Origin of the sequence: Antarcticirhabdus aurantiaca (assembly GCF_009765365.1) — a bacterium.
GTDB lineage: Bacteria > Pseudomonadota > Alphaproteobacteria > Rhizobiales > Rhizobiaceae > Antarcticirhabdus > Antarcticirhabdus aurantiaca.
In genome coordinates this window covers 112567-169440 of the sequence record NZ_VTOM01000006.1, presented here as the reverse complement: position 1 = coordinate 169440, position 56874 = coordinate 112567, and the positions used below count along the sequence as shown (strand labels likewise).

The 56874-nt window shown below is 70.3% G+C and carries 50 protein-coding genes and 1 pseudogene (2 of these 51 cut by a window edge); 13 read left to right on the top strand and 38 right to left on the bottom strand.

The window, feature by feature from the left end; genetic code table 11:
• The 5 genes from FZN60_RS09215 to olsB form a co-directional block, all read left to right on the top strand.
• Positions 1-296, top strand: the 3' portion of a protein-coding gene (locus FZN60_RS09215; protein WP_422570128.1) for an RsmD family RNA methyltransferase. Its footprint begins 742 nt before the window's first position; 296 of the gene's 1038 nt are visible here — the last part of the coding sequence; its start codon lies off the left edge, out of view; its stop codon occupies positions 294-296.
• A complete protein-coding gene (locus FZN60_RS09210; protein ID WP_158873182.1) occupies positions 289-1143 on the top strand; it encodes a TrmH family RNA methyltransferase in 855 nt (284 codons plus the stop codon). Before FZN60_RS09215 ends, FZN60_RS09210 begins: the two co-directional genes overlap by 8 nt.
• Entirely contained in the window at positions 1140-1661 is a 522-nt protein-coding gene (lspA, locus tag FZN60_RS09205; protein WP_158873181.1) for a signal peptidase II, read from the top strand. Before FZN60_RS09210 ends, lspA begins: the two co-directional genes overlap by 4 nt.
• A gap of 56 nt (positions 1662-1717) precedes the next feature.
• A complete protein-coding gene (gene acuI, locus FZN60_RS09200) occupies positions 1718-2719 on the top strand; it encodes an acrylyl-CoA reductase (NADPH) (RefSeq protein ID WP_158873180.1) in 1002 nt (333 codons plus the stop codon).
• Positions 2720-2855: 136 nt separating this feature from the next.
• Complete coding sequence (olsB, locus tag FZN60_RS09195) at positions 2856-3806, top strand: l-ornithine N(alpha)-acyltransferase (protein ID WP_158873179.1); 951 nt, start codon at positions 2856-2858, stop codon at positions 3804-3806.
• Positions 3807-4109: 303 nt separating this feature from the next.
• Here olsB and pnp read toward each other — a convergent pair whose 3' ends face one another.
• The 24 genes and pseudogenes from pnp to trpS all read right to left on the bottom strand — a co-directional run bounded on the left by pnp (position 4110) and on the right by trpS (position 31871).
• The gene (gene pnp, locus FZN60_RS09190; RefSeq protein ID WP_158873295.1) at positions 4110-6248 is read right to left on the bottom strand and encodes a polyribonucleotide nucleotidyltransferase; all 2139 of its coding nucleotides are present in this window, start codon (positions 6246-6248) and stop codon (positions 4110-4112) included.
• Positions 6249-6576: 328 nt separating this feature from the next.
• The gene (gene rpsO, locus FZN60_RS09185; RefSeq protein WP_158873178.1) at positions 6577-6846 is read right to left on the bottom strand and encodes a 30S ribosomal protein S15; all 270 of its coding nucleotides are present in this window, start codon (positions 6844-6846) and stop codon (positions 6577-6579) included.
• Positions 6847-7003: 157 nt separating this feature from the next.
• A complete protein-coding gene (locus tag FZN60_RS09180; protein WP_158873177.1) occupies positions 7004-7963 on the bottom strand; it encodes an alpha/beta hydrolase in 960 nt (319 codons plus the stop codon).
• A gap of 225 nt (positions 7964-8188) precedes the next feature.
• On the bottom strand, positions 8189-9175 hold the full coding sequence (gene truB / locus FZN60_RS09175) for a tRNA pseudouridine(55) synthase TruB (protein ID WP_158873176.1): 987 nt from the start codon (positions 9173-9175) through the stop codon (positions 8189-8191).
• Positions 9175-9609 (bottom strand): 30S ribosome-binding factor RbfA, encoded by a 435-nt coding sequence (gene rbfA / locus FZN60_RS09170; RefSeq protein WP_158873175.1) that lies wholly within the window; start codon positions 9607-9609, stop codon positions 9175-9177. Before rbfA ends, truB begins: the two co-directional genes overlap by 1 nt.
• Before the next feature lie 138 nt (positions 9610-9747).
• Positions 9748-13095: a translation initiation factor IF-2 gene (infB, locus tag FZN60_RS09165; RefSeq protein ID WP_158873174.1), complete on the bottom strand. Its 3348-nt coding sequence runs from the start codon at positions 13093-13095 to the stop codon at positions 9748-9750.
• Positions 13096-13788, bottom strand: a complete 693-nt coding sequence (locus tag FZN60_RS09160) for an RNA-binding protein (RefSeq protein ID WP_158873173.1) — start codon at positions 13786-13788, stop codon at positions 13096-13098.
• Positions 13789-13829: 41 nt separating this feature from the next.
• Positions 13830-15425, bottom strand: coding sequence for a transcription termination factor NusA (gene nusA, locus FZN60_RS09155; protein WP_158873172.1), 1596 nt, complete (start codon positions 15423-15425; stop codon positions 13830-13832).
• 74 nt (positions 15426-15499) lie between these two features.
• Positions 15500-16144, bottom strand: coding sequence for a ribosome maturation factor RimP (gene rimP, locus FZN60_RS09150; protein WP_158873171.1), 645 nt, complete (start codon positions 16142-16144; stop codon positions 15500-15502).
• Between the two features lie 171 nt (positions 16145-16315).
• Positions 16316-18274, bottom strand: a complete 1959-nt coding sequence (locus FZN60_RS09145) for an autotransporter domain-containing protein (protein ID WP_199266524.1) — start codon at positions 18272-18274, stop codon at positions 16316-16318.
• Between the two features lie 224 nt (positions 18275-18498).
• On the bottom strand, positions 18499-19221 hold the full coding sequence (gene trmB / locus FZN60_RS09140) for a tRNA (guanine(46)-N(7))-methyltransferase TrmB (protein ID WP_158873169.1): 723 nt from the start codon (positions 19219-19221) through the stop codon (positions 18499-18501).
• A 13-nt stretch (positions 19222-19234) separates the two neighbouring features.
• On the bottom strand, positions 19235-20479 hold the full coding sequence (gene metK, locus FZN60_RS09135) for a methionine adenosyltransferase (protein WP_158873168.1): 1245 nt from the start codon (positions 20477-20479) through the stop codon (positions 19235-19237).
• Between the two features lie 258 nt (positions 20480-20737).
• Positions 20738-21166, bottom strand: a complete 429-nt coding sequence (locus tag FZN60_RS09130) for a helix-turn-helix domain-containing protein (RefSeq protein ID WP_158873167.1) — start codon at positions 21164-21166, stop codon at positions 20738-20740.
• A gap of 156 nt (positions 21167-21322) precedes the next feature.
• Positions 21323-22957: an apolipoprotein N-acyltransferase gene (lnt, locus tag FZN60_RS09125; protein WP_422570129.1), complete on the bottom strand. Its 1635-nt coding sequence runs from the start codon at positions 22955-22957 to the stop codon at positions 21323-21325.
• 73 nt (positions 22958-23030) lie between these two features.
• On the bottom strand, positions 23031-24098 hold the full coding sequence (locus FZN60_RS09120) for a hemolysin family protein (protein ID WP_158873166.1): 1068 nt from the start codon (positions 24096-24098) through the stop codon (positions 23031-23033).
• Positions 24095-24679: an rRNA maturation RNase YbeY gene (gene ybeY / locus FZN60_RS09115; RefSeq protein ID WP_246726672.1), complete on the bottom strand. Its 585-nt coding sequence runs from the start codon at positions 24677-24679 to the stop codon at positions 24095-24097. Before ybeY ends, FZN60_RS09120 begins: the two co-directional genes overlap by 4 nt.
• Positions 24676-25737, bottom strand: a complete 1062-nt coding sequence (locus FZN60_RS09110; protein WP_158873165.1) for a PhoH family protein — start codon at positions 25735-25737, stop codon at positions 24676-24678. Before FZN60_RS09110 ends, ybeY begins: the two co-directional genes overlap by 4 nt.
• Positions 25734-27161: a tRNA (N6-isopentenyl adenosine(37)-C2)-methylthiotransferase MiaB gene (gene miaB / locus FZN60_RS09105; RefSeq protein ID WP_158873164.1), complete on the bottom strand. Its 1428-nt coding sequence runs from the start codon at positions 27159-27161 to the stop codon at positions 25734-25736. The genes FZN60_RS09110 and miaB overlap by 4 nt, the downstream gene beginning before the upstream one ends.
• 134 nt (positions 27162-27295) lie before the next feature.
• A pseudogene (olsA, locus tag FZN60_RS09100) lies at positions 27296-28108 on the bottom strand (lyso-ornithine lipid O-acyltransferase); the annotation flags it as partial.
• A gap of 34 nt (positions 28109-28142) precedes the next feature.
• A complete protein-coding gene (rimI, locus tag FZN60_RS09095; RefSeq protein WP_199266523.1) occupies positions 28143-28694 on the bottom strand; it encodes a ribosomal protein S18-alanine N-acetyltransferase in 552 nt (183 codons plus the stop codon).
• A gap of 133 nt (positions 28695-28827) precedes the next feature.
• Positions 28828-29532: a tRNA (adenosine(37)-N6)-threonylcarbamoyltransferase complex dimerization subunit type 1 TsaB gene (gene tsaB / locus FZN60_RS09090; RefSeq protein WP_158873162.1), complete on the bottom strand. Its 705-nt coding sequence runs from the start codon at positions 29530-29532 to the stop codon at positions 28828-28830.
• Positions 29533-29542: 10 nt separating this feature from the next.
• Positions 29543-30127: a NifU family protein gene (locus FZN60_RS09085; protein ID WP_158873161.1), complete on the bottom strand. Its 585-nt coding sequence runs from the start codon at positions 30125-30127 to the stop codon at positions 29543-29545.
• Positions 30128-30227: 100 nt separating this feature from the next.
• Positions 30228-30719, bottom strand: coding sequence for a universal stress protein (locus FZN60_RS09080; protein WP_158873291.1), 492 nt, complete (start codon positions 30717-30719; stop codon positions 30228-30230).
• Positions 30720-30803: 84 nt separating this feature from the next.
• Positions 30804-31871, bottom strand: coding sequence for a tryptophan--tRNA ligase (gene trpS / locus FZN60_RS09075; protein WP_158873160.1), 1068 nt, complete (start codon positions 31869-31871; stop codon positions 30804-30806).
• Positions 31872-32038: 167 nt separating this feature from the next.
• On the opposite strand from trpS, the gene FZN60_RS09070 reads away from it, so the two are divergent.
• A complete protein-coding gene (locus FZN60_RS09070) occupies positions 32039-32917 on the top strand; it encodes an alpha/beta fold hydrolase (protein ID WP_158873159.1) in 879 nt (292 codons plus the stop codon).
• 241 nt (positions 32918-33158) lie between these two features.
• Here the strand turns inward: FZN60_RS09070 and murJ are convergent, their stop codons facing one another.
• The 5 genes from murJ to mutS form a co-directional block, all read right to left on the bottom strand.
• Positions 33159-34781 (bottom strand): murein biosynthesis integral membrane protein MurJ, encoded by a 1623-nt coding sequence (gene murJ, locus FZN60_RS09065; protein WP_158873158.1) that lies wholly within the window; start codon positions 34779-34781, stop codon positions 33159-33161.
• A gap of 6 nt (positions 34782-34787) precedes the next feature.
• Positions 34788-37655 (bottom strand): [protein-PII] uridylyltransferase, encoded by a 2868-nt coding sequence (locus FZN60_RS09060; RefSeq protein ID WP_158873157.1) that lies wholly within the window; start codon positions 37653-37655, stop codon positions 34788-34790.
• A 249-nt stretch (positions 37656-37904) separates the two neighbouring features.
• Positions 37905-38303 carry a hypothetical protein gene (locus tag FZN60_RS09055; protein WP_158873156.1) on the bottom strand — a complete coding sequence of 133 codons (399 nt, stop codon included), beginning with the start codon at positions 38301-38303 and terminating at the stop codon, positions 37905-37907.
• Between the two features lie 326 nt (positions 38304-38629).
• Positions 38630-39088 (bottom strand): hypothetical protein, encoded by a 459-nt coding sequence (locus FZN60_RS09050; RefSeq protein WP_158873155.1) that lies wholly within the window; start codon positions 39086-39088, stop codon positions 38630-38632.
• Positions 39089-39185: 97 nt separating this feature from the next.
• Positions 39186-41969, bottom strand: a complete 2784-nt coding sequence (gene mutS, locus FZN60_RS09045) for a DNA mismatch repair protein MutS (RefSeq protein ID WP_199266522.1) — start codon at positions 41967-41969, stop codon at positions 39186-39188.
• 253 nt (positions 41970-42222) lie between these two features.
• Between mutS and FZN60_RS09040 the strand changes: the two genes are divergently transcribed.
• Complete coding sequence (locus FZN60_RS09040) at positions 42223-42501, top strand: hypothetical protein (protein WP_158873153.1); 279 nt, start codon at positions 42223-42225, stop codon at positions 42499-42501.
• 56 nt (positions 42502-42557) lie between these two features.
• On the opposite strand, the gene cysK is transcribed toward FZN60_RS09040, so the two are convergent.
• Positions 42558-43586, bottom strand: a complete 1029-nt coding sequence (cysK, locus tag FZN60_RS09035; protein ID WP_158873152.1) for a cysteine synthase A — start codon at positions 43584-43586, stop codon at positions 42558-42560.
• A gap of 286 nt (positions 43587-43872) precedes the next feature.
• Here cysK and FZN60_RS09030 point away from each other — a divergent pair, with 286 nt between their 5' ends.
• Complete coding sequence (locus FZN60_RS09030) at positions 43873-44679, top strand: GGDEF domain-containing protein (RefSeq protein ID WP_158873151.1); 807 nt, start codon at positions 43873-43875, stop codon at positions 44677-44679.
• Positions 44680-44692: 13 nt separating this feature from the next.
• Here FZN60_RS09030 and FZN60_RS09025 read toward each other — a convergent pair whose 3' ends face one another.
• Genes FZN60_RS09025 through rlmN form a run of 3 tightly spaced genes read right to left on the bottom strand, consistent with a single transcriptional unit; the run spans position 44693 to position 46886 of the window.
• Positions 44693-45166: a hypothetical protein gene (locus tag FZN60_RS09025; protein WP_158873150.1), complete on the bottom strand. Its 474-nt coding sequence runs from the start codon at positions 45164-45166 to the stop codon at positions 44693-44695.
• Between the two features lie 4 nt (positions 45167-45170).
• On the bottom strand, positions 45171-45632 hold the full coding sequence (locus FZN60_RS09020) for a hypothetical protein (protein WP_158873149.1): 462 nt from the start codon (positions 45630-45632) through the stop codon (positions 45171-45173).
• 15 nt (positions 45633-45647) lie between these two features.
• Positions 45648-46886 carry a dual-specificity RNA methyltransferase RlmN gene (gene rlmN / locus FZN60_RS09015; RefSeq protein WP_158873148.1) on the bottom strand — a complete coding sequence of 413 codons (1239 nt, stop codon included), beginning with the start codon at positions 46884-46886 and terminating at the stop codon, positions 45648-45650.
• Between the two features lie 246 nt (positions 46887-47132).
• Between rlmN and FZN60_RS09010 the strand changes: the two genes are divergently transcribed.
• A complete protein-coding gene (locus tag FZN60_RS09010; protein WP_158873147.1) occupies positions 47133-47666 on the top strand; it encodes a hypothetical protein in 534 nt (177 codons plus the stop codon).
• Between the two features lie 67 nt (positions 47667-47733).
• On the opposite strand, the gene FZN60_RS09005 is transcribed toward FZN60_RS09010, so the two are convergent.
• The 4 genes from FZN60_RS09005 to FZN60_RS08990 form a co-directional block, all read right to left on the bottom strand.
• Positions 47734-48237, bottom strand: a complete 504-nt coding sequence (locus FZN60_RS09005; protein ID WP_158873146.1) for an invasion associated locus B family protein — start codon at positions 48235-48237, stop codon at positions 47734-47736.
• A gap of 290 nt (positions 48238-48527) precedes the next feature.
• Positions 48528-48905 (bottom strand): YkvA family protein, encoded by a 378-nt coding sequence (locus tag FZN60_RS09000; RefSeq protein ID WP_422570276.1) that lies wholly within the window; start codon positions 48903-48905, stop codon positions 48528-48530.
• Positions 48906-49061: 156 nt separating this feature from the next.
• Complete coding sequence (gene thpR / locus FZN60_RS08995) at positions 49062-49655, bottom strand: RNA 2',3'-cyclic phosphodiesterase (protein WP_158873144.1); 594 nt, start codon at positions 49653-49655, stop codon at positions 49062-49064.
• A 173-nt stretch (positions 49656-49828) separates the two neighbouring features.
• Positions 49829-50500, bottom strand: coding sequence for an arylesterase (locus tag FZN60_RS08990; RefSeq protein ID WP_158873143.1), 672 nt, complete (start codon positions 50498-50500; stop codon positions 49829-49831).
• A gap of 73 nt (positions 50501-50573) precedes the next feature.
• Here FZN60_RS08990 and FZN60_RS08985 point away from each other — a divergent pair, with 73 nt between their 5' ends.
• The 4 genes from FZN60_RS08985 (at position 50574) to FZN60_RS08970 (ending at position 55639) form a co-directional block, all read left to right on the top strand.
• Positions 50574-51320, top strand: a complete 747-nt coding sequence (locus tag FZN60_RS08985; protein WP_158873142.1) for an ABC transporter ATP-binding protein — start codon at positions 50574-50576, stop codon at positions 51318-51320.
• Complete coding sequence (locus tag FZN60_RS08980; RefSeq protein WP_158873141.1) at positions 51317-53947, top strand: ABC transporter permease; 2631 nt, start codon at positions 51317-51319, stop codon at positions 53945-53947. The genes FZN60_RS08985 and FZN60_RS08980 overlap by 4 nt, the downstream gene beginning before the upstream one ends.
• 207 nt (positions 53948-54154) lie before the next feature.
• Complete coding sequence (locus tag FZN60_RS08975; RefSeq protein WP_158873140.1) at positions 54155-54934, top strand: Bax inhibitor-1/YccA family protein; 780 nt, start codon at positions 54155-54157, stop codon at positions 54932-54934.
• Between the two features lie 147 nt (positions 54935-55081).
• Positions 55082-55639: a GNAT family N-acetyltransferase gene (locus tag FZN60_RS08970; RefSeq protein ID WP_158873139.1), complete on the top strand. Its 558-nt coding sequence runs from the start codon at positions 55082-55084 to the stop codon at positions 55637-55639.
• 94 nt (positions 55640-55733) lie between these two features.
• Here the strand turns inward: FZN60_RS08970 and FZN60_RS08965 are convergent, their stop codons facing one another.
• On the bottom strand, positions 55734-56874 hold the 3' portion of the coding sequence (locus FZN60_RS08965) for a YihY/virulence factor BrkB family protein (protein WP_158873138.1). The gene runs 8 nt beyond the window's last position; only the last 1141 of its 1149 coding nucleotides appear in the window; its start codon lies beyond the right edge, outside the window; the stop codon is at positions 55734-55736.

The window sequence follows — 56874 nt, the reverse complement described above, 5'->3', positions numbered from 1 at the left end:
TCGACCCGCCGAAGTTCGGCCGCGGCCCCAAGGGCGAGACATGGCAGCTCTTCGAGGACCTGCCCTATCTCCTCTCGCTCGTGCGCGCGCTCCTGTCGGACAAGCCGCTCTTCGTGATCCTCACCGCCTATTCGATCCGCGCCTCCTTCTTCTCGCTCTCGGCCCTGATGGGCGAGGCGATGCGCGGGCGGGGCGGCCAACTCCAATCGGGCGAGCTCGTCATCCGCGAGGCGGGCGCCGAGCCCCGGCTCCTCTCCACATCCCTCTTCTCGCGCTGGACCCCCACACATGGCTGACCGCCCCGAACGACACGACAGGGGCACCGTCGCGCCCGGCCGGGTGAAGGAGGTCACCAGCGTCTCCAACCCGATTGTCAAGGACATCCGCGGACTCGCGCTGAAGAAGAACCGCGACGAGACCGGGCTCTTCCTCGCCGAGGGGCTGAAGCTCGTCCTCGACGCGCTCGACGCGGGCTGGCGCATCCGCACCCTGGTGATCTCCAAGGCGGCCGATACCGACGGCCTCGTCGGGCGGGTCGCCGCGCGCACCGTCGCGGCCGGCGCCGACGTGTTGGAAGCCAACAACAAGGTGCTGGAGGCGATCACCCGGCGCGACAATCCCCAGAACGTCGTCGGCGTCTTCGAGAAGCGCTTCGCGAGCCTTGGCCGCCTCGACTTCGGCGCCGACGGCGTGGTGGTCGCGCTCGACCGGGTGCGCGATCCCGGCAATCTCGGCACGATCCTCAGGACCGCCGACGCCGTCGGCGCCAAGGGCGTCGTGCTCGTCGGCGAGACCGTCGATCCGTTCTCCATGGAAACGGTGCGCGCCACCATGGGCTCGATCTTCTCCGTACCCGTCGCCAAGGTGTCCGAGGACGCCTTTCTCGACTGGCGGAAGGGCTTCAAGGGTCTCGTCGCCGGCACCCACATGAAGGCGAGCGAGGACTACCGGGCGCCGGCCTATGCCGGCCGCCCCGTCTGCCTCCTCATGGGCAACGAGCAGGCGGGCCTGACGGACCGGCTCGCGGATAGCTGCGACACGCTCCTGCGCATCCCGCAGGCGGGCCGCGCCGACAGCCTCAACCTCGCGGTCGCGACCGCCCTCATGCTCTTCGAAGCGCGTCGAAAGGCGCTGACCCTGTGACCGCCGCGTCGTCCGTCCGCCATCCCTTCGGCTTTTCCGCCGCCGTCATCCTCGTCACCGTCGTCCTCGACCAGGCGGTGAAGGCGCTCGTCGTGGCGAAGATGGAGCTCGGCTCGGCGATCGAGCTCCTGCCGTTCTTCGCGCTCCTTCACGCCCGCAACGAGGGCATCGCCTTCTCGATGTTTTCGGGTCTGGAGGACTGGGGCCTCGCGCTCCTCGCGCTCGCCGTCCTTTGCTTCGTCGGCTGGCTCTGGTGGAAGACGCCGGCCGAGCGGAAATGGTCGCATCTCGCCTTCGCGCTCATCGTCGGCGGCGCCATCGGCAACCTCATCGACCGCGTCCGGCTCGGCTACGTCGTCGACTACTTCTTCTTCCACACGCCGGTGTTCACCTTCGCGGTCTTCAACCTCGCCGACACCTTCATCACGGTCGGCGCCGGCCTCCTGATCCTCGACGAGTTCGTCGTCGCGCAGCGGGAGAAGAAGGCCGCCGCCGGGGAAAAGCGCGCCGCCGATTGACTTCGGGAGAGCGGCGCCCTCCCTTGGAAGCCGAACGAACGGGGAGGGGAGGACCCATGGCCGACGCGTTTCGCGCGATTCTGATCTCGCGGGGAGAGGACAAGAGCCAGCGCGTCGAGCGCGTGACGCTCAGTGCCGAGGACCTCATGGACGGGGACGTCGACGTCGCCGTCGAGGCGTCGACGGTCAATTACAAGGACGGCCTCGCCATCACCGGCAAGGCGCCGGTGGTGCGGCGCTGGCCGATGATCCCCGGCGTCGACTTCGCCGGCACGGTGATCGCCTCGCGCAATTCCAAATGGCGCGAGGGCGACAAGGTCATCCTCAACGGCTGGGGCACCGGCGAGACGCATCTCGGCGCCTATGCGACCCGCGCCCGCGTCAAGGGCGAGTGGCTGGTGCGCCTGCCGGACGCCTTCACGCCGCACGAGGCCATGGCGATCGGCACGGCCGGCTACACCGCGATGATGGCGGTGATCGCGCTGGAGCGCCACGGCCTGACGCCGGCCGACGGCCCGGCCCTGGTGACGGGCGCGGCGGGCGGCGTCGGCTCGGTCGCCGTCGCGCTCCTCGCCCGGCTCGGCTGGCACGTCGTCGCCTCGACGGGGCGCGCGTCGGAGGAAGGCGACTACCTTCGCGGTCTCGGCGCGGCCGAGATCATCGAGCGCTCGGAACTTGGCGGTGAGGGCAAGCCCTTGATGAAGGAGCGCTGGGCGGCCGGCATCGACGCCGTCGGCGGCCGGACCCTCGCCAACGCCCTGGCCTCCACGCGCTATCACGGGGCGATCGCCGCCTGCGGCCTCGCCCAGAGCATGGACCTGCCCGCCACGGTCGCGCCCTTCATCCTGCGCGGCGTCTCGCTTCTCGGCATCGATTCGGTCATGGCCCCGCTCGCGCGCCGCGAGGAAGCCTGGACGCGTCTCGCCGCCGACCTCGATCGCGACACGCTCGCCGCGATGACGCGCACGATCGGCTTCTCGCAGGTCGAGGAGGTCGCCCGCGCCATCGTCGAGGGCCAAGTGCGCGGCCGCGTCGTGGTCGATATGGCGCGGGACTGACGGGGGCCCGGTCAGCCGCGCCGCCACCGCTATCGCCACCGCTGCCGGGTCACAAAAGTTTCGCTCCGCGCCGCTAGGAGGGGCGCGCGCGGCGAGACCGCCGCTGAACGCCGCGATGCTGGGAGCTGAGCCACCGATGAGCACCGTTTCGGCCGACACGATCGATCATCCGCCCGCGGGAGCCGGCGCGCCGTTCCAGAAGGGCCAGACCCTTCTGCGCCGCGCGCTGGTTCCGCTGATGGGCGGGCTCGCGACCGCGGGGCCGCGCAACCGGCGCTTCGATCCGGACGCGCGGCTCCTCGGCCGCATCGGGCCGCTGGTCGTGCGCCTCGCCCGCTCGGCCGCCGAGCTGCGGGCGGCGCAGGCGCTGCGCTACGCCGTGTTCTTCGAGGAGATGAGCGCGCGGCCCTCGCCGATCCAGCGCCTGACCAAGCGGGATTCCGATCCTTTCGACCGCTTCTGCGACCACCTGCTCGTGATCGACGAGACGCTGCCCGGTCCGGACGCCGAGCGCATCGTCGGCACCTATCGCCTGCACGGCCCCGAGGCCGCGGCCAAGGCGCGCCGCTATTACTCGGAGGACGAGTTCGACCTCGCCCCCATGCTGCGCCGCCACGCCGATCGCCGCTTCCTGGAACTCGGCCGCTCCTGCGTCCTCAAGCCCTATCGCAGCAAGCGGACGGTGGAACTGCTCTGGCAGGGCATCTGGGCCTATGTCGTGGCGAATCGCATCGACGCCATGTTCGGCTGCGCTTCGCTTGAGGGCGTCGACCCGGCCGCGCTTGCCGAGCCGCTCGCCTTCCTGCGCGAGCACGCGCCCCCGCCCGCGGAGTGGCAGGTATCGGCCCGGTCCGGCCGGGCCGTCCGCCTGCCGCCGAACGCGGCCTGCTCCGATCCCCGCCGGGCGATGACGACGCTGCCGCCGCTCCTCAAGGGGTATCTGCGCCTCGGCGGCTTCATCTCCCCCGAGCCCGTGATCGACGCTCGCTTCGGTACGACCGACGTCCTCGTCGTGCTCCTGCGCGAGCGCATCAACCCCCGTTATGTCGGCCACTACGGCGAGAGCGCCGACCGCTTCGCGGCCTAACCGCCACGTCAACGCCGCTCCCTTCCCGCCGCTGGCGGGAGAAGGTGCCGGCAGCGGGGTGAGGGTGCGAATGACGGGCGAGACCCGTGGCTCGCCCTGGGGCGGCGAAGCCGCAATGGCGCTGGGTCGAAGGGTCTCGGCTTGGCCGCTTTGCGGCCGACACCCTCACCCGCCGAGCTCACGCTCGGCACCCTCTCCCGCAAGCGGGCGAGGGGAGTGCCTCCTTCGGGACAGGCCCGCTTGACGAAAAAAGGGGCGGCGCCTCGCGGCACCGCCCCTTTTCTTGTTCCGATCGAGGCAGCCTCAGGCGGCCGCGTCGTCGTTGCCGGACTTCTTGATCTCCTCGCCGGTCGCCTGATCGACGACCTTCATGGAGAGGCGGACCTTGCCGCGCTCGTCGAAGCCCATGAGCTTGACCCAGACCTTCTGGCCTTCCTTGACGACGTCCTGCGTCTTCTGGACCCGGTCGGCGGCGAGCTGCGAGATGTGGACGAGGCCGTCGCGCGAACCGAAGAAGTTCACGAAGGCGCCGAACTCGACGCACTTCACGACGGTGCCCTCGTAGACCGCGCCGATCTCGGGCTCGGCCACGATCGAGTGGATCCACTTGCGGGCCGCCTCGATCTCCTTGCCGGAGGCGGAAGCGATCTTCACCGTGCCGTCGTCCTCGATGTTGATCTTGGCGCCGGTCTTCTCGACGATCTCGCGGATCACCTTGCCGCCCGAGCCGATCACGTCGCGGATCTTGTCGGTCGGGATCTGCATGACCTCGATGCGGGGCGCGAACTCGCCGAGCTCGGCGCGCGCCTCGCCCAGGGCCTTCGACATCTCGTCGAGGATGTGCAGGCGACCGCCTTCGGCCTGCTCGAGGGCGATCTTCATGATCTCCTCGGTGATGCCCTGGATCTTGATGTCCATCTGCAGCGAGGTGATGCCGTTGGCGGTGCCGGCCACCTTGAAGTCCATGTCGCCGAGGTGGTCCTCGTCGCCCAGGATGTCGGAAAGCACCGCGAAGCGCTCACCCTCGAGGATGAGGCCCATGGCGATGCCCGCCACGGGGCGCTGCAGCGGAACGCCGGCGTCCATGAGGGCCAGCGAGGTGCCGCAGACGGTGGCCATGGAGGACGAGCCGTTCGACTCGGTGATCTCCGAGACCGCGCGGATCGTGTAGGGGAACTGCTCGGGGGCCGGCAGCATCGGGCGGATGGCGCGCCAGGCGAGCTTGCCGTGGCCGATCTCGCGACGGCCGGGCGAGCCCATGCGGCCCGTCTCGCCGACGGAGAAGGGCGGGAAGTTGTAGTGGAGGAGGAAGCGCTCCTTGTAGGTGCCGGTCAGGGCATCCACGAACTGCTCGTCCTCGCCGGTGCCCAAGGTGGCGACGACCAGCGCCTGCGTCTCGCCGCGGGTGAAGAGGGCCGAGCCGTGGGTGCGCGGCAGGATGCCGGCCTCGGCGACGATCTGGCGGACCGTCTTGAGGTCGCGGCCGTCGATGCGGTGTCCCGTGTCGAGGATGTTCCAGCGGACGATCTTCGCCTGGAGCTCCTTGAACACCGAGCCGACCTGCTCCTTGGTGTAGGCCGGAGCCTCGGCACCCTCGGGCAGGAAGTGCGACGTCACCTTCTTCTTGGCGGCGTCGACGGCGGCGTAGCGCGCCTGCTTGTCGGTGATCTTGTAGGCTTCGCGCAGGTCGCCCTCGACGACGCCGAGCATCTCGGTCTCGAGCGCCGAATAGTCCGGCGCCTTGTGCTCGCGCGGCTCCTTGGCGGCGTGCTCGGCCAGCTTGATGATCGCGTCGATCACCGGCTGGAAGCCCTTGTGGCCGAAGGTCACGGCGCCGAGCATGATCTCCTCGGAGAGCTCCTGCGCCTCCGACTCGACCATGAGCACGGCCTCGTCGGTGCCGGCGACGACGAGGTCGAGCTTCGACTCGCTCATCTCGTCGACGTGCGGGTTCAGCTTGTACTCGCCGCCGATGTAGCCGACGCGCGCCGCGCCGATCGGGCCCATGAAGGGCACGCCCGAGAGCGTGAGGGCGGCCGAGGCCGCGACCATGGCGAGGACGTCGGGATCGTTCTCCAGGTCATGCTGGAGGACGGTGACGACGACCTGGGTGTCGTTCTTGTAGCCGGCCGCGAAGAGCGGGCGGATCGGGCGGTCGATGAGGCGGGAGACCAGCGTCTCCTTCTCGCTCGGACGGCCTTCGCGCTTGAAGAAGCCGCCGGGGATCTTGCCCGCGGCGTAGGTCTTCTCCTGGTAGTTCACCGTCAGCGGGAAGAAGTCGAAGCCGGCTTTCGGCTGCTTCTCGGACACGACGGTGGCGAGAACGACAGTCTCGCCGTAGCTGGCGAGAACGGCGCCGTCGGCCTGGCGGGCGACCTTGCCGGTCTCGAGGGTGAGCGGGCGGCCGGCCCAGTCGACTTCGACCTTGTGCGTCTTGAACATGGACATGTCTTGCCTTTGCTTGGCGCCGGATCGGTTCTCGAAACCGAAAAAGCGGCGGAAACCGCCCGCCGGCGCAGGATCTCGTTGAACGGGCCACGGGCAAGACGACAGGACGCTCGAAAACGAAGGGAAGCGAGCGTCCGGCAATCCTGCCCCATGACCGTCGGTTGATGCGGTCTCGCCCGGCGTCCCGCGTCACGTCGCGGATCTGTGCGGGGCGGGGCATTGGCTGAGGTGGCCCGCGGCGGGGGAGCGCTTCGCTCCCGGCGCCGGAGGCCGGATCGTGCCGCGCCCGTTTCTCGGCGAGCGGCGCGGGAGGCGTGCGGCCTTAGCGGCGCAGGCCGAGGCGGCCGATGAGCGCCTGGTAGCGATCTTCCTCGCGCGACTTCAGGTAGTCGAGGAGGCGACGGCGCTGCGAGACCATCTTCAGGAGACCACGACGGGAGTGGTTGTCCTTCTTGTGGTCCTTGAAGTGCTCGGTGAGGTTGGAGATGCGCTCGGAGAGCAGCGCCACCTGGACTTCCGGCGAACCGGTATCGCCTTCCTTGGTGGCATATTCCTTGAGCAGCTCGGCCTTGCGCTCGGGCGTGATCGACATCGTGTTCCCCTTTCTTCGGTGGTGAGGGTTCGGGTTCGCCCGGCGCCGGGATGTCGTCCAGCGCGGGTCGCGAAAACGGGCAAAGGGCCGCGTTCCCCTGAGGGAGCGGCCCCGGACAAGTGCCCGCCGCCGATATAAGCGATCGGCCCGACGAATGCTAGGCCGGGCGAACGGCCCCGACCCGGGAGAGGAATTCGGCGATCTCGCCCTGCAGCCGGTTCGTGTCGGCGATCCAGCCGCCCATCTGGAGAAAGGCGTGGATCATGCGCGGATGGTGCCGGTGCTCGACGCCGACGCCCGTCGCCGCCAGCTTGTCGCCATAGGCGATGCCCTCGTCGCGCAGGGGATCGAGACCGCAGGTGACGAGAAGCGCCGGCGGCAGGCCGGCGAGATCGTCGCAAAGGAGCGGCGAGGCGAGGGGGCTCGCGCGGGTCGCCGCGTCCGGAACGGTGGAGGAGATCTCGAAGGCGAGCGAATCGCGCGTCATGACGTTGCCCTCGTTCTCGGCGAGCGAGGGCCAGTCGCGGTCGAGCCGCAGGTCGGTGTTGGGATACAGGATGACCTGACCGAGAAGCGCGGGGCCGCCGGCGTCGCGGGCGAAGCGCGCGAGCACCGTCGCGTAGAGCCCGCCGACCGAATCGCCGCCGACAACGAGGCGCGCGGCGTCGAGGCCGAGCCGCTCGCCGTTCTGCGCGACGAAGCGCAGCGCCGCCCAGCCGTCCTCGTGCTGCGCCGGGAAGGGGTGCTCGGGTGCGAGACGATAGCCGACCGAGGCGATCGCCCAGTTCGTGCGGTTGGCGAGCGCGCGAAGGGCGGAATCGTGCGTCTCGATCGAGCCGGCGATCGCGCCGCCGCCGTGCATCCAGAGGAGCACGGGCGAGGCGCTGCCCGTCGCGGGACGGTAGAGGCGGATCGGGAGCACGGCCCCGTCCGGCCCCTTGGCCTCCACGTCGGTGACGGAGGCGATCGAGGAGGGCTCGCCGGAAAAGCGCGCGAGACCGACGACGTCGCGACGCGCCTTGGCGAGCCGCTCGGCGTCGGTCTTGGGCTCGGGCTCGTCGCGGCTGGCCTGCGCCATAGCGTCGAGAACGGCCTGGGCTTGCGGGTCGATGGTCACGAAGCGCGTCTCCTGGCAACGGGCATGCCCGCCCGCAATGCGCGGCGCATCGTTCGGTTGCCGCGCTGAACGCCGCGTCGCGGCCTCAGCGCAGGGGAAAGACGTAGAGGTCGATGCCCCTGTCCGCACTGGCCACGCAGCCGCTGCGCTGAAGCGGGCTGCCCAGCCATCCGCAGGTGTTGAGGGCTTGGGCGGCGGCCGCAACGCGGCGCCGCCCGCGGGACGTCATCCCTTGCCGCCGAAGACGCGCTTAGGCTTGAAGGCGCCTTCCTCGACGCTGCCGAGCGCGACGAGGCGGCCGTGCCCGACGGCATAGGCATCGTCCATGAAGGCGGGCGCGTCGCGCCCGCGCAGGAGCACCGGATTGCCGGCGAGGACCCGCGAGGCCTGGTCGGGCGTCAGCTGCACCTCGTAAAGGTCGGACAGCGCCGTCTCGACCGGCAGCATGAGCGAATCCAGCGGCCGGAAGTCGGTGACGCGCGCCTTGGCGCCCGCCTCCACCGCTTCGGCGTCGAGCGCTTCAAGGCCGGCATCGGCCGCCGCGTCGATCTCGGCGACGGTGACGAGGTCGTCCTCGTCGAAGGCGCCGACGGCCGTGCGGCGCAGGTCGACGATGTGGCCGAAGCAGCCGAGGTCGCGGCCCATGTCGCGGGCGATGGCGCGCACATAGGTGCCCTTGCCGCACTCGGCCTCGAAGACCGTGGTGGCATCATCCGGCATGTCGACGACGACGAGGCTGTGGACGGTGACGGTGCGCGCGGGGATCTCCACCGGCTCGCCGTCGCGGGCGAGGTCGTAGGCGCGGTTGCCCTCGATCTTGATCGCCGAGAAGGTCGGGGGCACCTGGGAAATCTCCCCGACGTAGCGCGGGATCAGCGCTTCGATCTCGGCGCGGCTCGGGCGCGCCTCGGAGGTGCGGACCTGCGGCCCTTCGAGGTCGTCGGTGGTGGTTTCCGCGCCCCAGCGGACGGTGAAGCGATAGGTCTTCTCGCCGTCCATGACGAAGGGCACGGTCTTCGTGGCGTCGCCGAGCGCGATCGGCAGCATGCCGGAGGCCAGGGGGTCGAGCGTGCCGGCGTGCCCCGCCTTCTGGGCGAAGAACAGCCACTTGATGCGCGACACCGCCTCGGTCGAGCCCATGCCGCGCGGCTTGTCGAAGATCACCCAGCCGTTGACCGGCCGGCCCTTGGGCTTGCGTCCCTGGCGCGCCATCAGCGGGTCTCCTCGCCGCCGGCCGCCTCGTCGGAGGCGTCGGCCCCGAGGTCGCGGGCGACCTCGGGCGAGCGCAGGAGCGCGTCGATGCGGGCGAAGTTGTCGAAGGAGGTGTCGGGTCGGAATCGCACTTCGGGCATGTACTTCATTTGCCGCAGGGCCGGGGAAAGTCGGCCGCGGATGAAACGGGCGTTGCGGTTGAGGGCCTCGATCTCGCGGCTCGTATCGGTCCGGCCGAGAACGGTGACGTAGGCGGTGGCGAGCTTCAGGTCCGGCGACATGCGGACCTCGGAGACGGAAACCAGCGCGTTCTCTAGCTCGGGATCGCGCATCTCGCCGCGACCGAGAACCTCGGTGAGGGCGTGGCGGACCTTCTCGCCGACGGAGAGCTGGCGCTGGGAGGGCCCTTTCGGGGTTTGATGATGCTTGGCCATGATTCTTCTTCCTGCCGGAGCGGGAGGCGGATCGGACGCCTTCGCCGTTCGGGGACAAACGCATGCAAGAAGCCCGGCGTTTCCACCGGGCTTTCGCGAAAGGATGCTGGGGCGCGACGGTTCGCGCCCCGTGGTGGATCAGAGCGTGCGGGCGACGTGCTCCACGCGGAAGCACTCGATGACGTCGCCTTGGCGGATGTCCTCGTAGTTCTGGAAGGCCATGCCGCACTCCTGGCCGCCGGGAACCTCGGCGACTTCGTCCTTGAAGCGCTTGAGGGTCTTGAGCGTGCCTTCGTGGATGACGACGCCGTCGCGGATGAGGCGCACGCCCGCACCGCGCTCGACCTTGCCTTCGGTGACGCGGCAACCCGCGACCTTGCCGATCTTGGTGATCTGGAAGACCTCCAGGATCTCGGCATTGCCGAGGAAGGTTTCGCGGCGCTCCGGCGACAGGAGGCCCGACATCGCCTGCTTCACGTCATCCACGAGGTCGTAGATGATGTTGTAGTAGCGAAGCTCGATGCCTTCGCGCTCGGCGGCCTGACGCGCCTGCGCGTTGGCGCGGACGTTGAAGCCGATGATCGCGGCGTTGGAGGCCGCGGCGAGCGACACGTCCGACTCGGTGATCGCGCCGGCGCCGGAATGAACGATCCGGGCCTGCACCTCGTCCGTGCCGAGCTTCTCGAGCGCCGTCGCGATGGCCTCGACCGAACCCTGCACGTCGCCCTTGATCACGAGCGGGAAGGTCTTGAGACCCGCGTCGGTGAGCTGACTCATCATCTGCTCGAGCGAGCCGCGCTGGCCGGCGGACTTGGCCACCGCCTTCTCGCGGGCGAGCCGCTGGCGGTACTCGGCGATCTCGCGCGCCTTGGCCTCGTTCTCGACCACCGCGAAGCGGTCGCCGGCCTGCGGCGTGCCCTGCATGCCGAGCACCTCGACGGGCATCGAGGGCGGGGCGGCCTTGAGCTGCTTGCCCTTGTCGTCGACGAGGGCGCGCACGCGGCCCCACTGGTCGCCGGCGACGATGATGTCGCCGGTCTTCAGCGTGCCGGCCTGGACGAGCACGGTCGCGACCGCGCCGCGGCCCTTGTCGAGCTGCGCCTCGATGACGACGCCCTCGGCGGTGCGGGCCGGATCGGCGCGCAGGTCCATCAGCTCGGCCTGGAGGATGATCGCCTCCAGGAGCTTGTCGAGGCCGGCGCCGGTCTTGGCGGACACCTCGACGTCGAGCACCTCGCCGCCCATGGACTCCACGAACACCTCGTGCTGGAGGAGCTGCGTGCGGACCCGCTGGGGATCGGCGGCCGGCTTGTCGACCTTGTTGATCGCCACGATGATCGGGACGCCCGCCGCCTTGGCATGGCTGATCGACTCGATCGTCTGCGGCATGACGGAATCGTCCGCCGCCACCACCAGGATGGCGATGTCGGTCGCCTGGGCGCCGCGGGCGCGCATCGCCGTGAAGGCGGCGTGGCCGGGCGTGTCGATGAACGAGATCTTCTGACCGTCGTGGTCGACCTGGTAGGCACCGATGTGCTGCGTGATGCCGCCGGCTTCGCCCGACACGACGCTGGTCTTGCGGATCGCGTCGAGGAGCGAGGTCTTGCCGTGGTCGACGTGGCCCATGATGGTGACGACCGGCGGACGCGCCTGCAGGAGCTCCGGATTGTCGGCGACGTTGAAGATGCCTTCTTCGACGTCCGACTCAGCCACGCGGCGGACCGTGTGGCCGAACTCGGCCGCGATGAGTTCCGCGAGGTCGGCGTCGATGATGTCGCCGGGCTTCAACATCTGCCCCTGCGCCATCAGGAACTTGATGACGTCCACGGCCCGCTCCGACATGCGGTTGGCGAGTTCCTGGATGCTGATGGTCTCTGGAATGATCACTTCGCGCGCAATCTTCTCGCGTGTCTGGTTCTGCTGCGAGCGCTTGAACTTCTCCTGCCGGCGCCGGATCGAGGAGAGCGAGCGTCCGCGCGCGCCGTCGTCGCCGACGAGGGCGCGGTCGAGCGTCAGCTTGCCGGACCGGCGGCCCGCATCCTCGCGGCCGGGGCGCGCGGGCTTGGCGGGATCGCTGCCGGGAGCCTTGGCCGCGACGCCGCGGCGAGCGCCGGCGGGACCGCGCGCGGCCCCGCGATCATCCTCGTCGGCCGTGCGACGGCGCGCGTCGGCGCGCACGGTGCGAGCGGCCGCGGCCTCGGCGTCGGCCGGATTGACGACGACGGGCGTGGCTTTCGAGCCGGCCGTGGTCGGCTTGGCGGCAGCTCTGCGCGCCGCATCGGCCTCGGCCTTCTTCTTGGCGGCGGCTTCGGCTTCCAGGCGCGCGGCCTCCTCGGCCTGACGGCGCTCGGATTCCTCGCGCTCGGCGCGGCGGCGCTCGTCCTCGGCGATGCGGCGGGCTTCCGCCTCGAGGAACAGGCGACGGTCCTCGACCTCGCGCTGGCGCGCCAGTTCGAGGGCGCGACGACGCGCGTCCATCTCCTTCGAGGACAGATCGGACAGCACCGCGCCGCGCGGCTGGCGGGCGCCGGGCGCCCCGCTCTGCGGGCGACGGTCGTCACGGCCGCCGGGGCGGTTGTTGCTGGGCTGCCCCGGGCGCTGGCCGCCGGGACCGGCATTGCGGTTCGGGCCGCCGGGCTGGCCCGGACGGTTGTTGGAAGAGGGCTGGCCCGGACGCTGGCCGTAGCCCGACGGAGCGCCCTGGCCGGGGCGCGCGGGCGCACTGCCGGTGGGACGGGCGGGCGCGCCGGTGGGCGCCGAAGCGGCGGGACGCGCCGGAGCCGAAGGCGCTGCCGGGCGCTGCGTCGCAGCGGGAGCGGCAGACGTCGCCGATGCCTGCGCGGCGGCGGGCGCCGTCGCGGCAGGCGCGCTCGACTCGGCAGCGGTGGGCGCCGAAGCGGTGTCCGGTGCGGCAGTCGCAGCCGGGCTCGACGGAGCGGCGGCAACGGGCGCCGCCGGAGCCTCGGGAGCCGGCGCGGTCGCGGCCGGTGCAGCGGGGGCAGCCGGAGCCGGAGTCTCGACCGCCGGGGCGGCAGCGACGGGCGCCTGAGCGGCGCTCTCGGCCGCGGGCGCCTCGACCGGCGTCGGCGCGGGAGCCGGTGCCTGCGCGGCTGGCGCGGCAGCGGTCGCCGTCGGCGCCTCCGGGGCCACCGCGGCGGGTGCCGGGGCCGGGCTCGACGGGGCAGCCGGAGCCGCGACCGGCGCCTCGGGGGCAGCCGTCACCGGGGCCGCCACCGCGGCAGCCTCCGGCGTCGCGCCGGGCGCGCGCGGCTTGAGACCGGCCGCGACAGCGGGCGCAGCCGCGACGGGCGCCGCGGGCTTGGCCGGCAGGCGGCTCTTCTTGGTCTCGACCACGACGTTCTTCGTCCGACCGTGGCTGAAGTTCTGCCGGACAGTCGACTGCTGGACGCCACCCGGCTTCAAGGACAGGGGCTTCTTCGTATTCACGCTCAGCGTCTTGTCGTCGCCGGACTTGGTATCGCTCATTTACGCTTCCGTTTCCTGCGCGGGGGTCGGCCCACGCCCATCATCCACATCGTCCGGGCTGTCGCCCCGGTAAATCGCGAGCGCTTCCAAGCGCTTCAAGCAAGCCAAGCCCGCGCTTCCGGCAAGGATGGCCGCATGTATCACATTCACCCCGCCGATGGCCAAACTCATTTCGGCCGACTCGAACAAACGAAACCGGGGAATTGCCGCATCGGCATCCCCGTTCGCGGCGGCGCGGCGGGCGCCGTCCATCTTGCGCAGGCCGTCCGGGGCGCCGTCCGACGCCTGGACGAGAACGAGCGCCTTGCCCGAGCGCACGGCCGCCTCGACCTTGGCCGCGCCCGACACGACCTGTCCCGCCTTGCGGGCGAGACCCATGCTTCCCAGCGCGCTCTGGGCGAGCAGCCGGTCGACCTCGTCGGCCAGCGTCTCGTCGGCGCGCACCTCGGCCTTCAGGGCCCGGCCGAAGAGCCGGCGCTTGACCGCCGTCTCGACGGCGGCGCGGCGGTTCTCGACGTTGGCGCCGCGTCCCGGCAGGCGCCGCCGCAGGTCCGGCACGACGCGTCCGTCGGGCGCGCGCACGAAGCGGATCATCGCCTCGGGGGCGAGGCGGGCGCGCGAGACGATGCACTGACGCTCGTTCACGATCCCGTCAGCCTCCTCGTCCCGCTCGATATCCACCGCCTCGGCCATGCGTCTCCGTCCTTAAAGGCTCTTCCCGCCTCGGTCGTTCCTCAGGCGGTTTCCGCCTCGTCCTCGATCTCGTCCTCGGCGGGCTCGGCCTCGGCCTCGATCCAGCCGGCCTTGAGGCGCGCCTGCATGATCATGGCTTCCGCATCCTGGCGGCTGACCTCGAAGGCGGCGAGCGCGCCGGGGAAGCGCTTGACCTCGCCGTCCTTGCGCTCGGTCCAGCCGACGAGGTCGTCGGCGGCGCAGCCCGCGAAGTCCTCGAGCGTCTTGATGCCCTCTTCGCCGAGCGCGACGAGCATCGGCGTCGTCAGCCCGTCGATCTCCTTCAGCGTGTCCTCGACGCCGAGCTCCTTGCGCTTGGCGTCGAACTCGGCCTCGCGGGCCTCGAGATGCTCGCGGGCGCGCGCCTGGATCTCGGCGGCGGTGTCCTCGTCGAAGCCCTCGATCGAGGCGACCTCGTCGGCGTCGACGTAGGCGACTTCCTCGACCGTGCGGAAGCCTTCCGAGGCGAGAAGCTGGCCGACCATCTCGTCGACGTTGAGCGCGTCCATGAACAGGGCGGAGCGCTCGTTGAATTCCTTCTGGCGGCGCTCGGACTCCTCCTGCTCGGTGAGGATGTCGATGTCCCAGCCCGTCAGCTGCGAGGCGAGGCGTACGTTCTGTCCGCGGCGGCCGATCGCAAGGGATAGTTGGTCATCGGGGACCACGACTTCAATGCGCTCGGCGTCCTCGTCGAGCACGACCTTGGCGACTTCCGCCGGCTGCAGGGCGTTGACGAGGAACGAGGCGGCGTCCGGCGACCAGGGAATGATGTCGATCTTCTCGCCCTGGAGCTCGGCGACGACCGCCTGGACGCGGCTCCCGCGCATGCCGACGCAGGCGCCGACCGGATCCACGGAGGAGTCGTTGGAGACAACGGCGATCTTGGCGCGCGAGCCCGGATCACGGGCCACCGCCTTCACGGTGATGATGCCGTCGTAGATTTCCGGCACTTCCATGGTGAAGAGCTTCGCCATGAACTGCGGATGGGTGCGCGACAGGAAGATCTGCGGTCCGCGCTGCTCGCGGCGCACGTCGTAGATATAGGCGCGCACCCGATCGCCGTAGCGGAACAGCTCGCGCGGGATCTGCTCGTCGCGGCGGATGATGCCTTCGCCCTTGCCGAGGTCGACGATGACGTTGCCGTACTCGACCCGCTTCACCGTGCCGTTGACGATCTCGCCGACGCGGTCCTTGAACTCGTCGTACTGCTTGTCGCGCTCGGCCTCGCGCACCTTCTGGACGATGACCTGCTTGGCCGACTGGGCGGCGATGCGGCCGAAGTCCATCGGCGGCAGCTGCTCGGCGATGAAGTCGCCGGGCTCGGCGTCCGGGTTCTTGTCGCGGGCTAGATCCAGGTAGATCTGGGTGTTGGGGTCCTCGACCTGCTCGACGACCTCCAGCAGGCGCTGGAGCTTCATCTCGCCGGTGCGCGTGTTGATGTCGACGCGGATGTTGGTTTCCTGGCCGTAGCGCGAACGGGCCGCCTTCTGGATGGCGTCGGCCATCGCCTCGATCACGATCTCGCGGTCGATCGACTTTTCGCGCGCGACCGCGTCCGCGATCTGCAGAAGCTCGAGCCTGTTCGCACTGACTGCCATCGGATGGTCTCCTGAGGTCCCGGCCGGCGCCGCTTCGTTCGTGTGTCGGGCCGGGCCGCGATGAATTCCGTTATTCAGTTGCGCGCGCTGGGCGCGTCGTCCGCGTCGCCCGGCTCGCTCTCGCTCTCGCCCTCGCCGCGCGCCTTGCGCGCCGCCTTGTCGGCCTTGAGCGAGGCGTCGATGAGGTCGTCGGTCAGAACGAGGCGCGCCTCGCCGACGGCGTCGAAGGGAATGCGTACGCTGCGCTCCTCGCCGTAGGCGACCTGGTCGCGGTCGAGCACGAATTCGGTGTCCGTCACCTCGACCACCTTGCCGCGGAAGCGCTTGCGCTCGTTGAGCAGCCGGTTGGTCTCGAGCTTCATCAGGTGTCCGGCCCAGAGGCGGAAGTCCCCGATCCGCACCAGCGGCCGGTCGATGCCCGGCGAGGAGACCTCGAGATGATACGCCCGATCGATCGGATCATCCATATCCAGAATGGGAGAGATCGCCCGCGAGACGGCCTCGCAATCCTCGACGGTCATGGTCCCGTCCGGCCGCTCGGCCATGATCTGCAGCGTCGCGCCGTTCATGTTGGACAGCCGCACCCGGACGAGGCGGTAGCCCACCTGCTCGATCGCGGGCTCCACGATCGCGGCGACCTTGGCCTCCAGTCCCTGTTCCTTGACGATGCGTGCTTCGCTCAAACCGGCTTTCCAGTCCCAGGCGCCGCGGGGGCGCATTTCCTTTCGCCTGCGAAACGCGCCAGGGGGATTCGGACCCGCGCCGGCAATAAAAAAGAGCGGGACCGGTGGGACCCACTCTCGCTTCATCGCAGAGAATTTGAAGCCGATATACAGAAGAAGCCCGGCCGGATCAACCCGCTTTCGCGCGGACCGGCCGGGCGGCCACGGTCAGAACGTCACGCCGAGGCCGAAGGAGAGCGACGTCGCCTCGCCGTCGTCGTGGGCGAAGCGCGTGCCGATCTCGACGAAGGTCGAGGCGGCCTCGTCGAAAGCGAGTTCCGCGCCGAAGCTCGCGCGCCCGAAAGACCGATCCGGCGCGGCGAAGCTCACGGTGCGAGCCGAGCCGTCTGCGAGCGCCACGAAGCCCGCGCTTCCCGGCCGCCCGTCGGCGAAGTCGCGCACGAAGCCGATCCGCCCGTAGGGCGACAGCACGATCGTATCGGAGAGGGCGTAGTGCCCGCGCACGCGCCAGCCGAGTTCGCCTTCCAGCGAATCGAAGCTCTGCGCGTCGTAGTCTAGCGCGGTCCGCCGCCCGCCGCCCTCGCGGAACTCGTCGATGCGGTAATGGACGTAGGACAGGCCCGCGACGGGGCCCGTGGCGATCCCGGCGACCGAGAAATCGTAACCGCCCTCGACGCGCGCGCCGAGCGTCGTCGCATCGGTGTCGAAGTCGAAGCTCTCGTCGACGAGCGTCGCGCCGAGACCGGAGCGCAGCAGGAAGTCGCGCGTTCCGTCGAAGCGGGTGTAGGCGCCCGACAGGGAGGCGGCGAGCCAGGGCGGCGTGCCGTCGCTGAGGAGAAGGTCGAGGCCGAGCGCGACCGTGGTCGCGTCGAGATCGGAGCCCTCGGCGAGATCGTCGCGGCTGCGCGACACGTGAAGATCGGCCCCGAGACCGAGAAGGGCGGAATACTGGTAATCGCCGCGCAGCGCGATGCGGCCGCCGAGCTCCTCCTCGCCCGGCACCGCATCCGCGTCGAACGCGCCCTTGGGCCGCCACAGCCCCTCCACGAAGGCGCTGCCGCCCACCTCGCCCACCGCCGGCCGCACCGCCAGGAGGCGCAGCGCCGCGCGGTCGACCGCCGCCTGGAAGGCCTCGTTCTGCCGCATGAGCTGGTCCGCCATGCCCAGCGAGATCGTGGCGCCCGAGCGGGCGGAAGCCGCGAGATCGGCACCGCTCAGCCGCACGAGCAGATAGGTCAGGAGCCGCGAATAGGCCTCCAGCCGGTCCGGAATACGCTCGTTGCCGAACGCGGCTTCCAGGAAGGCCCAGTTGTCCTCCACCGGGTCGTGCCAAGTCGCGCCGCCGGGAATCAGAGGATTGGTGGTCTGCGTGTAGCCGTCGAGGTCGCCGATGTCCCAGTTGGTGGATTCCAGCCACAGGACCGGAATGTCGAGGCTCTCGAAGGAGGCGCCGTCGCTGCAGCAGCCGGTGTCGATCGGATAGTCCGGGTTGAGGCCGGGATTGCTGCGCAGGTCGATGCCGAGCTCGTTCGCAATCGCATGGACCCGCGTCCAGTAGGACTTCAGCGCGGGGTCGGCGAGATAGTTGGTGCCGGCATGGGCATACATGAAGTCGCCGGTGACCAGGCTGTCGATGTTGATCATGCCCTTGAGATTGGCGATCTCCCCGCTCGCCTGCAGCTGCCGACGGTAGAAGTTCGACCCTTCGAGCCCGGTCTCCTCGGCGCCGAAGGCGTTGAAGACGAGGCCGGTCTCCAGGTCCAGCCCCGAGAGATGCGCCGCCAGCTCGGTGAGAACCGCAGCGCCCGACCCGTTGTCGTCGACCCCCTGGAGCCGCGCCGTCGCCGCGTCGAAATGGGCGCCGACGAGGATGAGATCCTGCGAGGCGCCCGCGATCGTGCCGATGACGTTCTGCGAAGGCCGGTTGGCGCGCGTCGTGAAGTCCTCTCGCGTGACGGCGAGGCCCCCGAGCGTGAAGCGCTGCTCCATCAGGTCGGACGCGCCCGCGAAGGCCGCCGACCCGCTCGTGCGCCCCGGGAAGTCGATGGTGAGGGGACGCAGCGTTTCCATCGCGAAGTCGCCGAACCCGGTGTCCTGTCCCCAGGTGGGACCGCAGACCGAACATGCCAGCGCGGCGAGCGCCGCGCGCATCCTGAAATTCATCATCGTCCCCTCACGCCCCGACGCCATGCCCCGACCGATCTCCACGGCGCCGCCGCTCTTTTGAGCAGATTCTATGGCCGCCTAAGGAACGCGCATTATAGCCGGTCAAATGTTGGCTGCAACCCGAGGGTGAGCGGGCGGATGTCATCGACCCGGCCGGGCGGAAGGGGGGCGCCGACGCATGGCATCGGGCCGCGGCCGCAGGGCGACGGCTCGGGGAAGGGTCGTCAGAGCCGCCGGAAGGCGAGATAGGCCGGGCGCCGGCCCTCGCGGATCGCCTTCTCCTCGTAGCGCGTGCCCGGCCAGCCCTCGTAGGGGGTGTGCCAGTCGCTCGCGCGCCGCGCGGTCCATTCGAAGGCGGGGTGCGCCGCGCAGTGGCGCAATGTCCAGTTGACGTAGGTGTCGATGTCGGACGCGAAGCGGAACAGCGCCCCCGGCCGAAGCGCGCGCGCGATCCGGTCGAGATTGGCCGGGGACACGAAGCGGCGCTTCCAATGGCGCTTCTTGCGCCAGGGATCGGGGTAGAGGAGGTCGAGCCCGGCGATCGATCCCTCCGGCAGCCAGTCGAGGACGACGAGGGCGTCCTCTTCCGAGAGCCGCACGTTCGGACGCGGCTCTTCCTCCAGCGCGACGAGCATCTTCGCCATGCCGTTACGGAAGGGCTCGATGCCGATGAAGCCGGTGCCGGGGAAGCGGTCGGCCATGGAGCGCAGGTGCTCGCCGCCGCCAAAGCCGATCTCGACGCGCACGCCCGAAACGGGCGCGTCGAAGAGCGCGGCGAGGTCAGGGGGCGCGGGCCGCGATACGTCGACGGCCAGGCGCGGCAGGAGCTCGTCCACCAGCCGGGCCTGCCGCTCGGTCAGCGTCTTGCCGCGCGTGCGGCCGAAGAAGCCTTCGCGCTGGCGGAAGCGGCGGGGCGCGCCCGCCGCCGTCTCGTCCTCGTTCGTCACGGGTCTTCGGTCCTCAGGAGGCGAGGGCCGCCTTCAGCTTGGGCGCGAGGTCGGTCTTCTCCCAGGAGAAGGAGCCGTCCCGGCCCGCCTTGCGGCCGAAATGGCCGTAGGCGGACGTGCGGGCGTAGATCGGCTTGTTGAGGTCGAGATGACGCCGGATGCCCGACGGCGACAGGTCCATGACCTTGCGGATCGCGTCCTCGACCTCGTCCTCGGTCACCTTGTTGCCGGTCTCGTGAAGGTCGACGTAGATCGCCAGCGGCTGGGCGACGCCGATCGCGTAGGCGATCTGGATCGTGCACCGGTCGGCGAGCTTGGCGGCCACGACGTTCTTGGCGAGGTAACGCGCGGCATAGGCCGCGGAGCGGTCGACCTTGGTCGTGTCCTTGCCGGAGAAGGCGCCGCCGCCGTGCGGGGCCGCGCCGCCGTAGGTGTCGACGATGATCTTGCGCCCGGTCAGGCCGGCGTCGCCGTCCGGGCCGCCGATCACGAACTTGCCGGTCGGGTTGATGTACCACTTGGCGTCGTCGGCCACCGGCAGGTCGCCGAGCGCTTCGCGGATATAGGGCTCCACCACGGAGCGGACCTTGGCCGAGTCCCAGCTCTCGTCGAGGTGCTGGGTGGACAGGACGATCTGCGTCACCTCGGCGGGCTTGCCGTCCTTGTAGCGCACCGTCACCTGGCTCTTGGCGTCGGGCCCGAGCTTGCCGGCTTCGCCCTCGCCCTTCTTTCGGGCGGCCGAGAGGAGTTCCAGGATCTTGTGGGCGTAGAAGATCGGCGCCGGCATCAATTCGGGCGTTTCGCGGCAGGCATAGCCGAACATGATGCCCTGGTCGCCCGCGCCTTCCGAATTGTCGGCGTCCGCCGCCCGGTCGACCCCTTGCGCGATGTCGGCCGACTGCGAATGGAGGAGCACGTCGATCTTGGCGGTCTTCCAGTTGAAGCCGCCCTGCTCGTAGCCGATGTCGCGGATGGCCTTGCGGGCCACCGACTTGAACTTGGACGGGTTGATGACCGGCTCGCCGTTCTTGCCCGGCTTCATCAGCGTCGGGGGCAGGCGGACTTCGCCGGCGATCACCACGCGGTTGGTGGTGGCCAGCGTCTCGCAGGCGATGCGGACGGTCCAGGGATCGATGCCGGCCTTCTTGGCCTCCTTGTAGACGAGGTCGACGATCTCGTCCGAGATGCGATCGCAGACCTTGTCCGGGTGCCCTTCGGAAACGCTCTCGCTCGTGAACAGGTATTCGCTGCGTGCCATGAAGGGTTCCGTGCCCTCTGCGTCGTTGCGGTCAGGACGGAAGTCGCCGCCGATGCGCGGGCGAAGTGCCGGCGCGGGCGGGAGAACCGTCCGCCCACCGATCGGGCTATCGCGGGAAACAAGGGTGGCGCGGAGCCGAGGCGGGCACCGCATTTGGCCGGCCCGGAGATCAAAAGCAAGCGAGAAGCGGCCGATCAGCCGTCCGGACAGGCGCGGGCGAACGTTTTCAAGCCTCACGAAGCAACGAGGCCACGCAGGCTAATGCGCGTCGTCCGCACCGGGCGCGCTGTCGGCGAGGGTGCGCACGAGGTCGATGATTCGACGCCGGACCTTGGCATCGCCGATCCGCACGAAGGCGCGGTTGAGCTGCAGGCCCTCGGCCGTCGACAGGAAGTCGACGACGTAGTCGGCCTGCCCCCCGTCGGCGAAGCCGTCGATCTGCGCTTCGCCGGAGGGAAGCTCCTCGAAGAAGAAGGCGACGGGAACGCTCAGGACTTCGGAGATCTTCTGCAGCCGACTCGCGCCGATGCGATTCGATCCCTTCTCGTATTTCTGCACCTGCTGGAACGTGATGCCGAGGCTCTCGCCGAGCTTCTCCTGACTCATGCCGAGCATCGTGCGCCGAAGCCTGACCCTTGATCCGACGTGGCTGTCGACCGGATTGGGTTTCTTCTTGTTCAACTGCATCGACGGAGCCCTAACGACAAGGGCCAAAACACGGCGCGCCCGGTCCCTTGTTTGCCGGCTAGTCTTGTGCGCACATTTTCGATCCCGCAACCGACTCCGGATTGTCGAGCCGGCATAACATTCGCGTCATAAGTTTTCTCTCGTGCCGTGGGAATGTCAATGTCTGCGCGGCCGCTCCCGCAGGCGTCCCCCCAGCGCAGCAAGGGCTGCGAGGGCGAGGCCGGCGAGGAAGGGCAGGTCGCGCCAGCGCGCATAGACCGTTTCCGGTGCTGCAACCGGAAGGGGAGTGTCGATCGTGCCCGTCGAGCCGAGTGCGAGGCCGTCCCTCAAACGACCGACGGCGTCGGTCACGACGGAGATGCCGGTGTTGGCGCTGCGCACGAGCGGCAGGCCGAGCGCGACGGCCGTCATTTCCGACTGGCGCAGGTGCTGATAGGGGCCGGGCGTGTTGCCGTACCAGGCGTCGTTGGTCACGTTGACGATGAAGCCCGCGCGGTCCGCGCCCTCGCCCGCCGCGATCTCTTCGGGAAAGATGATCTCGTAGCAGATGAGCGGCAGAAAGGACGGCGCACCGTCGATCGGCACCGGCCGGCGGGCGGCGCCGGCGCTGAAGCCGCCCGGCATGTTGGTGAGCTGGTTGACCCCCCAGGACTCGAGGAGCTCCTGAAAGGGCAGGTATTCGCCGAAGGGCACGAGGTGCAGCTTGTCGCGCGCGTCGCGGATCTCGCCCGTCTCGTCGATGACGTAGACGGAGTTGTAGGCGAGGTAGTCGTTGTTCGGCAGGTCCTCGATCCGCACGGCTCCGGCGACGAGCGTCTGGCCGGGCTGCAGCGTTTCGGCGAGCTTTTCCACCGCGTCGGGACGTTCGGTGAGAAGGAAGGGAAAGGCGGTTTCCGGCCAGACGACGAGCATGCGCCCGATCTCGGGGGCTGGCGCGCGGGTGAGGTCGAGGAGGCGCTGGAAGTTCGCCTCGGCCGCCGCCTCGTCCCACTTCATCGACTGCTGGATGTTGGGTTGGACGACGCGCAGCGTCAGGCCCGGCACGTCGTCCTCGCTGGCCCCGGAAAGGCGCCAGGCGCCGGTGCCGAGATGGGCGGCGAGGAGGAGGGCGGCGAGGCACAGCACCGGCCAGCGGCCGCGCCGGTCGGCGAGAACCGCGGGCGCCGCGAAGACCACGAGGGCGCCGAGCGTCAGCCCGTGGACCCCGACGAAGGCGAGGCTCTGCATGGCGAGCGGCACCGGAGCGGCCATCGCGCCGATCTCGTTCCAGGGGAAGCCGGTGAGAAGGCGGGCGCGGCCGAACTCGGCGAGCGCGAAAGCGAAGGCGAGCGCGAAGATGCGCAGCGGACCATCGCTCCAAAGCAGGCGCGCGAGAATGGCCGCGAGGCCGAAGTAGATCGCGAGCAGCGCCGGCAGGCCGAAGACGGCGAAGGGGATCGCCCAAAGGAACGCGTCGCCCCCGACGAGCACCGCCGCGGCCAGCCACCAGAGGCCGGCGACGAAGTAGCCGAAGCCGAAGAACCAGCCGGTGAAGAAGGCGGGGCCGAGCCGTCCGAGCGCGCCGCGATGCGGGTCGCCCGCCGCCCCGTCGAGCAGCCAGACCAGAAGGGGAAAGGACACGAAGCCGACGAGCGGCAGGTTGAAGGGCGCGAGGCCGAGCACCGCCAGGGCGCCGGCCAGAAAGGCGACGAGCGCGCGCCGCCAGCCTTCGAGGAGGAGGATGCGGTCCGCCAATCGTTCGAGCGCCGAGCGCTTCGGTTCGGCCCCGCCGGCCGCCGCGATCCTGGTCACGTCGCCCACCCGCTCATCCGCACTCCCGACATTCCGGCCGCGTCACGGCGCGGCCGGTCTCTCCGGTCGAGTATCAGTTGCGCGACTCTCCGGCCAGCGCCTGGACGACGCGGCGGCGCTTGTCGCCCTGACGCAGGCGCACGATGCGCACGCGCCGCACCCGGCGCGGATCGGCGTCGAGCACCTGGAACTCGAAGCCCGGCACGGCCTGCACCACCTCGCCGCGCGCCGGCACGCGGCCGAGCTCGGAGAACAGGAGGCCGCCGATCGTATCCGCCTCGTTCTCGAAGGCGGCGATGTCGAAGTCCTCGCCGACGACGCGGCGCACGTGCGACAGGTCGGCGCGCGCGTCCACCGCGAAGACGCCGTCGGCGGTCTCGACGATCATCGGCGCTTCGTCGTCGTGCTCGTCGGCGATGTCGCCGACGACGCGCTCGATGATGTCCTCCAGTGAGACGAGTCCGTCGGTGCCGCCATATTCGTCGATGACGAGCGCCATCTGCGTGCGCGTCGCCTGCATGCGGGCCATCAGGTCCGAGGCGAGCATGGAGGGCGGCACGAACAGGACCTTGCGCACGAGGCGCAGCTCGTCGATGCGGCGGGACAGGTTCACCTGGCGGATGTCGGCGCGGGACTTGGCCGCGGCCTCGCCGTGCTCGGCCGGCTTCACGGGGCGCGCCGAGCGCGTGAGGTGGGCGAGGAGGTCGCGGATGTGGATCATGCCGCGCGGATCGTCGAGGCTTTCGCCGTAGACCGGCATGCGGGAATGGCCGTTCTTCTCGAACTGGCGCAGCACCTCGCCGAGCGTCGCGGTGATCTCCACCGCCTCGATGTCGGCGCGCGGGATCATGACGTCCTCGACGCGCACCTCGCGAAGCGAAAGGATGTTGTTTAGCATGGCCCGCTCGGCGGGCGAGAAGGCGTCGTCCGAGCCGCTTTGCCGGCTCAGCGCCTCGGTCAGCTCCTCGCGCACCATGCGGGGCATGCGCGGGCGCAGACGGTGGAGGACCTGGGCGAAGAGGCCGCGTTCGTGCCGCCCCTCGCCAGGTCCGAGACTTCGTTCGTCGCCGAGCGCGGCGTCGCCGTCGCCCTGGGCGGGACGGCCCGCCGACTGCGGCAGGCTGTGATCGAGAATGCTCATATCGCGTCCGTTCTCATCGAAATCGACCGCTCCGGCGCCGCCGGATCGGCATAGGGATCGGGAAGGCCGAGGCCGGCCAGCACCGATATTTCGAGCGCCTCCATGGCCTCCGCCTCGTCCTCCGTCTCGTGGTCGAACCCCAGACAATGCAGGGTCCCGTGCACGAGAAGATGACAAAGGTGGTCGGCGGGGCGCTTGTTTTCGGTCTCGGCTTCCCGAAGCACGGTCTCCAGGGCGACGAGAAGGTCGCCCAGCATGGGGCCGGGGGTCTCGCCGGGAGCGAGGTCGGCCATGGGGAAGGAGAGGATGTTCGTCGGCTTATCCTTGCCGCGCCATTCGGCGTTGACGCCGCGGACCGTCTCGTCGTCGGCGAGCGTCACGGAGAGTTCGGTGGAGGCGTTCGGGTCGAGCCCGGCGCCCGCCAGGGCCGCCCGCACGGCGCGGGCGACGAAGTCCGAGGCGTCCGGCTCGGAGCTGAAGCCGAGACCCGGAGCCAGGGCGGGCGCCAGCCAGCGCTCGTCCTCGATCGCGAGGAGAATGCTCAGTCCCTCGGGACTTCGACTGTCGCCGTCCTGTGTCACGATCGCCCCGCTCCGATGAGGCCGGAGCCGACGGCACCGCGCTCGCGCGCCGCGTCGTCCTCGTAGGCCTCGACGATCGCCTGGACCAGCGGATGGCGCACGACGTCGCCCGAGCCGAAGCGGACGGTCACGACGCTCTGCACCGGCTCGAGAATCCGCAGGGCCTCGACGAGGCCGGACTTCTGGCCCGGCGGCAGGTCGATCTGCGAGGGGTCGCCCGTCACCACCATGCGGGCGTTCTCGCCGAGGCGCGTCAGGAACATCTTCATCTGCATCGAGGTCGTGTTCTGCGCCTCGTCGAGGATCACCGCCGCGTTGGCGAGCGTGCGCCCGCGCATGAAGGCGAGGGGCGCCACCTCGATGGCGCCGGCCGTCAGCGCCCGCTCGACCTTGTCGGCGGGGATCATGTCGTAGAGCGCGTCGTAGAGCGGGCGAAGGTAGGGGTCGACCTTCTCCTTCATGTCGCCCGGCAGGAAGCCGAGGCGCTCGCCCGCCTCGACGGCGGGGCGCGACAGGATGATGCGGTCGACCTGGCCGCGCTCCAGGAGCTGGGCGGCGAAGGCGACGGCGAGATAGGTCTTGCCGGTGCCGGCGGGACCGACGCCGAAGACGAGCTCGGCCCGCTCCAGCGCGCGCATATAGGCGTCCTGCGCCGGGGTCCGGGCGTGGATGGTCTTCCTGCGCGTCGAGATCGAGGCGAGCGTCATGCGCCCTTTCTTTTCCAGGGTCGGCAGAACGAGCTGGTCGCCTTCCGCGATCGCCATGCGCACCGCGCCCTCGACGTCGGAGGGCTGGACGTCGGCGCCGCCCTGCAGCCGCTCGTAGAGATAGTCGAGCGCGCGCCGCGCCTGCTCCGCGGCGAGCGCCTCGCCGCGGATCTCGACGAGATTGCCGCGGGCCCGCGCGTCGATGCCGAGCCGCTGCTCGACAAGGGCGAGATGCTGGTCGAACTGCCCGAACAGGGCGCTCGCCAGCCGGTTGTTCTCGTAGGTGAGGACGATGTGCGCCATGTCCGAGGCGCCGGAGGCCGACGGGCCGCCCGAGCGGGGCATCTTCATGCGCTCTTTCTCATCTCCTCGGGGAAGGACGGGTGAGCCTCGACGCCTTGAGCGACGAGGGAGTTCGGCAGCGTCGAGGCGATGCGGGCGGTGACGATCTCGCCGACCGCGCCGGCATCGCCCGGCAGAACGACGGGCTGGAGGAAGGGCGAACGCCCCGCCATCTGGTTCGGCCGGCGGCCGGGCTTCTCGATCAGAACCTCGATGTCGCGCCCGACGAGGCTTTCGGCGAAGGCGTCCTGGCTCTTGCGGATCGCCGCCTGCAGCGCTTCCAGCCGCTCGGTCTTCACCGCCTCCGGCACCTGGGCCTCGAGGTCGGCGGCCGGCGTTCCGGGCCGGGGCGAATATTTGAAGGTGAAGGCCGAGGCGTAGCCGACCTCTTCCACGAGCCGCAGCGTCTCGGTGAAGTCGGCATCGGTCTCGCCGGGGAATCCGACGATGAAGTCGCCCGAGAGCGCGATGTCCGGCCGCGCCGCGCGGATGCGCTCCAGGAGGCCCAAGTACTCGGCCGCCGTGTGGCGCCGGTTCATGGCCTTCAGGATGCGGTCCGAGCCGGACTGCACCGGCAGGTGCAGGTAGGGCATCAGCTGACGCAGGTCGCGATGGGCGGCGAGGAGGTCGTCGTCCATGTCGCGGGGATGCGAGGTCGTGTAGCGCAGCCGCGCGATGCCCGGCACCCGTGCCAGACGCCGCAGGAGACCGCCGAGCCCGATGCGCCGGCCCGCCTCGTCCTCCGCCGCCCAGGCGTTGACGTTCTGGCCGAGCAGCGTGATCTCGCGCACGCCCGCAGCGGCCAGTCCCTCGGCCTCGGCGAGGATGCGGGCGAGCGGCCGCGAAACCTCCGCGCCGCGCGTATAGGGCACGACGCAGAAGGTGCAGAACTTGTCGCAGCCTTCCTGGACGGTGAGGAAGGCGGTGACGCCGCGGCTCGCGATCTGTGCACGGCTTTGGGCCGGCAGGTGCTCGAACTTGTCCTCGACGGCATAGTCGGTCTCGACCACGCGCTCGCCGCGGCGCACGCGCGTCAGGGCTTCCGGCAGACGGTGATAGGTCTGCGGGCCGACGACGAGGTCGACCACGGGCGCGCGCTCGATGATGGCGCGCCCCTCGGCCTGCGCCACGCAGCCGGTGACGCCGACCGTCAGCTCGCGCCCTGCCAGGCGGCGCTGCGCCTTCTCGACGCGCAGGCGCCCCAGCTCGGAATAGATCTTCTCCGCCGCCTTTTCCCGGATGTGACAGGTGTTGAGAAGGACGAGGTCGGCGTCCTCCACCCGGTCCGTCGCGACGTAGCCGTCGCGCGCCAGGCTGTCGCCCATGCGCTGCGAGTCGTAGACGTTCATCTGGCAGCCATAGGTCTTGATGAAGACCTTGCGGGCCGCGGCGCCTTCCGGAATGGACGGCGTTTTCGTGGATTCGACGGTCATCAGTCCTTTGCGTTCGCGTCGACGGCGGGCGGGCGGGGCACGGCCGGCGCGAGGCGGCGATCCGCTGGTATCAGATCCTGTATATCATGGGGAGGGCGGGGCCGCGCAAGCGCGGAACGGCGCGCCGGCTCGCCCTTCGCGGGAAGGCAGCGCCCGACGCCCTCGGCGAGGCTGTCGGAAAACATCGCCCTCACCCGCGCTTCGGCCTCGCGCGCGACCGCCTTGCGCCGGGTGCCGGCGGTGAAGGGAAGCGGCTCGCCGACCGAAATCTCGACGTCGACGGCCCCTTCGCGCAGGAAGGCGAGGAGGTGGGGCAGGAGGTCGAGGTCGCCCGTCCAGGCGGTCAGCGGCCGGCCGTATCGTCCGAGCGGCAGGCCGTTCGCGGCGAGATAGGCGACGGACACCGGCCAGACCTCGACGAGCGCCAGGTCGCCCGCGCGCAGCGCCGCCTCGGCCGCGCCGAAGAGCGAGGAGTTGAAGGGCCTCACCTCGTTGCCGTCCGAGGTCGTGCCTTCCGCGAAGAGCACCATGGCTTCGCCTGACGCGAGGCGCTCGGCCATGGCATTCGCCTGCCGTCCCGCTCCCGAGCGGTCGGCCCGGTCGACGAAGACGCAGTGCTGGAGCCGCGCCAGCCAGCCGAAGAGCGGCCAATCCCGCACCTCGGCCTTGGCGACGAAGGCGAGCTCGCCGAGGCTCCCGAGCGCCATGATGTCCGCCCAGGAGGAATGATTGGCGACGATCAGCGCGGGCCGGCCCCGGGGCGGCGGGGTGCCGCGCAGGCGGATCCGCAGGCCCGCGACCCGGCAGGCAACGCGGTGCCAGAGCCGCGGGATGCGCCGGGCGAGCGGGTGCCCGAGCCGCCGCGCGACGAGCTGCGGCGGCAGGAGCACGAGGGTCAGGGCCACGAGCGTCGCCGCGACCAGGGCGACCCGCAGGTTGGCGATCACGGTGCGGCGCCCGGGATGGCGGGGCCAGCTCGGCTCAGGCGAAGTCGCGGCGCAGAACGAGGGCGCTGGTGCGCTTGCCCGAGCGGTCGCTGTAATAGGCCGGCCGCCGGCCCACTTCCTCGAAGCGCAGGCGCTTGTAGAGCTTGAGCGCCGGCTGGTTCTCCTCGTCCACCTCCAGGAAGAGGCAGCGGGCGCGCTCGGCGTAGAGGTGCTGGAGCACGGCATCCATGAGCTGCCGGCCGATCCCCCGGCCGCGCAGGCGCTTGTCCACCGCGATGGTCAGGATCTCCGCTTCGTCGAGCGTCTTGCGGGCGAGAACGAAGCCGGCCGGCGGGGTGTCCGGATGACCCACCCGGCGCACCGCGAAGCCGAAGGAGCCTTCCTGGCCGAGCAGCGTCGCGAACTCTTCCGCGCTCCAGGGCCGGGCGAAGGCCTCGGAATGCAGCTCGGCGGCGGCGTCCGCATCGTTCAGCGTCAGCGGCGTCGCCATCAGCTCGCCGCTGCCGGCCATCAGGCCGTCGAAGAAGGACAGGGTCCAGACCCAGGGCAGGTACCAGTACACGAAACGACGACCCTCCCGCGTCATTCGCCCCTTTCGGGGCGGCTCTTCGACCGGTCCTCCAACCGGCCGACGCCAAATCTATGACAGGAAAGCGAACGTGGGAATAAGATCCGCGACGCAATCCGACGCGACCGGGCGCGGCCATCCCGCCCGGCCCTCAGGCGCGGGGCAGGGCGAAGCCGAGCTGGGGCTTCGCGTCCGCGCCGCGCAGATAGAGCGGCACGGGCGGCGCCGTGTCCGGCGCGCCGAGGCGGCGCGCGGCGATTCGCGCGACCGCGCCGATGCCGGGAACCGCCGCCGCGTCCTGCCGGGCGACGGCGGGGCCGAGGATCTGCGCCGCCAGCGCCGCGCCCGAGCCGACGGCGACGAGCCCGCCGCCCGAGCCGCCCGCCGCATCGACGAAGGCGGCGAGGTCCTCCGGTGCCACCGCCGCGGGCTCTCCCAGCGCCGCGCCGTCTGCGCCGAAGAGCGCGACGAAGAGCTCGCCCCGCCGGGCGTCGAGAACGACGAGAACCGGCTGGCTGTAACCGAGAAACGGTTCGGCGAGGGCTTCCAGGGTGGTCACGCCGAGAACGGGCCGGCCGACCGAGAGGCCGAGCCCCTTGGCCGCCGCGAGGCCGACGCGCACGCCGGTGAAGGAGCCGGGGCCGGTCGTCACCGCCACGGCGGCGAGGGCGCCGGGCGCGAGCCGCGCTTCAACGAGCAGCGCCTCGATCATCGGAAACAGCGCTTCGGCGTGTCCGCGCGCCATCGCCTCGCTCCGCTCGGCCACGACGCGCGAAGCGCCCGCGTCGAAAACGCAGGCGCTGCAGGCATCCCCGGCCGTGTCGAGCGCGAGGATCAGGACGGTCCCCTCCGGCATAGGCGGCGCGTCAGGCCGGCTCCATCGCCTCGACGGACTCGACCTCCGGCACGAAGTGGCGCAGCAGGTTCTCGATGCCGTGCTTCAGCGTTGCCGTGGAGGAGGGGCATCCGGCGCAGGACCCGCGCATGTTGAGATAGACCGTCCCGTCGCGGAAGCCGCGGAAGGTGATGTCGCCGCCGTCCTGCGCGACGGCGGGCCGCACGCGCGTGTCGAGCAGTTCCTTGATGGTCGCGACGATCGCCTCGTCGCCTTCCGCGAAGAACTCCTCGCCGACCTCCGCGCCGACCGCGGCCGATCCGACGGCGGACGCCGCCATCACCGGCCGGTTCGACATGAAATGCTCCATGATCGCCGCGAGGATCGCCGGCTTCAGGTGCGCCCAGTCGCCGCCCGCCTTCGTGACGGTGATGAAGTCGAAGCCGAAGAAGACGCCGGAAACGCCGTCGACGTCCAGGAGCCGGGCGGCGAGCCCGGACCGGCTGGCCGCGTCCTCGCCCTCGCGAAACTCGGCCGTGCCGCTTTCCAGCACGATCCGGCCGGGCAGGAACTTCAGCGTGGCGGGGTTCGGGGTCGCTTCGGTCTGGATGAACATGGCGCTCGTCTCGGCTCTTCGGGCAAAAACTCTCACCCCCGAGATAAGCGCCGCGGCCGGCCCCCGCAAGCAAGCGGCGTCGAACGGCCCGTTCAGCCCGTCAGCTCAACGCCTCGATCTCCTCGTCGGTGAGGCTCGCGGGAACCACGGTGACGGGAATCGGGAAGCTCGGCCCGCGGCCGGCGACGGCGGACACGAGCGGGCCGGGACCCTCCTTCGCGTCGCCCGCCGCGAGCACCAGGATCGCGATCTCGCGGTCGGCCTCGATGAGGGCGTGAATCTCCTCGGACACCTTGCCCTCGCGGACCACCAACTCGGGCTCGATGCCGATGCGCTCTCGGATGTCGTCGGCGACCTTGGCGAGCCGCGCATTGGCGGCCTCCTCGGCCTCGGCGCGCATGATCTTCTCGACGCCGATCCAGTGGCCGAAATCGCCCGGCTCGATCACGAAGAGGAACACCGCCCCGCCGCCGCTCGCCTTGGCGCGATAGGCGGCATAGGTCGCGGCGCGCACGCATTCGGTCGTCGCGTCGATGATCGCGAGGAATTTTCGCTTGCCGCCGGCGGCCCGGCCGATGCGCTTGGAAACCATGCCGCTACCCATGACAAAGTGCGGGGCGCCGGGCAATGGGGCGGCCGCGCTCCTCGCGCAGCCGCCTGTGCACGACGGCGAGGCTCAGTCGCCGAGAAGGCCGACGATCGAGCGGACGTCCTTCATGGTGCGGCTCGCGATCTCGCGGGCACGCGACGCCCCGTCGCGCAGCACGGCGTCGATCTCGGCGGGGTCGGCGAGGATGCGCCGCATCTCGCCGGCGATCGGCCCGAGCTTGTCGACCGCGAGGTCCGCGAGCGCCGGCTTGAACTCCGAGAAGGGCCGGCCGCCGAAATCGGCGAGCACCTCGCCCTTCGTGCGGCCCGCGAGCGCCGCGAAGATGCCGACGAGGTTGTCCGCTTCCGGCCGGCCGGCAAGGCCCGCGACCTCCGAGGGCAGGGCATCGGGATCGGTCTTGGCCTTGCGGATCTTCTTGGAGATCGCGTCGGCGTCGTCGGTGAGGTTGATGCGGGACAGGTCGGACGGATCCGACTTCGACATCTTCTTCGCCCCGTCCTTGAGGCTCATCACGCGCGTCGCCGGTCCCTCGATCAGCGGCTCGGTCAGCGGGAAGTAGCCGTTGACGACCTCCTCGCCCATGGCGATCTCGACCCCGATGCCCTTCTCGGCGATGCGGGCGGAATAGTCGTGGTTGAACTTCGCCGCGATGTCGCGGGCGAGTTCCAGGTGCTGCTTCTGGTCCTCGCCGACCGGCACGTGCGTCGCGCGGTAGACCAGGATGTCGGCGGCCATGAGGTTGGGGTAGACGAAGAGGCCGGACGAGGCGTTCTCGCGGTCTTTGCCGGCCTTGTCCTTGAACTGCGTCATGCGGTTCAGCCAGCCCATGCGGGCGACGCAGTTGAAGACCCAGGCGAGTTCGGCGTGCTCGGGCACCCGGCTCTGGTTGAAGACGATGTGGCGCTTCGGGTCGATGCCGCTCGCGATGAAGGCGGCCGTCACCTCGCGGATCGAGCGCTCCAGCTCGGCCGGCTCCTGCCAGACGGTGATGGCGTGGAGGTCGACGACGCAATAAATGCAGTCGTGGCTCGCCTGCAGCTCCACCCACCGCCGGATCGCGCCGAGATAGTTGCCAAGGTGGAGGTTTCCCGTCGGCTGGACGCCGGAGAACACCAGGGGCTTGAAGGCGGACATGGGGGAGGAACTCCTCGGGGGCGCCGGGTGGAAGCGGCGCCGGGCGATCTGAAACGGCGCCTTATCGGGCAAGCGCGACGATCGATCAAGGCGCCGCCCCTTGGAAGACGGCCCTCACCGTCATAGGTCGCCCGGCACGCCGCCAAGGACGAGGAACGGGACGGGCCATGGACACGCGCAAGATCGGCTTCACCGCGGACGGGGCCGCGATGGAGATCGGCACGGAGGAAACCGGATCGGGCGCGGCGGGCACGCTTCTGCTCCTGCCGGCGCTCTCCTCGATCTCCACCCGCACCGAGATGCGCCCGCTGATGGGGCGCCTGGCCGGCGCCGACTATCGCTGCGTCTCGACCGACTGGCCGGGCTTCGGCGCGGCGGCCAAGCCTCGAGCCGACTGGCGGCCGGAGCTCCTGTCGCAGTTCCTGGAGCGCTTCGTCGCCCAGATGCCCACCCCGCTGGAGGCCGTCGTCGCCGCGGGCCATGCCGGCACCTACGCGCTGCACCACCTCGCCGCGCGGCCCGCCGACGCCAAGCGCCTCGTGCTCCTCGCGCCGACCTGGCGCGGACCCTTTCCCACCATGACCGGGGGGACGCGCCCCTGGTTCGGGCGCGTGCGCGGCGCCGTCGACGCGCTCGGGCTCGGCCATCTCCTCTACGCGCTGAACCTGTCCGGCCCGATGGTGCGGCGCATGGCGCGCGCCCACGTCTATTCCGATCCCGCCTTCGTGTCCGAGCCGGCCCGTGCCCGCGAGAAGCGGGCCGTGGCCAAAGCCCCCGGCGCCCGCCACGGCTCGGTGCGCTTCGTCACCGGCGCGCTCGACCGGGTGGCGAGCCGCGAGGCCTTCCTCGACCTCGCCCGACGGTCGGGCCTGCCGATCCTTCTCGTTCTCGGCGAGGAAACGCCCCCGCGCTCGCGCGCCGAGATGGAGGCGCTGGCCGAACTTCCCAACGTCGAGACCGTGCGCCTGGAGACGGGTCGCCTGTCGGTCTACGAGGAGTTTCCGGAGCCCGTCGCGGCGGCGGTGCTGGCGTTTTTGGGGCGCTGAGCCGCAGCCGAACAGGACGCACCACCTCCAACCCTTCCACCTCGTCATCCCGGCCTTGCGCCGGGATCCATTCTAAATCGTCGGACGAGTTCACGGGGGTGGATCGGCGAGCGCCTGCCGCCCACCGGTTCTGCCATGACAGGCGCCGATGCATGGATCCCGGGTCAAGCCCGGGATGACGAAGCGGAAGAGTGCGGCGAGTGGAGGCGAGAAGGGAAGAGCGGTCGGCGCACCCGACTGCTCATTCCGCCGCCTTCGCCCGGCCGCGGCGGCCCTTGGCGAGCTTCATCAGCATCGAGCGGTCCACCGCACCGAAGAGGACGGTGCAGGCGAAGTAGACGGCCATGGCGGAGGCGACGAGAAAGGCGAGGGCGGCGAGCTGGCGGTGGAGGCCGGCGGCCGGCACCAGCCAGTCCGACAGGAGGTGGAGCTCGACGAGGAGAAGGGCGCCCATGGCGAGCGAGGCGAGGAGCACGAGGGCGCCGCGCTTCACCAGCGCGCGGTCGATCTCCCACAGGCCTCGCCGCCAGAGGCCGAGAAAGAGAAGCCCGGCGTTCAGCCAGCCGGCCAGCGTCGTCGCCAGCGCGATGCCCTGCTCGGCGTAGAACTGGAAGAGGACGAAAGAAAGCACCGTGTTCGCCACGGCCGAGACCAGCGTCGCGCGCATCGGCGTCTTGGTGTCCTCGCGGGCGAAGAAGCCGGGCGAGAAGACCTTGATGAGGACGAAGGCCGGCAGGCCCAGCGCGTAGAGGCCGAGGACGCTGGCCACCGCCGGCGTCGCCGTCGGGTCGAAGGCGCCGCGCTCGTAGATGACGCGGATGATCGGTTCGGGGATCAGGAAGAGGGCGACGGCGGCGGGCAGCGTCAGGAACAGCGCGAATTCGAGCGAGCGGTTCTGCGTGTGCTGGGCCTCGCGCAGGTGCCCCGCCTTCAGCGCGCGGGCGAGCTCGGGCAGGAGCACGACGCCGATGGCCACCCCCACCATGCCGAGCGGCAGCTGGTAGGGTCGGTCGGCATATTGGAGGATCGACACGGCGCCCGGCTTGAAGGAGGCGATGGCCTGGCCGACGAAGAGGTTGATCTGGGTGATGCCGCCGATGAGCGCGGCCGGGCCCGCGAGGATCAGGAGCCGCTTCAGGTTCTGCGTCCAGCGCGGGACACCGAGCGCCACCGAGAAGCCGGCTAGGCGCATCGCCGCGACGACGAGGGCGAGCTGCGAGACGCCGGCCGCGAGCACGCCCCAGCTCATGAGGTGGCCGATCGTCACCGTGTCCGCCCCGACCCAGTGCGCGTAGAGGAGGACCGCGATCAGGATGATGTTGAGGAGCGTCGGGGCGACGGCCGCGGCGAAGAAGCGGCGGAAGGCGTTGAGGATGCCCGACACCATCGCCATCAGCGACATGCAGGCGAGATAGGGGAACATGATGCGCGAGAGTGTGACCGTCAGGTCGAAACGCGTCTCGCAGGAGATCGCCTGGCGCCCTGTGTCGACCGTGTCGACGCAGACGGCGAGGCCCGGCGCGATGATCGTCCTCACCAGCGTCGGCATGAAGATCATCGCCAGCACGGTCAGGGTCGTCAGGACCACGAAGAGCGTCGAGAAGATCTCGGAGGCGAAGCGCTTGGCGCCGCCCTCGCCGTCGGACTCGAGCGAGCGGGCGAAGAGCGGGATGAAGGCGGCGTTGAAGGCGCCTTCCGCGAAGAGCCGGCGGAAGAGGTTGGGAAAGCGGAAGGCGAGGTTGAAGGCGTCCGCCACCGGGCCCACACCCAAAGCGGACGCCATCATCATCTCGCGGCCGAAGCCGAAGACGCGGGACAGGAGCGTCGCGCCGCCGACGGTCGCGAACTTGCCGAAGAGGTTCATGGGAAACTAGCTCGCGATGCCGAAGGCCTGGGGCGAGGGCATCGACCCCTGCGCCGAGAGTTCGCGCTCGGGCGCGTCGAAGACTTGGCTCAGGCGCCGCTCGATGCGCTCGGCCCGCGAAGCGCTCGTGACCTTCGCGCCGATGAGGTCGGTGACGTAGAAGACGTCGACCACCTTCTCGCCATAGGTCGAGATGTGCGCCGAGCCGATGTCGAGATTGAGGTCGGAGATCGCCGAGGTCAGGTCGCACAGGAGGCCCGGCCGGTCGAGCCCCTCGACCTCGATCACCGAGAAGCGGTTCGATACCTCGTTGTCGACGCGGATGCGCGGCGGCACGGGAAAGACCTTGGCGCCGCGCGAGGGCTTGCGGCGGGCGAGAAGCGTGGGGAGCTGGTCCTGGCCGGTGAGGAGGCGCTTCAGCGTGTCGCCGATGCGGCCCGCCCGGCGCAGCTCGTCCTCGTCGGTCGGGAATTCGCGGTTGACGGTGATGATGTCGAGCGCCCGCCCGTCGGTGAGGGTGAAGATCTGCGCGTCGACGATGTTGGCGCCCGCCGCGGCGCAGGCGCCGGCGAGCAGCGAAACGAGGCGGGGATGGTCGGGCACGATCACCGTGATCTCGGTGATCGAGCGGAAGGCGTCCGTGCGCGTCGCGGTCGAGAGCGCCGTGCGGTCGGTCGCGCCGCGGATCAGGGCAGCGTGGCGCACCTGCTCGTCGAGCGGCACGGTCAGGAAGTAGTGGCGATAGTGCAGGTCGAGATAGCTTTCCCGCTCCTCCGCCGGCCAGTCGGCGAGGCGCCCGGCAAGGCGCCGGCGGGCGTTCTCGTAGCGCTCCTCGCGCGAGGCGGGCGAGAAGCCGCCGGTCAGAACCGGCTCGGTCTCGAGGTAGAGCGTGCGGATGAGCTGGCCCTTCCAGCCGTTCCAGACGCCGGGCCCGACGGCCGAGATGTCGCAGACGGTGAGGATCGTCAGCAGCCGCAGGCGGTCCAGCGTCTGCACCCGCTCGGAAAAGTCGAGGATGGTCTTGCGGTCGTTGAGGTCGCGGTGCTGCGCCGTCATCGAGAGGGTGAGATGGTCGAGAACGAGCCAGGAAACGAGCTCGGTCTCGCGCTCGTCGAGGCCGAGGCGCGGGCAGAGCTCGCGGGCGATGCGGGCGCCCGCGACCGAATGGTCCTCCGGCCGCCCCTTGGCGACGTCGTGGAGGAGAAGCGCGACGTAGAGCGCTGTGCGGTCGCGGATCTGGTTGATGAAGGAGGAGGTCAGCGGCATCTCGGCCGCCTGCTCGCCCTTTTCCAGGCGCGACAGCATCGCCACCGAGCGCAGGAGATGCTCGTCCACCGTGTAGTGGTGGTACATGTTGAACTGCATCATCGCGACGATCTTGCCGAATTCGGGGATGAAGCGGCCGAGCACCCCGGCCTCGTTCATCCGGCGAAGGTGCAGCTCGGGATCGTTCCGGTCGGTCAGGACGTCGAGGAAGAGGCTGTTGGCCTCCTTGTTGACGCGCAGGTCCGCGTCGACGAGGCGCAGCGAGCGGCGGATGAGCTTCAGCGCGTCCGGATGGTATTCCAGCTCGTGGAGCGCCGCGAGCCGGAAGATGCGGATGAGGTTCACCGGATCGCGGTGGAAGACCTCGCGGTCGGCCACCGTGATGCGGTTGTTGTCGACGCGGAAGTCGAGAGTGCCGGGAATGTGCCGGGCGCGCCTCCGCAGCGAGAGCATCAAGCCTTTCAAGCGGCCCGGCGCGTCCTTGGCGTTCTCCTCCTCCAGCGCGGCGCAGAAGATGCGGGTGAGGTCGCCGACGTCCTTGGCGATCAGGAAGTAGTGCTTCATGAAGCGCTCGACGTCGCGAAGGCCCGGATGGGCGATGTAGCCGAGGCGCCGGGCGATCTCCGGCTGGAGGTCGAAGGACAGGCGCTCCTCGGCCTTGCCCGTGACGAAGTGGAGGTGGCAGCGCACCGCCCAGAGGAAGTCCTCGGCCTTGCGGAAGAGGCGCGCCTCGCGGGCCGAAAAGACGCCGAGCGCGACGAGGGCGGCGCTCGTGTCGACGCGGTAGTGGTACTTCGCGATCCAGAACAGGGTGTTGAGGTCGCGAAGGCCGCCCTTGCCCTCCTTGACGTTCGGCTCGACGAGGTAGCGCGTGTCGCCGCTCTTCTCGTGGCGCGCGTTGCGCTCGGCGAGCTTGGCGGCGATGAACTCCTGGCTCGTGCCCTTCACCACCTCCTCGTCGAAGCGGCGGCCGAGCTCGTCGAACAGGGCCTCGTCGCCGGCGATCAGCCAGCGCTCCAGGATGGCGGTGCGGATGGTGAAGTCGGAGCGCGAGAGCTTGATGCACTCCTCGACGTTGCGCGTCGCGTGGCCGACCTTGAAGCCGAGATCCCACAGGAGATAGAGCAGGTACTCCGCGACCTGCTCGCCCAGCGCCGTCTGCTTGTAGGGCAGGAGGAACAGGAGGTCGATGTCCGAGCCCGGCGCCAGCGTGCCGCGGCCGTAGCCGCCCACGGCCAGGATCGCCATGCGCTCGCCCGACGACAGGTTCGAGGCGTGGAAGACGTGGCGCAGGGCATAATCGTGGACGAGCCGGATCAGCGCGTCCTGGAGGGTGGCGAGGCGGCGCGCGCAGAGATAGCCGCCGCCGTCGACCTTGAGGCGCTCCTCGCATTCGCGCCGCCCCTCGCGCACGGCTTCCTTCAGGAGGGCGAGCACCGCCGCCCGCGCCTGCGGCGAGGCGCCGGCCGTGCCGTCCTCGCCGGCGATGGCCGCCATTCGCTGGCGCAGGAAGGGCTCGTCGAAGATGCCGGACAGGTCGATGGTCTCGTCGAAGGGCGCGGCGGACGGCGCCGACGCGTGGCGAGGATCGATCACGGTCGTGGACATCAAACCCTCAACACCGGCGTTCGGACGGGTGCGACGAACCCGGCGGCTCGTCGTGCGGACGGGCGCCTATAGCCCATTTGTCCCGCAGTCGCGAGGCGTTGGCCCCGCAAGGCCGTCGCCTCCGCCGAGGCCGCCGGGCAGAAAACCACGAGCGGGCTGAAGAAAGCAAAAACGGCCACTTCCGGGATGGGAGCGGCCGTCGTGGTCATTGGGTGGCTCGGGTGGCGCCCGCGACGGGGCGAGGAGGGGTCAGCGGATCTGCTGGCGGACGATCTCGTCGTTGCGGTCCATAAAGAAGCGCGAGCCGGGAACGCCGGTGCGAGGCGCGGTAGCGATGCCGTCACCGGCGGCATAGCCGTAGGCCCGGACCGTTCCCTGGCGCGTCGCGGATCCATCGGTCGCCGAGGCGGCGATGTTCTGGCGGACGAGTTCTTCGCGGCGGTCGCGATAATAGCTGGAGCCCGGGACCCGCTCGGCCTCGGTGCGCACGCTGACGGCGCTGCCGGTGGAGGCGGAAACGTCCTGGCGGGCGATCTCGTCGCTGCGGTCGAAGTAGTAGTTCGAGCCGGGGACCTGGGCGAAGGCGGAGGTCGAAGCAAGGCTTGCTACGGCAATGGCGGCGGCGCCGACGAGGTTCGAAATCTTCATGGCATTGGCTTTCTGTTGTCTGTCGCAGCGACGGGAGTTCCGAATCCGGCAACCCGGCGGCGTCGCTCGATGACAGCGATATGGCCTCCTTCCGATCCCGCATAAAGGCGCAGATCGTGAACGGTCCGTGCGCCCGCATCGCGGAACTTTCGGATGCTTCGTGCACAAACAGGCAGAATAAGCGAATGGCTCCATCATTCCCGATGCTTGGTCGACGCCGAGAGTCTCATGCCCCCGGCGCACGAACGCGAAAAAGGCTCCGGACCAGGGGTCCGAAGCCTTTCGTCACGCTTGTTTGAAGCAGGGCCGAAGCCCGCTTGTGCCGGTTACTGAGCGACCTGCTCGCGCTCCAGCGTCTCGGCGTTGTTCTCCTGCGAGGTGGAGCCGGGGACGTCCTGAGCCGTCGGGCTGGCGTCGGTCGGCAGCTCCTGCACCGAGCTGGTCGTGGCCGGATCCGTCGAGCCGTCCGGACCCACGGTCTGGCCGGTCGCGGCGGTACCGGCCGCGACAGCGGCGCGGTCGGCCTCTTCGCACTCCTGGATGCCGCTGTCCTGCGAGCCGACCGGGATCTGGCAGCCCGGGGTAGTGCTCGGCGCGTCCATGGCCATGCTGCCGGACTGCTCGGCGACGCCCTGGCGCTGCAGCGCCTCGGCGTTGTTCTCCTGGCTGGTCGAGCCGGGAACGTCCTGGTTGGTCGGGCTGACGGCGCTCTGCTGAGCATAGGCGGCGCCGCCGAAGCCGGCGGTGGCAAGAACGGTGGCGGCGAAGAGGGTCGAGAACTTCATCTTTACATTCCCCGGAGTTTGCATCGTTGGACCCCTAACGTGCCCTTTCCGAGAAGGTTGCTTGCCACCAAGACAAAATGTGTCGATTGCTTGACGCTCAGATGACGCCGTCCCGAGCCAGTCCTTTCAGGCGATAGAGCGCCTCCAGCGCCTCGCGCGGCGTCATCGTGTCCGGGTCGAGCGCGTCGATGGCCGGGCGCAGAGGATCGGTGCGGGCTGGCGGCGGCGCGGGCGTGGGCGCCGGGGCGGCGGCCAGTGCCGAGAACAGGGGCAGCTCGTCCAGCGCCACGCCGCGCTTTTCGCCGCGCTCGGAGCGTTCGAGATCGTTCAGGATCGTTCGTGCCCGCTCCACCACGACGGCGGGCAGGCCCGCCAGCCGCGCGACCTGGATGCCGTAGGAGCGGTCGGCGACGCCCGGCACGACCTCGTGCAGGAAGATCACCTCGCCCTCCCACTCCTTCACGCGCATGGTGGCGTTGCGCACCCGCTTCATGCGGGTGGCGAGCACGGTCATCTCGTGGAAGTGGGTGGCGAAGAGGGCGCGGCAGCGGTTCGCCTCGTGGAGGTGCTCGGCGCTCGCGAAGGCGATCGACAGGCCGTCATAGGTCGCCGTGCCCCGGCCGATCTCGTCGAGGATCACGAGGGCGCGCGGACCCGCCTGGTTGAGGATCGCGGCCGTCTCGACCATCTCGACCATGAAGGTCGAGCGACCCTCGGCGAGGTCGTCCGAAGCGCCGACCCGGCTGAACAGGCGGTCGACGACACCGATATGGGCGTGCTTGGCCGGCACGAAGGCGCCGATCTGGGCGAGAACGGCGATCAGCGCGTTCTGGCGCAGGAAGGTCGACTTGCCGCCCATGTTGGGGCCGGTGAGAAGCCAGATCGCGCCGGCGTCCCCGGCAGCGCCCCGCCCCTTCGCCCGGCTTGCTCCGGCGGGCGGCGACAGGTCGCAATCGTTGGACACGAAGCGCTGGCTCGATCCGCTCGCCCGCAAGGCGGCCTCCACCACGGGATGGCGACCGCCCTCGATCCGGAAGGCGAGGCTGTCGTCGACGCTCGGCCGCGACCAGTCCTCGGCGCTGGCGAGCTCGGCGAGCCCGGCCGCGACATCGAGCGCGGCGACCGCCGCCGCGCCCGCCTTTAAGGGCTCGGCCTGCGCGACCGCGAGGGCGGAGAGATGGGCGAAGGCGTCGAGCTCGAGGCGCAGCGCCTCGGCGCCGGCGCCGGCGATGCGGGTTTCCAGCTCGGAGAGTTCGAGCGTCGAGAAGCGCATGGCGGAGGCCAGGGTCTGGCGGTGGGTGAAGCGCGTGCCGTCCTCGCGCCCCATCAGGCCCGGCCCCTGTGCCTCGGGCACCTCGACGAAGTAGCCGAGGACGTTGTTGTGGCGGATCTTCAGCGAGCGAAGGCCCGTTTCCTGGGCGTAGCGCGCCTGCAGCGCGGCGATGACGCGCCGCGTATCGTCGGCGAGCGCCCGCGCCTCGTCGAGCTGCGGGATGGCACCCGCCGCCACGAGGCCGCCCTCGCGGGCGAGAAGCGGCAGGTCGTCGGCGAGGAGCCGGTCGAGCTCGGCCGCGAGCGTTTCCGGCAGGGCCAGAAGGGCCGCCAGCCCCTCCGCGGTCTCGGCCGGCAGATCGCCCGCTTTCCCGAGGATGTCCGCGAGGAGGCGTCCGCGGCTCAGCGCCTCGCGCAGGCAGCCGAGGTCGCGCGGGCCCCCGCGACCGAGCGCGAGGCGGCCGACCGCCCGCTCGATGTCGGGAAAGGATTTCAGCCCCGCCCGAAGCGCCGTTCGCAGGCCCCCGTCGCCGTGCAGCCGGGCGACGGCGCCCTGCCGCTCGGCGATGGCGGCCGTGTCGGTCAAGGGCGCGGCGAGGCGGGCGGCGAGAAGGCGGGCGCCCGCGCCCGTCAGCGTCCGGTCGATCACCGACAGGAGGCTGCCCGCCGTCCTGCCGGACGTCGTGCGCGTCAGTTCCAGCGAGGCGCGCGTCGCCGCGTCGATCAGCATGACGGCGCCCGGCTCGTGCCGGCGCGGGCGCGAGAGCGCGGGCCGGGCGGCGAGCTGCGTCTTGCCGAGATAGGCGAGGAGCGCGGCGGCGGCCGAGAGTTCGGCGCGCGGGAAATCGCCGAAGCCGTCGAGCGTGGCGACGCCGAAGAAGCGCGCCACGCGCTCGCCCGCCGTCGCCCCGTCGAAGAGGCTGGCGGGCTCGGGCCGGGCGATCGCGCGGAAGCGGCCGAGCGCGGCGGCGACCTCCGGGTCCGCGAAGACCGGGTCGGCCATGACGATCTCGCTCGGATCGAGCCGGGCGAGATCGGCGCCGAGCCGCGCGAGGTCGGAGGAGCCGGTCTCGAAGGAGCCGGTCGACAGGTCCGTCCAGGCGAGCGCGAACTCGGCCGCGGGGCCGGCCGGGCCGAGCCGGGCGAGCGCGACGAGGGCGTTGACGCGGCCGGGCTCGAGCAGCGCTTCCTCGGTGATCGTGCCGGGGGTGACGAGGCGCACGACGTCGCGCTTCACCACCGATTTCGCGCCGCGCTTCTTGGCTTCCGCCGGATCCTCGATCTGCTCGCAGACCGCGACGCGGTGGCCGAGCGAGATCAGGCGGCGCAGATAGTCGTCGGCATTGGCCACGGGCACCCCGGCCATCGGGATGTCCTCGCCCAGGTGCTTGCCGCGCTTGGTCAGCTGGATGCCGAGCGCCTGCGCGGCGACCGCCGCGTCCTCGAAGAACAGCTCGTAGAAGTCGCCCATCCGGTAGAACAGGAGGCAGTCGGGATTGGCGGCCTTGATCTCGATGTACTGCGCCATCATCGGCGTCGGAGCGGCGGCGGCGGGCGGAGCGGGCTTGGAAGGGCCGTCCGGCAGGTCGGCGTCGAGGAGTTCGCTCATGACGTCCATTTCGAGAACCCGTACTTTACGCGGAACGCAGCAGCTTGCATTAAAGCAGGAGTGCGGGTCGCCTCCAGCACCGGGGAGCGAAATCCCCGGAAGCTTGATGCCGGGTCGGTTGGTTTTCGGTCCGCGAGCGGCCATCTGTCCGCTTCACCTGCGGTTCATCCGCGATGCGCGACAGGTCGGGCGGGCGGCGCGGTGCCGGGATTTCGAGCGGCAGGCGCGGCGAATGCAAGGGCATGGATGTTCGATGACGAAACTGGCGATCTTCGCAGCGGCCCTGGGCCTCGCTTTGTCGGCCGCGGCGGCGGGGCCCGCCTGGGCGGCCGACAGCATCTACGATTACGCCGTGTCCCACCCCGTGCCGGATGCGGGCCTGGGCGTGCGGCCGACCATCGGCGATTCGGTGCCGCCCAACGTGCAGCTCCAGGTGCCGGACGGCGGCGGCCCTTTCGGCTACTTCTATTATGAAGGCCAGCCGATCATCGTCGACATGGCGACGCGCGCCGTGGTGCGGATCGGCCAGTAAGAGCCGGGTCGGGGGCCGGAGCCGGCGGGCATGGCCGCCGGCTCCGGAGAGCGTTCTCAGATCGAGGGCGTGCCGCGCTTGGGCTCGTCGCCGTCGCCTTCCGGCACGAGGCCTTCGAACAGCGCCGTCGAGAGGTAGCGCTCGGCGAAGGAGGGGATGATCACGACGATCGTCTTTCCCTCGAATTCCGGGCGGCGGCCGACCTCGATGGCCGCGGCGAGCGCCGCGCCCGACGAGATGCCGACCGGCACGCCCTCCAGCCGGGCGACGAGCCGGGCGTGGTCGAAGGCCGAATCGTTCGAGACCGTCACCACCTCGTCGTAGATCGAGCGGTCGAGGATCGCCGGGGCGAAGCCCGCGCCGATGCCCTGGATCTTGTGGGGGCCGGGATTGCCGCCGGACAGGACCGGCGAGGCCTCGGGCTCCACGGCGACGATGTGGAGGTTCGGGTTGCGGCTCTTGAGGACCTGCCCGGTGCCGGTGATCGTGCCGCCCGTGCCGATGCCCGACACGAAGACGTCGACCTGGCCCTTGGTGTCGTTCCAGATCTCCTCGGCCGTGGTGACGCGGTGGATCTCGGGATTGGCCGGGTTCTCGAACTGCTGCGGGATCACCGCGTCGGGGATCTCGGCGACGAGCTCCTCGGCCTTGGCGATCGCGCCCTTCATGCCCTTCGGCCCCTCGGTGAGGACGAGGTCGGCGCCGAGCAGCCGCAGCATCTTGCGCCGCTCGACCGACATGGTCTCGGGCATGGTCAGGATCAGCCGGTAGCCCTTGGCGGCGGCCGCGAAGGCGAGCGCGATGCCGGTGTTGCCCGAGGTCGGCTCGATGAGCGTCGTCTTGCCCGGGACGATGCGCCCCTGCGCTTCCAGCGCTTCCAGCATGGCGACGCCGATGCGGTCCTTCACCGAGGCGATCGGATTGAAGAATTCGAGCTTGGCGAGAAGCGTCGCCTTCACGCCCTTGTCGGCGGCGAGCTTGTCGAGGCGCACCAGCGGCGTGTCGCCGATCGTGTCGAGAATGGAGTCGTAGATGCGCCCGCGGCCCTTCGTGCGGGCGGCGGAGGACTCGTTGAGGCTGTCCATGCTGGGCACTCCCTGTACGTATCGCGCGGTGGTCGAAGCGAAGATCGGGCGCGGAGTCTAATCGGCCGACGGCACCCCGCCAGGAACGGGCATGCCAAAGGTGGCCTCCGGAGGGAAATGGATTTCTCGCGAGGACGGGCAGATCCGGCCGCGAGCAATCCTTCCGACCCGTTCGTTCGAAATTTCCCTTTTGGATTAGGTGCTTCTTAGATCGCCCGTGGCAACCCTTCCTAAGATCCAACCGCTCGGACGTTGTGAAGACGGCAGCTCGCAACTGGAGAATACGGTGACAGAACCTAGAGATATGGTGAAGACGATGGCCGGGGAGTTCGCGCTCCTCGCCCTCTGCCTCGCAGCAATCTGCGGAATCGCGGCCTACTACGTCTTCGAGGATTTCGGCGCCCAGGTGGTGGGCCTCGCCATGGGATTCGGCGTCCTCTGCGCGGGCTTTGCGGCGCTGCCGCTCGGGGCGCTGGTCTTCCTGCGCCTCAACAGCCTGGTGCGCGCCAACCGCGTCCTCGCCACCGCTGCCACCACCGACCGGCTCACCAACCTTCTCAACCGGGCCACCTTCGTGTCGAAGGTGCAGAAGGAGCTGCGCCAGATCCGCGGGCAATACAGCGAGTTCACGGCCTACGCCCTTCTCGTCGTCGACGCCGACCACTTCAAGCGGATCAACGACCAGCTCGGCCATCCCGTGGGCGACGCGGCGCTTCGGGCGATCTCCAACGTCGTGCGCCGCTCGGTGCGCACCAGCGACGTCGTCGGGCGCCTGGGCGGCGAGGAGTTCGCCGTGTTCCTGCGCGGCGTCGACCGTCCCGCGGCGATGCTCGTCGCCGAGCGCCTGCGCCGGGCGGTGGAGAAGGTCGAGATCGGCGAGGGCGCCCTGGCGCGCCGCCTGTCCGTCAGCATCGGCGGCGTCGCCTTCACCTCGGGCGAGAGCTTCGAGCGGCTCTACGAGATCGCCGACGCGAACCTCTACCGCGCCAAGGAAGGGGGCCGGAACCGCGTCGAGATCCACGCCCTCGCCGAGCCGCCGGTGATCGTCGACAATCGTCTCCTGCACCGCCGGGTCGTGCCCGGACGCGCCTGATCCCCTCCGGCCGTCAGGCGAGGGGCGGGGGCTCGGCGGGCGAGGCGACGGGCGGCGCCGGCTCGCGGCGGAAGCGGCGGCGCCAGCGGCCGGCCGCGTGCCCGGCGACGATCCAGTAGACAAGGGCGAAGGACAGGCTCGCCACCACGATCGCCGTTTGGACGCTGAGCGCGGGCGGGCGCGTGCCGTAGGCGGCGAGCGACAGGACGATTCCGCCGAGAAAGCCGGCCGCGACGTGGAGCAGGATCGACGACAGGCCGAGAACCTCCGTCGCCACCATGAACACCGCCCAGGGCAGGAGCACGACCGAGCCGATCTGCGCGACCTGGGCGAGGAAGCCGACGGCGAGTTCGGCGAGGTAGGCGGGGTCGCTCGCCGCCAGCGCACCCGGGTCGAGAAAGGGCCAGAGCAGCGCGAACGCCGCCGCGACCGTCGCGGCGATGAAGCCGAGCGGGATCAGGAACAGGAAGCGGAACAGCGTCGCCATGGCGTCAGGCGGGTCGGAGCGCGGACGGACGCGCGGCGAGCCAGTCGAAGCGGGCCGCGGCATAGGTCCAGCCGGCAACCGCGCCGCTGAGGACGATGCAGACCGGCCCGACCCAGGAGGGAGCGCTTCCAAGCCAGAGCGAGGACGCCAGCCCGTTCCCCGCGCCCAAGGCGGCGCCGAGGACGCGGGATGCGCCGCGCCATTCCAGGAGGACGATCGCGACGACGGCCAGCGGCGCGGCCCAGAAGGCGATCAGGGCGGAAACGAGCACGATGATCGGCAGGATGGCGAGGATCCGTTCGCCGATCCCGCCCACGAGGTCCGGCGGCATGTGCGGCACGGCGCCAGAGAGCCGATCAGCCAGAAGCCCGATGCCTAGCAGGAGCGGGATCAGCGTGAAGCCCGCCGCCAGACAGGCGCAGACATAGGCGCCCGCGATCCGCAGGAGGCGGACGAGGATCGGCACGCCCGCCCGCTCCCGTCAGGCTTGCGCGACGGCGTCCGCCGCCAGCCGCTCGCTTTTCTTCATGCGCTCGGTCTCCGACTTCAGCTGACCGCAGGCGGCGAAGATGTCGCGGCCGCGCGGCGTGCGGATCGGCGAGGCGTAGCCGGCATCGTTGACGAGGTCGGCGAAGCGCTCGATCTGGTCCCAGTCCGAGCACTCGTAGGGCGAGCCCGGCCAGGGATTGAACGGGATCAGGTTGATCTTGGCCGGAATGCCCTTGAGGAGCCGCACCAGCTCGCGCGCGTCGGCGAGGCTGTCGTTGATCCCCTTCAGCATCACGTATTCGAAGGTGATGCGCCGCGCATTGGACAGGCCCGGATAGGCCCGGCAGGCGGCGAGGAGCTCGTCCAGCGGATACTTCTTGTTGATCGGCACGAGGACGTCGCGCAGATCGTCGCGGACGGCATGGAGCGAGATCGCCAGCATCACGCCCATCTCGGCACCGGTCTTCGGGATCATCGGCACGACGCCGGAGGTCGAGAGCGTGATGCGGCGCTTGGAGAGCGACAGCCCGTCGCCGTCGCTCGCGACGGCGAGCGCTTGGCGGACGTTGTCGAAGTTGTAGAGCGGCTCGCCCATGCCCATCATCACGACGTTCGACACGAGGCGGCCCTCGCTCGGCACGATCGCGCCGGCCGGCGTCGCCGCGTCCGGGAAGTCGCCGAGGCGCTGGCGCGCGGCGATCACCTGTCCGACGATCTCGGAGGGCTCGAGGTTGCGCACGAGGCGCTGCGTGCCGGTGTGGCAGAAGGAGCAGGTGAGCGTGCAGCCGACCTGGGACGAGACGCAGAGCGTGCCGCGCCCTTCCTCGGGAATGTAGACGGTCTCGATCTCCACCGGGCGGCCGGCGCCGCGGGCGGGAAAGCGGAACAGCCACTTGCGCGTGCCGTCCACCGAGATCTGCTCGGACACGATCTCCGGCGCTTCGAGCGTGAAGGCGTCGGCGAGGGCGGTCTTCATGTCGCGCGACACGTTGTTCATCGCGTCGAAGGAGGCGACGCCGCGGACATAGAGCCAGTGCCAGAGTTGGCTGGCGCGCATGCGCCGCTGCTTCTCCGGCACGCCGATCGACGCCAGCGCCTCCGCGAGGCCATCCCGGTCGAGCCCGATCAGCGAGGGCTTCTCGCCGGCGGGCGCGAGCGGCGCCGCGAGGACGGCCGCGGGAACGCGCGGGCGCGCGCTGGCCGGAACGGTGAGGTCGAGGGAGAGCGCCATGCTTCAAAGGTCCTTCGCGCCCACGCCGCGATCCTGTGGCGGGGTCTTATCGGTTCGGATCAGCGCAGGAGGTGCCCGTCCGGGACGCCCGGCCGGGCGCGCCGTGGACGCGCCGTCGCGCATAATCTGGCTTCAGGTCCCTGCACATGCGCTTTTCGGGCGGTTTTCGCAAGACTCGGCCTCGATCGCTCCAAGTCGAAGAATGCCGATCACGCGATATCAACTCGGCGGCATGACGCTGCGAGCATGGACGCGATCGCCGAAGTCTCCGGAACGACCCTGCCGCTCGAGCCCTTCATCGTCGCGACGACGCGAGCCAACGAATGGCGCGGACGCTGCATCGACGTCTTCAGCCGGACCGAGGCGGCGGTTGCGAAGACCCTTGCTGCGATGTCGCACTGTCCCCATCGCGGTGGACAGGTTGCCCTGCCTCATCTCGTCGGCCAACGCTTCGAGGCCCTTGCCAGCGCGATTGCGTCAAGCGGTCCGTTTCATCGCGAAGGCGCATGCGCCGCGGAAGCGCTCGAACGGTTCCGCGAACATGATCGCCTACGCCCCGCCCTGTGCCACGGCGTCGGTCACATCACTCTGGACGGCCGAGGACGATGGACGTTGGTTCTGCGCTTCGCGGCGTTTCGCGGTGGAAAGCTTGCCGACGAGCTGGTTGTCGTGACGCAAGCCGAGGCCGACGACGTCCTCGATGACCTGACGCGCACCTCCCAGGTGCTTTCGAGCCGTCTCGGGAACCTTCGCGGAGCTTTGTCCGCGAAACAGGACTGATCGACGGAAACGAAGAAAGGCGCCGGGATCGCCGGCGCCTTCCTGCAAATGCCTGGGGCGAGTGCGCTTACCGGCAGGTGCTGATCGACTTCAGCGCGGCGGTGACGCCGGCGAGCGAGTACTTGTAGCTGGTCGGGGTGCCGCGTTGCGACGTCGCCTGCACGGTCATCGCCTTGCCGTTGCGCAGCGCCGCCACGAGCTGGGGCTCTTCCGCCGCGTTCTCCATCCAGGCCGACTCGCCCTTGGTGAACAGCGCGTACTTCTTGCCGTCGATGTCGACGTTGACCTTAGAGCCCTCGCGCAGCGGGTAGCCCATCACGACCTGCGGCTCGAAGGACACGTTCTGGCCGGGCTTCTGGGACACGAGGAAGAAGATGTCGCCGTGGTCGACGCTCGCCGGCGACTTCTCGGTCGGCTGCGAGAGGATGTAGCAGACCTTGCCGCCGGCCGCGTCGTAGGAATAGCTGCCCCAGGCGTTGAACTGATTGATGCGCGTCGGCGTCTGCGCGGCGCTCGCCAGGCTCGACATGATCAGAATGGCCGCCGTCGCCGAAAACACCTTCCTCAACATGGGGGTCCCCGCTCTCCGCTCGTTCTCGATGACATGCCCGCGCCCCGACTTGCCCGCGAGGGCGGTCCGGGCCAGGCCTTTGCTGCATTTCAACAGGAAGGTCTTTACCCGCGGTTAACGACGATCCGACGTCGCCGCGGAGGTTCCGACCGCAGATCCCGCAGACGAGCGGGCCCGCGGGATCCCCGGGGCCGTGGCGAAACGGCATCGCATCCTGATTAAAATGCGCGAGGTTACGGTCAAGCGAACGAAGGTGGCGAGAGTTGGGCGCCGTTTCGGCTCGGTGGCCCTCAGGCCTCGCGCATCTCGGCCAGCGTTTCGCGCGCCCGGTCGTAGTGCTCGGGCCGGATGTTGTCGTTCACGGTGCGAAAGGCGGCGAGCAGCACCGCCGCGTCGTCCACGAAGCCGAGGCCGAACAGGATGTCGGGCACGAAGTCCATCGGCAGGACGAAATAGGCCAGGGCGGCCAGCAGGATGCCCCGGGCCGCCGGCGGGGTCCGGGGGTCGGTCGCGCAGTAGAAGCTGGCGACGACGTCGTCCATGAAGGGAATGCGCGACAAGGCGCGCTTGGCCGTCGCGAAGAAGGTGCGCCGGACCCGCGCCTCCTGGCGCGACTGTTCCTCCGGGCTTCCCGGCACGAGAATCTCGCCAACCGTTTCCGCGTCGATGACGTCGGTTCCCGTGGCTCTCGGCTCGCTCATCTCGGCTCCTCGCGAACGGGCGCCGGTTCCTGCCGCCGGACGCCATGCTGGCGCGGCGAAGATGGGTCGCGCCGCCCGGCGGAACAAGCCCGCCGGGGAGAAGCCGAGGAGCGAGGGGCCGCCTCAGCGCGGGGCGAGGTGGGCGCCGGCCTGGATCGGGGCGCCGCCCGTCCGCGCCGGCGTGCCGGACAGACGGAAGGCCTCCTCGATCACGTAGGGACCGCCCCCGACCGACTCGCGCGAGGAATACAGAACGAAGCGGTCGACCTTGAAGGGCGGCGTGCGGAAGTTCGCGCGGCCGTCGAGGTAGCGCGCCACCTCGGCGTCCTTGGGGTTGCGCAGGCGCGCCAGCGTGACGTGCGGCGTGAAGCGGCGGGGATCGGCCGGCAGGCCGGGCCGGCGCACCGCCCGGTCGGCCTCGGCCTGGAGCGCTTCCAGCTCGGGCGAGGCCTCGACGCCGGCATAGACCGAGTGGGGCTTCTTGGTGCCGAAGCTGCCGACGCCCTTGAGGGCGATCTGGAAGGGCGCGCGCACGATCCGGTCGAGCGAGGCCACGACCTCGTCAGCGAGGCGCGCCTCGACGTCGCCGATGAAGCGAAGCGTCAGGTGGTAGTTCTCCGCGTCGATCCAGCGGGCGGAGGCGAGGCCGCCGCGCAGGAAGGACAGGGACAAGGCGGCATCGCGTGGGATTTCGAGGGCGACGAACAATCGGGGCATCTCAGCGTCCTTTCGCGGGCCAGCTCTTTGGTAGGATGTTCACCTCGGCGAGGCGGTTTCAAGAACGCAGACACCTCGCGACCGCACTCGTCTTGTGCATAAGGCTCGCGATGGTGAATCTCGCGGCGCCACGATGCGAGGCTGGCACTCGAAGGCGGCGCGAGGCTGGCCGCTCAGCCGGCTCGCGGCGCCGCGCCGAGCGCCTGCAGCTCGCGGTCGACCGCCGGCAGGATGCGCTCCACGATCACGGCCACGCCGCGGGCATTGGGATGCATCGCGTCGTCCTGGTTGAGGTCGCTCACCGCGGCGACCCCGTCGAGAAAGAAGGGATAGAGCGCAACGCCGTACTTCTGCGCCAGCTCCGGATAGATGCGGTTGAACGCTTCGCCGTAGCCCCCGCCCATGTTGGGCGGGGCGATCATGCCGGCGAGAAGGACGCGCGTGTTCGGGCGGGCGGCGAGACGCCCCAGCATGGCGTCGAGGTTGCGGCGCACGACGTCCGGCGACACGCCGCGCAGCGCGTCGTTGGCGCCGAGCTCCAGGATCACGAGGTCGGCGCTCTCCGGCACCGACCAGTCGAGCCGCGCGAGGCCGCCCGTCGTGGTGTCGCCCGACACGCCCGCATTGACGACGCTCGCCTCGTAGCCGCGCGACCGCAAGGCCGCCTGGAGCTGCTCGGGAAAGGATTCGCCCGGCCCGACGCCGAGCCCGGCCGAGAGGCTGTCGCCGAAGGCCACGACCTCGATCGGCCGCGTTCCTTGCGCGCTCGCCGAGGGCGCGCCGAGCGCCAGCGCCAGCCATGACAAAAGCGTCAGCACGGGAAAAAGCGATTGGAAGCGCTGCATGGAGAACCCATCTTTCGCTCGGCCGCGTCGCCGGCCGTGAAGAACGACTATCCGATATAGGAAGGCAGTGCCCGTGGCGGAACCGGCGATCCGATTGCGTAACGTCCACCTCACCCTCGGGCAGGGGCGCTCCTCCGTTCACGTCCTCAAGGGTGTCGACCTCAACATCGCGCGCGGCGAGAGCGTCGGCATCGTTGGCCCTTCGGGCTCGGGCAAATCGACGCTGCTGATGGTGCTCGCCGGCCTCGAGCGCGCCGACGAGGGGCTCGTCGAGATTGCCGGCCAGTCGCTCGGCGGCATGACCGAGGACCAGCTGGCGAGCTTTCGCGGCCGCCATATCGGCATCGTCTTCCAGTCCTTCCACCTCATCCCCAACATGACCGCGATCGAGAACGTCGCGGTGCCGCTCGAACTGGCCGGCGTTCCCGACCCCTTCGAGCGCGCGGCGCGCGAGCTCGGCCTCGTCGGCCTGTCGGAGCGGCTGGAGCACTATCCCGGCGAATTGTCGGGCGGCGAGCAGCAGCGCGTAGCGCTCGCCCGGGCGCTCGCCATCGAGCCCGACATCCTCATCGCCGACGAGCCGACGGGGAACCTCGACTCCGAGATCGGCCGCCAGGTCGCCGACCTCCTGTTCTCCGAGCAGACGCGCCGGCGCACGACCCTCGTCCTCGTCACCCACGACGCCCAGCTCGCCGCCCGCTGCGATCGCGAGATCAAGGTGCGCACCGGCGAGATCCACGACGACGGGGGTGCCCCGCGCGCGGTTCTGCCGCAGCATGTCGACCGGCACGTGCGCGCCCTGGAAGCCGCGCCCGAATGACGGCCGTCGGCTCCACTCCGGCCGGCGAGGCCACCGCGCCCTCCGCCTTCGCCGCCCGGCGCGCCCGCCTCCTCGGCGACCTGCGCCTCGCCGCCCGCTTCGCCATGCGCGAGATGCGCGGCGGCTTGTCCGGCTTCTGGATCTTTCTCGCCTGCATCGCGCTCGGCGTCGGTGCGATCGCCGCGGTCGGCTCGGTGTCGTCCATGATGACCGAGGGCATCGCCCGCGAGGGCCGTGCCATCCTCGGCGGCGATCTGCGCCTGTCGCTCGTCCAGCGCGAGCCGGGGGAGGCGGAGATCCGCTCCCTGGAAGCGCTCGGGGATCTGTCGCGCTCGGCGACGCTGCGCTCGATGGCCCGCCTGCCGGACGGCACCAACCAGGCGCTCGCCGAGGTGAAGGCGGTCGACGGCCTGTATCCGCTCTTCGGGGCGGTCGCGCTCGATCCCGAAGGCCTGACGCTCGAGCAGGCGCTGGCCGAGCGCGACGGCGTCTTCGGCGCGGTCGCCGCCCCCGAATTCTTCGAGCGCCTCGGCCTGCGGCCCGGCGACCGCGTGGCGCTCGGCTCGATCGAGGTCGAGCTGCGCGCCCGCCTCCTGAAGGAGCCCGACCTCCTGTCCGACGGCTTCGCCTTCGCCCCGCGCCTCATGCTGTCGCGCGAGGCGCTCGCGGCGAGCGGCCTCGTCCAGCCGGGAAGCCTCGTCCAGAACATCGTCAAGCTGCGCCTCGCCGAGGGCGCTCCGCCGGCTTCCGAGGTCGAGGACACGTTCCGCGAGCGCTTTCCGGACGGCGGCTTCAACATCCGCACCTCGGACGAGGCCGCCCCCTCGCTCCAGCGCAGCATCGACCGCTTCGCGCAGTTCCTGACCCTCGTCGGCCTGTCGGCGCTCATCGTCGGCGGCGTCGGCGTCGCCAACGCGGTGAACGCCTATCTCGACAAGAAGCGGGCGGTGATCGCCACCTTCAAGAGCCTCGGAGCGGGTGGCATCCTCGTATCCACCATCTACCTCATCCAGATCATGACGCTGGCCGGCGTCGGGGTGCTGGCCGGCCTCCTGATCGGCGCGATCGCGCCCTTCATCGCCTCGGGCTTCATCCAGCGCTTCGTGCCGGTCGCGGCCAATGCCGGCTTCTATCCGGGCGCTCTGACCGTATCCGCGCTCTTCGGCCTCCTCACCGCGCTCGGCTTCGCGCTCCTGCCGCTCGGACGCACCCGCGACGTGCCGGCGACGGCGCTGTTCCGCCAGGCCGGCATCACCCGCTCCCCGCGCCGCATCCGCTGGGCCTATGCCGGCGGCGCGCTCGCGGCGGCGCTCGCCGTAGCGGGCCTCGCGATCGGCCTCGCCAACGACAGGATCGTCGCGCTGGTCTTTCTCGGCGGCACGATCGTCGCCTTCGGGGTGCTGCGCCTCGTCGCCTGGGGGCTGGCGGCCGGTGCCGCCAAGCTCCCGCGCGTGCCCTCGACGCCGCTGCGCCTCGCCGTCGGCAACATCCACCGGCCCGGGGCGCTGACGCCCTCCGTGGTGCTGTCGCTCGGGCTCGGCCTGACGCTTCTCGTCACCCTCGCGACCATCGACCACGACCTTCGCCGCGAGATCGGCACGAACCTCGCCTCGCGCGCGCCGGACTTCTTCTTCGTCGACATCCAGAACACCGAGATCGAGCCTTTCGGCGCGGCCATCGCCGAGCTCTCGCCGGGCTCGACGCTGGACACCGCGCCGATGCTGCGCGGGCGCATCACGGCGCTGAACGGCGAGGACGTCGCCAAGATGGAGGTGCCGCCCGAAGGCGCCTGGGTGCTGCGCGGCGACCGCGGCATCACCTATTCCGCGACCCTTCCCGAGGGGGCCTCGCTCGCCGATGGCGAATGGTGGCCGGCCGACTATGCCGGCGAGCCGCTGGTGTCCTTCTCGGCGGAGGAAGCGGGCGAGCTCGGCCTCACCGTCGGAGACACGGTGACGGTGAACGTTCTCGGCCGCTCCATCACCGCGAGGATCGCGAACCTGCGCACGGTGGAGTGGGAAACCCTCTCGATCAACTTCGTGATGGTGTTCGATCCCGCCGCCTTCGCGGGCGCGCCGCATTCCTGGCTCGCCACCCTGTCGGCGCCCGACGAGGCCGATCCCGCCGCCACCGAGCGGCGCGAGCAGGCGCTCGTCAACGGCATCACCAACCGCTTCCCGGCGGTCACCACGGTGCGCGTGAAGGAAGCGCTCGACCAGGTGAACGGCCTCGTCGCCCAGCTCGCCACCGCCATCCGCGCGGCGGCCGCGGTGGCGCTCGTGTCCTCGGTGCTCGTCCTGTCGGGAGCGCTCGCGGCCGGCTCGCGCGGCCGGATCCACGATGCCGTGGTCCTGAAGACGCTGGGAGCGACGCGGGTGACGCTGATCCAGGCCTTCGCGGCCGAATACATGCTGCTCGGCCTTTTCACCGGCGTCTTCGCCGTCGGTGCCGGGGCGCTCGCGGCCTGGTTCGTCGTCGAGCGGATCATGGAGCTGCCCTTCGTGTTCGACTGGACGGTGGCGCTCGTGACCCTCGTCGTGTCCCTGGTGCTCACCGTCGCCTTCGGGCTCGTCGGCACCTGGCGCATTCTCGGGCAGAAGGCGGCGCCCGTCCTGCGCGAGCTCTAAAAGGGGCGGGCGGAGGGCCGCTCCTAACGAAAGGTTCACCGTATCAGGGCCGAAACGGTTGGTTCGCCGCCCGTTTCGCCCTTGTGCGCGTGCCCGCCCCTTCGCATATTGATCGCAGGAACTGCTGGAGTCCCGCCAGCGGCGCCTCCGGGTCCCGGCACGGGACCCGTGGACACCGGACGGGACGCGCAGAAAGGGATTTTGTCCATGGCTGACTATCGCAACACCGGCGCGCGCACCGTGCCCGTTGCCGGAAGCCGGGTCGACGCCTCGATCGACCAGGGCCTCCGGGCCTACATGCTGAAGGTCTACAACCTGATGGCCGCGGGCCTCGCGCTCACGGGCGTCGCGGCCTATGGCCTGTTCTCGGTCGCCACCACGAGCGATCCGAACCAGGCCGTCGCTCAGATCAACGACACGCTGCTCACCTCCACGGGCGTCGCGATCTACCAGTCGCCGCTGCAGTGGGTGCTGATGCTGGCGCCGCTCGCCTTCGTCTTCTTCCTGTCGTTCCGCGTGCACAAGATGAGCGTCGGCGCGGCCCAGGCGACCTTCTGGCTCTACGCCGCGCTGGTCGGCCTGTCGCTGTCCTCGATCTTCATCATCTTCACGCCCGACTCGATCGTGCAGACCTTCTTCGCGACCGCCGCCGCCTTCGGCGCGCTGTCGCTCTACGGCTACACGACGCGCCGCGACATCTCGGGATGGGGCTCGTTCCTGTTCATGGGCGTGATCGGCATCATCATCGCCTCGCTCCTGAACATCTTCATCCAGTCCGACGCGCTGGCCTGGGCCGTGTCGATCATCGGCGTCCTGGTCTTCGCCGGCCTGACCGCCTACGACACCCAGCGCATCAAGGAGATGTACTATGTCGGCGACGACGCGGCGGTCGCGGGCCGCAAGGCCGTGATGGGCGCGCTGACGCTCTACCTCGACTTCATCAACATGTTCATGTTCCTCCTCCAGCTCTTCGGCAACCGCGAGTAAGCGGCGCCGAAAACCCGGTGGAATCCATGCGCGGGGCGGCCTTCGGGCCGCCCCGTTTCGTTTGCCCGGGAGCCTTGCCCGGCGAGAGCGCATTATCCCGCCGGCAAGCGTATCCGCTTCGCCCGTAAATGCTCTAATGTTCGCCCCATGAGCGCCTTCACCATCCGCGACGCCGAAGCCGGCGACATCCCGACCATCACCGCCATCTACGAGGACGAGGTGCTGACCGGCACCGCGACCTACGAGCTCGATCCGCCCGACGAGGAGGAGATGGGCCGCCGCTTCCAGTCGCTGAGGGGCCAGGGCTACCCCTATCTCGTCGCGGCCGGACCCAATGGCGCGGTGATCGGCTACGCCTATGCCGGTCCGTTCCGGGCGCGGCCGGCCTATCGCTGGACGGTCGAGGATTCGATCTATCTCGCCCGCGCGGCGCGCGGCCAGGGCGTCGGGCGCGCGCTCCTCACCATCCTCGTCGAGCGCTGCCAGGGCCTCGGCTTCCGCCAGATGATCGCGGTGATCGGCGGCGCGAACAATCACGGCTCCGTCCGGGTCCACGAGCGGGCCGGCTTCGCCCATGTCGGCGTGCTGCCCGGCTCCGGCTTCAAGCTCGGCGGCTGGGTCGACACCGTGCTGATGCAGATGCCGCTCGGCGACGGCAAGGACACGCTGCCGGACGAGTCGCGCTATCCCGGCACGTTGGGCTGAGAAAGCGGGCGTCGTCGCGACGCCCGGCATCCGCAGCGCCAAGGAGCCGAGTCCGTCCGCCCGACCTCGTTTCCGTCGGAGCGAGGTGCCGGCGCTAGCGTCCGCCGCGCTTGTGGGCCCAGGACAGGATGAACGCTGCCGGAACGGCCACCGCCAGTCGGCCGAAGGAGATCGGCTCGGGGCGGCGCTCGCCGCGGGTCCGTGCCGGGGCCGGCTCGCCGTCGCGGTGGGCCCCGCCCTGCGACCGGTCGGCGAGGTCGTGGTCGGGATCGGCGCCGCCGGCGATCCGGTCGGCCATCGTCGCGCCGCGCCGGCCGAGGCGCTCCTCGCGGCCCGTAGTGGAATCGCGCGCGGTCTGGTGCTCCAGTTCGGAGTTCAACTCGCCCCCGACGATCAGGATCAGCATGGTCAGCCAGATCCAGGTCATGAAGCCGACCAGGGCTCCGAGCGAGCCGTAGGTGGCGTTGTAGCTGCCGAAGTTCGCGGCGTACCAGGAGAAGAGCACCGACACGATCGCGGTGACGACGAGGGTGAGGATCGCGCCCGGCGTGATCCAGCGCCACTTCGCCTGGGCGCGCGACGGTCCCCAGCGATAGAGCGCGGCGACGCCGAACGACAGGACGAGGAGCGTGAGGACCGCGGCGACGGCACCGATTGCCCATTGCAGCGCGTTGCCGAGCGGCAGGAACTGCAGCACGATCGGCACCACCACCGCCGAGCCGATGAGGAGGAGGGCCGCGACCAGCATGCAGAAGGTGAAGAACAGCGACACCAGGTTGAGCTTGATGAAGGAGCGCTCCTCCACCTCGTCATAGGCGACGTTCATCGCCTCGAAGAGCGATTTCACCCCGGCATTGGCGCTCCACAGCGCAACGGCGAGGGACAGGAGGAAGGCGAAGCCGAGCGTCGATTCCTGCGTCGAGGCGAGGCGCGTCACCTGCTCGCGCAGGATGTCCATGCCCCCGGCCGGCACGAAGCCGTTCAGCGCCTGCAGGTGCTCGGTGATGGTCGCGGGGTCGGCGAAGAAGCCGTAGAGCGAGATGAGCGCGGTGAGCCCGGGAACGAGGGCGAGGAGGAGGTAATAGGTGACGCCGGCCGCGATGAGAGTCACGCGGTCCTTGCCGATCTCGGCATAGACCCGCCAGAGCACGTCCTTCCAGCCGTTCACGGGGATTTCGGTCGGCCGCGTCGCCCCGCGCCCCTCACCGTGCTTCCCCGCCGCTCCGCTCGCCGTC

Coding starts and splice junctions, on each gene's coding strand:
- FZN60_RS09210 (WP_158873182.1), top strand. CDS start 289: ATGGCTGACCGCCCCGAACGACACGACAGGGGCACCGTCGCGCCCGGC.
- acuI (WP_158873180.1), top strand. CDS start 1,718: ATGGCCGACGCGTTTCGCGCGATTCTGATCTCGCGGGGAGAGGACAAG.
- olsB (WP_158873179.1), top strand. CDS start 2,856: ATGAGCACCGTTTCGGCCGACACGATCGATCATCCGCCCGCGGGAGCC.
- pnp (WP_158873295.1), bottom strand. CDS start 6,248: ATGTTCAAGACGCACAAGGTCGAAGTCGACTGGGCCGGCCGCCCGCTC.
- rpsO (WP_158873178.1), bottom strand. CDS start 6,846: ATGTCGATCACGCCCGAGCGCAAGGCCGAGCTGCTCAAGGAATATGCC.
- truB (WP_158873176.1), bottom strand. CDS start 9,175: ATGGCGCGCCAGGGACGCAAGCCCAAGGGCCGGCCGGTCAACGGCTGG.
- rbfA (WP_158873175.1), bottom strand. CDS start 9,609: ATGGCCAAGCATCATCAAACCCCGAAAGGGCCCTCCCAGCGCCAGCTC.
- infB (WP_158873174.1), bottom strand. CDS start 13,095: ATGAGCGATACCAAGTCCGGCGACGACAAGACGCTGAGCGTGAATACG.
- FZN60_RS09160 (WP_158873173.1), bottom strand. CDS start 13,788: ATGGCCGAGGCGGTGGATATCGAGCGGGACGAGGAGGCTGACGGGATC.
- nusA (WP_158873172.1), bottom strand. CDS start 15,425: ATGGCAGTCAGTGCGAACAGGCTCGAGCTTCTGCAGATCGCGGACGCG.
- rimP (WP_158873171.1), bottom strand. CDS start 16,144: ATGCGCCCCCGCGGCGCCTGGGACTGGAAAGCCGGTTTGAGCGAAGCA.
- FZN60_RS09145 (WP_199266524.1), bottom strand. CDS start 18,274: ATGATGAATTTCAGGATGCGCGCGGCGCTCGCCGCGCTGGCATGTTCG.
- metK (WP_158873168.1), bottom strand. CDS start 20,479: ATGGCACGCAGCGAATACCTGTTCACGAGCGAGAGCGTTTCCGAAGGG.
- FZN60_RS09130 (WP_158873167.1), bottom strand. CDS start 21,166: ATGCAGTTGAACAAGAAGAAACCCAATCCGGTCGACAGCCACGTCGGA.
- FZN60_RS09120 (WP_158873166.1), bottom strand. CDS start 24,098: ATGAGCATTCTCGATCACAGCCTGCCGCAGTCGGCGGGCCGTCCCGCC.
- FZN60_RS09110 (WP_158873165.1), bottom strand. CDS start 25,737: ATGAAGATGCCCCGCTCGGGCGGCCCGTCGGCCTCCGGCGCCTCGGAC.
- miaB (WP_158873164.1), bottom strand. CDS start 27,161: ATGACCGTCGAATCCACGAAAACGCCGTCCATTCCGGAAGGCGCCGCG.
- rimI (WP_199266523.1), bottom strand. CDS start 28,694: ATGACGCGGGAGGGTCGTCGTTTCGTGTACTGGTACCTGCCCTGGGTC.
- tsaB (WP_158873162.1), bottom strand. CDS start 29,532: ATGCCGGAGGGGACCGTCCTGATCCTCGCGCTCGACACGGCCGGGGAT.
- FZN60_RS09085 (WP_158873161.1), bottom strand. CDS start 30,127: ATGTTCATCCAGACCGAAGCGACCCCGAACCCCGCCACGCTGAAGTTC.
- FZN60_RS09080 (WP_158873291.1), bottom strand. CDS start 30,719: ATGGTTTCCAAGCGCATCGGCCGGGCCGCCGGCGGCAAGCGAAAATTC.
- trpS (WP_158873160.1), bottom strand. CDS start 31,871: ATGTCCGCCTTCAAGCCCCTGGTGTTCTCCGGCGTCCAGCCGACGGGA.
- FZN60_RS09070 (WP_158873159.1), top strand. CDS start 32,039: ATGGACACGCGCAAGATCGGCTTCACCGCGGACGGGGCCGCGATGGAG.
- murJ (WP_158873158.1), bottom strand. CDS start 34,781: ATGAACCTCTTCGGCAAGTTCGCGACCGTCGGCGGCGCGACGCTCCTG.
- FZN60_RS09060 (WP_158873157.1), bottom strand. CDS start 37,655: ATGTCCACGACCGTGATCGATCCTCGCCACGCGTCGGCGCCGTCCGCC.
- FZN60_RS09055 (WP_158873156.1), bottom strand. CDS start 38,303: ATGAAGATTTCGAACCTCGTCGGCGCCGCCGCCATTGCCGTAGCAAGC.
- FZN60_RS09050 (WP_158873155.1), bottom strand. CDS start 39,088: ATGAAGTTCTCGACCCTCTTCGCCGCCACCGTTCTTGCCACCGCCGGC.
- mutS (WP_199266522.1), bottom strand. CDS start 41,969: ATGAGCGAACTCCTCGACGCCGACCTGCCGGACGGCCCTTCCAAGCCC.
- FZN60_RS09040 (WP_158873153.1), top strand. CDS start 42,223: ATGACGAAACTGGCGATCTTCGCAGCGGCCCTGGGCCTCGCTTTGTCG.
- cysK (WP_158873152.1), bottom strand. CDS start 43,586: ATGGACAGCCTCAACGAGTCCTCCGCCGCCCGCACGAAGGGCCGCGGG.
- FZN60_RS09025 (WP_158873150.1), bottom strand. CDS start 45,166: ATGGCGACGCTGTTCCGCTTCCTGTTCCTGATCCCGCTCGGCTTCATC.
- rlmN (WP_158873148.1), bottom strand. CDS start 46,886: ATGGCGCTCTCCCTCGACCTCACCGTTCCGGCCAGCGCGCGCCCGCGC.
- FZN60_RS09010 (WP_158873147.1), top strand. CDS start 47,133: ATGGACGCGATCGCCGAAGTCTCCGGAACGACCCTGCCGCTCGAGCCC.
- FZN60_RS09005 (WP_158873146.1), bottom strand. CDS start 48,237: ATGTTGAGGAAGGTGTTTTCGGCGACGGCGGCCATTCTGATCATGTCG.
- thpR (WP_158873144.1), bottom strand. CDS start 49,655: ATGCCCCGATTGTTCGTCGCCCTCGAAATCCCACGCGATGCCGCCTTG.
- FZN60_RS08990 (WP_158873143.1), bottom strand. CDS start 50,500: ATGCAGCGCTTCCAATCGCTTTTTCCCGTGCTGACGCTTTTGTCATGG.
- FZN60_RS08980 (WP_158873141.1), top strand. CDS start 51,317: ATGACGGCCGTCGGCTCCACTCCGGCCGGCGAGGCCACCGCGCCCTCC.
- FZN60_RS08975 (WP_158873140.1), top strand. CDS start 54,155: ATGGCTGACTATCGCAACACCGGCGCGCGCACCGTGCCCGTTGCCGGA.
- FZN60_RS08970 (WP_158873139.1), top strand. CDS start 55,082: ATGAGCGCCTTCACCATCCGCGACGCCGAAGCCGGCGACATCCCGACC.